Raw genomic sequence first — 57671 nt, forward strand, 5'->3', positions numbered from 1 at the left:
GGCGCCATGGACCTCGTCCACGGCGCCCGGCGGGTCATCGTGCTGATGGAGCACACCGCCAAGGACGGCACCCAGAAGATCGTCGACGCGTGCACGCTCCCGCTCACCGGTCGCCGCTGCGTCGACCGGATCATCACCGATCTCTGCGTCCTGGACGTCACCGGCCACGGCCTGGCCCTGGTGGAGACCGCACCCGGCGTCACCGTCGAGGACATCCACGCCCGCACAGGCGCCCGCGTGCACGTCGACAGCGCCACGGCCGCCTGCTGACCGCCCTCCCGCCCCTGCGGCCCGCATCGAGGCCCCTCCCCCGCTCCTGCCCCGATGGTCCGTACACCAATGATCCCGACGCCGAAGATCCGCCACGGCGGGAGGCGGATCGACCCGATCCTTCAAGGAGGCACCTGCCCGTGACGACCTCGCCCCTGCACATCGCCGTCGTCGGCGGCGGCATCGGCGGCCTGGCATCCGCCCTCGCCATCGCCCGCTCCGGCCACCGCGTGACCGTGGTGGAGCGCGCCGCCCGCTTCGGCGAGATCGGAGCCGGCTTGCAGCTGGCACCGAACGCTTCCCTGGCGCTGGAGGAACTCGGCGTCCTCGACGCCGTGCAGCGCTCCGCCGTCGCCCCGCCCCAGCTCGTCATGATGGACGCGCTCACCGGAAAGCAGATCACCGCTCTCGACCTGGGCAGCGACGCCTACCGCCGCCGCTTCAGGCATCCCTACCTCGTCACCCACCGCACCGACCTCCACGGAGCGCTGCTGACCGCCTGTCAGGAGCACCCGGCGATCACCCTGCGCACCGGACACACCGTCACCGACGCGGTCCAGACATCGGCCGACGTGCGTCTGCACTTCGCCGAGACGCCCGACCGGCTCGCGGCGGACGCCGTGGTGGCCGCCGACGGCCTGCACTCCCGGCTGCGGCAGATCCTCGTGGATGACGGCGCCCCCGTCTGCTCGAAGTACGTGGCCTACCGCGGCGCCCTGCCCGTCAGCAGCATGACGGGCCCGATGGCGCGGCACGCCACGACGGAGTCGGTCATCGTCTGGGCCGGCCCGCGTATGCACCTGGTGCAGTACCCCGTGCGGCGCGGAGAGCTCTACAACCAGGTCGCGGTCTTCGAGAGCGATCACTACACCCCCGATTCCGACGACTGGGGCACGGAGGCCGAGTTGGAGGAGCGGTTCGCCGGCACCTGCGACACCGTGCGCGACGCTCTGCCGCTCATCGCGCGGGACCGGCGCTGGCCGCTGTTCGACCGGCTTCCCATCACCGACTGGGTCCACGGGCGCATCGTGCTGCTGGGCGACGCGGCACACCCGATGCTGCAGTACCTGGCCCAGGGCGCCTGCCAGGCTCTGGAGGACGCCGTGGCCCTCGGCCGTGCCCTGCGCGAGCACGGACTTCCGGAAGACGCCTTCCCCGCCTACGCCGCCGTGCGCACGGAGCGGGCCGCGTCGATCCAGACCAACGCCCGGCGCTTCGGCGAGATCTGCCACCTGGACGGCACGGGAGCCTTCCTGCGCAACCAACTCCTGTCCGGCCGCACCGCGCAGGACTTCGACGACATCGCCTGGGTGTGGACCCCCGCCGGCGACCTGCAGCCCTCGATCACCCCGTGAGCAACCACCGCGAGGAGACAGCATGACCGACGACCCCGCCTACAAGGCCCTCGGCGCCCTTGGCGCCGCCCCGCTCTGGCGCTTCTACGGCGACCTGTTCCCCGCCCAGCCCCGCAGCCGGGCCGTCCCCTATCGGTGGAGCTGGAAGGAACTGCGCCCGCACCTGCTGCACTTCTCCCGGACCCTCTCCCTGGACGAGGCCGAACGACGGGTTCTGATGCTCGTCAACCCCGGGCTGACCGACCCGCCGGCCACGGTCAACACCCTTTACGCCGGCCTGCAGATCATCCTGCCCGGAGAGACCGCCCAGGCCCATCGGCACACCTCCAACGCCTTCCGCTTCATCCTGGAAGGCGACGGCGCCTGGACCACCGTCGACGGCGAGCGCGTCTTCATGGCCCCGGGCGACCTCCTGCTCACCCCAGGCTGGCACTGGCACGACCACACCCACGAGGGCGACGCGCCGATGATCTGGCTCGACGCCCTGGACTATCCCCTCGTCAACGCGCTGGAGGCCGGCTTCTACGAGAAGTACCCCCAGCGCCTGCAGCCCGTGACCCGCCCCGACGACGCCGGCAGCCGCCAGTTCCTCCACGGCCGCCTGACCCCCACGTGGATCACGCCCGACGGACCCCACTCCCCCGTCACCCGCTACACCTGGCAGGAGACCGGCCGGGCCCTGGACGCGATCGCCGGCACCGCCGAGGGCAGCGATGTCGACGGCATCGTCCTCGAGTACACCAACCCCTGGACCGGCGGTCCGGTCATGCCCACGATCGGCTGCCGCGTCCAGCGGCTGCGCCCCGGCTTCGACGGCGCGGGCCGCCGCCACACCGCGTCCACGATCTTCAACGTCGTACGCGGCGAGGGAGCCACCGTCGTCGACGGTCTGCGGCTGGAGTGGTCCGAGCACGACACCTTCGCGATACCTGGCTGGGCGTCCTACCGGCACCTGAACGCGTCCACGTCGAGCGACGCGGTCCTGTTCTCGTACAGCGACGAACCCGCGATGCGCTCGCTCGGCCTCTACCGCAGCGAGAGCGTCGATCCCGGCGCCTGATCACCCTTTCTCTTCTCCGACACCAGCAAGGAGGCCACGATGCGCCTGGCCCTGTTCGACAAGGGACGCCTCGGCGTCGTCGACGGCGACACCCTCACCGACGTGACCGACCAGGTCGCTCCCTCTCTCACCGGCGCGGCCGGCGCGCTCCAGCAGTACATCGAGACCGTGGCCGACTCCTCCGGCCCGGCCCTCGACCCGGCGCGCGGCCGCCGGATACCGCTGGCGGAGGCGACGCTGAAGGCACCGCTTCCCCGCCCCGGAAAGATCATCGGAGCGCCGGTCAACTACCTCGACCACAAAGCGGAGATGGACTACCCCACGTCCATCGCCGACCTGGGTGTCTTCCTCAAGGCGAACTCGTCGGTGATCGGCCCCGGCCAGGACGTCGTCCTGCCCTACTCCGACATCCGGACCGACCAGGAAGGCGAGCTGGCCGTCGTCATCGGCCGGACCGCCTCGCAGGTCAGTGCCGACGACGCCCTCGACTACGTCTTCGGCTACACCTGCCTCCTGGACATCACCGTGCGCTCCGGCGAGGACCGCTCCACCCGCAAGTCCTTCGACACCTTCACCCCCATCGGACCGTGGGTGGTGACCGCCGACGAGATCCCCGACCCCGACCGGCTCGACCTGCGCTGCGACGTGGCCGGCGAGACCCGACAGCGCACCAACACCGAGTACCTCATCTTCGGTGTGCGGGAGCTGGTCGCCTACGCCTCCTCGGTGATGACCCTGTATCCGGGCGACGTGTTCGCCACAGGTACCCCGGCCGGCGTCGGCCCGCTCAGCGACGGGGACCGCGTCGTCGTCGAGATCGAGAAGATCGGCAGGCTCGAAGTGGGCGTGGACGGCTCCCGGGCCACGCCGTACGTGTCCCGTCCGGGGCACCGCCTCGGCTGACCCACCCGTTCCCCCGCGGGGCGGTCCAGGACCAGAGGTGTCGGTCAGGGACCGCTCCGCGCAGGGTCGTCCGAGCAGGAGACAGCGATGATGGGATCCCTGGACCTGGACGGCTACGCCGGTCACCTGGTCCGGCGGGCCGAGCAGGTCCACACCTCGCTGTGGAGCAGGTTCGTCCCCGAGACCAAGACATCCCGGCAGTTCGCCGTGCTCAACGCCCTGAGGTCCGACGGGTGTGCGTCCGCGGCGGCGGCATCGCCTGACGCTGCCCGGCGCGACGACGGGTGCGGACGTGGGTCAGGGCCGCGGCATGCTGGATCTGCGCAGGACGAGCTCCGGCTGGAGCACGATGCCGCTGTGCTGGTGGTCGTGCTCCGGGTCCGACGGCTCCATCTCCTGCAGCAGGAGCTGGGCTGAGAGGCGGCCGATCTCCGCGGCCGGGTGGCGCACCGAGGTGAGCGGGATGAGGCTCGCCTCCGCGAACTCGATGTCGTCGTAGCCGACGACAGCCAGGTCGTCCGGGATACGCACGCCCGCGTCGAAGACCGTCTGCATGACGCCCAGGGCCAGGAGGTCGTTCGCGCAGAAGACTGCCGTCGGCCGGGGCGAGAGGCCGATGAGCCGGGCCCCGGCGTCCCGGCCGGCGCCGACGTCCAGCTTCTCCGCCGGGATGTCGACGATCGCGTCGGCGCCGAGCCCCGCCTCCTTCACCGCGCGGACCAGACCCTCACGCCGGTCCCGGACCTGCTGCAGATCACCAGGGCCACGCACGTAGGCGATGCGCCGATGGCCGGCGGCGAGCAGGTGCCTGCCCGCGAGCATGCCTCCGAGGACGTCGTCAGCGGCCACCGAACAGGCCGTCCGCACGTCGACCGCCCGGTCGACGACGACGAACGGAATGTTGGCGCGCCGCAGCGCCTCCCATGGTTCACCGTCCGACGCGACCGGTGCGAACAGGACGCCACGAAGGCGCTGCTCGACGAAGAGCGACAGGTAGGCCTGCTCGGCCGAAGCGCTTTCGGCGCTGTTGCACACCATGACACCGAGGCCCGCCTCGGCGGCCACCCGCTCGGTGCCCTGGGCGAGGACGGCGAAGAAGGGGTTGCCGGTGTCCATGACCAGCAGCCCGAGCATGCGGCTGCGGCCGGCACGCAGTTGCCGCGCCGACTCGCTCCGGACGTACCCCAGCAGGTCGATCGCTGCGTAGACGCGGGCTCGGACGTCATGGGAGACACGCTCGGGTCTGTTCAGGACGTTGGAGACCGTCCCCACGGAGACGCCCGCCTGGCGCGCCACCTCCTTGATGCCCACCATTGCCGACCGTCCGTTCGCCGCGAATCCGTGTGCTCGCCATCCTAGGCCGCCACCACATCCTCCTGCATGAATCCTTTCATCACGGATGACACGCACGCTCTTGACCCCTGCGTGGATAAGTGTTTTCGTATTGATGAAACGATTCATAGCGCCGACGCATACAGCGCGGCCCTGGTTCCGAGGTTGACCCATGACTGTCGTGCGGGACGCCGTGAAGGCCGCGCTCAAGGCCCAGACCATCGAGACGCCCTCCTGGGGTTACGGGAACTCAGGCACCCGCTTCAAGGTGTTCGCCCAGCCCGGCGTCCCCAGGACGCCGTGGGAGAAGCTCGACGACGCCGCGAAGGTGCACGAGTTCACCGGCATCGCCCCGAAGGTCTCCCTCCACATCCCCTGGGACCGTGTCGAGGACTACGCCGGCCTCGCCGCGTACGCGAAGGAGCGCGGCCTCGATCTGGGGGCGATCAACTCCAACACCTTCCAGAACGACGACTACCGGCTCGGCAGCGTCTGCCACCCGGACGCGAAGGTGCGCCGCACGGCCGTCGACCACCTGCTGGAGTGCGTCGACATCATGGACGCGACCGGCTCGTCGGACCTGAAGCTGTGGTTCGCCGACGGCACCAACTACCCTGGCCAGGACGACATCGTGGCTCGCCAGGACCATCTCTCAGCCGCTCTTGCCGAGGTGTACGAGCGGCTCGGTGACGAGCAGCGCCTGCTCCTGGAATACAAGTTCTTCGAGCCGGCCTTCTACACCACCGACGTCCCGGACTGGGGTACGTCCTACGCCCACTGTCTCAAGCTCGGGCCCAAGGCCCAGGTCGTCGTGGACACCGGCCACCACGCTCCGGGCACCAACATCGAGTTCATCGTGGCGCTGCTGCTGCGCGAGGGGAAGCTCGGCGGCTTCGACTTCAACTCCCGCTTCTACGCCGACGACGACCTGATGGTCGGCTCGTCCGATCCCTTCCAGCTGTTCCGCATCATGCACGAGGTCGCGAAGAACGGCGGCCTCGCCCCGGCCGCGAACGTCGCCTTCATGCTCGACCAGTGCCACAACATCGAGGCGAAGATCCCGGCCGTCATCCGCTCCGTGATGAACGTCCAGGAGGCCACCGCCAAGGCCCTCCTCGTCGACCTCGAGGCGCTCACCACCGCCCAGCGCGACGGTGACGTCCTCGCCGCGAACGCGGTGCTGATGGACGCGTACAACACCGACGTGCGCCCGTTGCTGCGCGAAGTCCGCGAGGAGCAGGGGCTCGCACCGGATCCCGTCGCCGCGTATGCCGCTTCCGGGTGGCAGGAGCGGATCGCCACCGATCGTGTCGGCGGCGAGCAGGCCGGCTGGGGAGCCTGACCACACGGCTTCCCCGTCCTCGGTCCACAGGACCGGAGGATGCCCACCCTTCAGGGGCGCCCCTCCTTCCTCACCCGCACACCTCGACTCCGAAGGACCCATCACACATGGCCACCCACCCCGAAGTCGCCGCGCTCCTCGGCCGCGCGCGCCGGCTGGGCTCCGACCCCCGCAACACCAACTACGCCGGTGGCAACGCCTCCGCCAAGGGCACTGTCACCGATCCCGTCACCGGCTCCGACACGGAGCTGATGTGGGTGAAGGGGTCCGGCGGCGACCTCGGCACGCTCACCGAGGACGGCCTGGCCGTGCTGCGCCTCGACCGGCTGCGGGCACTGAAGGACGTCTACCCGGGCGTCGAGCGCGAGGACGAGATGGTCGCCGCCCTCGACTACTGCCTGCACGGCAAGGGCGGCGCCGCCCCCTCCATCGACACCGCCATGCACGGCCTGGTCGCGGCCGCCCACGTCGACCACCTCCACCCCGACTCCGGCATCGCCCTCGCCTGTGCCGCCGACGGCGAGGAGCTGACGGCGGAGTGCTACGGCGGAAAGGTGGCGTGGGTGCCGTGGCGCCGGCCCGGCTTCCAGCTCGGCCTGGACATCGCAGCGATCAAGGAGGCCAACCCCGAAGCCGTCGGCGTCGTCCTCGGCGGGCACGGCATCACCGCCTGGGGAGCGAGCGCCCAGGAGTGCGAGACGAATGCCCTGTGGATGATCCGCACAGCGGAGGACTTCCTCACCGAGCGGGGCAGGAAGCAGCCGTTCGGATCGCCCCTGGAAGGCTATGCGGCGCTGGACGAGGAGAAGCGCCGGGAAAGGGCCGCCCTGCTTGCGCCCGCAATCCGCGGTCTGGCCTCCCAGGACCGCCCGCAGGTCGGGCACTTCACCGACTCCGAGGTCGTCCTCGACTTCCTCGCCCACGACCAGCACCCGCGCCTGGCGGCCCTGGGCACCTCTTGCCCGGACCACTTCCTGCGCACCAAGGTCCGCCCGCTGGTCCTGGACCTTCCGCCGACGGCTCCGCCGGACGAGGCCGTGGCCCGGCTGCGGGAGCTGCACGCGGCCTACCGGGAGGAGTACGCCGCCTACTACGACCGGCACGCCACCGCCGACTCCCCCGCGATGCGCGGCGCCGACCCCGCGATCGTCCTCGTTCCCGGCGTGGGCATGTTCTCCTTCGGCAAGGACAAGCAGACCGCCCGCGTGGCAGGCGAGTTCTACGTCAACGCGATCAACGTCATGCGCGGTGCCGAGGCGGTGTCGGCGTATGCGCCGATCGACGAGGCGGAGAAGTTCCGCATCGAGTACTGGGAGTTGGAGGAGGCCAAGCTGCGGCGGATGCCGAAGCAGAAGCCCCTCGCGACCCGCGTCGCGCTGGTGACGGGCGCGGGCTCGGGCATCGGCAAGGCGATCGCGCACCGGCTGGTCGCCGAGGGCGCCTGTGTCGTGGTCGCCGACCTGAACGGCGACAACGCCGTGGCCGTGGCCGAGGAGCTGGGCGGCCCGGACAAGGCTGTGGCGGTCACTGTGGACGTCACGTCCGAGGATCAGATCAGCGCCGCGTTCCGCGAGGCCGTCCTCGCCTTCGGCGGTGTCGACCTGGTCGTCAACAACGCCGGCATCTCCATCTCCAAGCCCCTGCTGGAGACGACGGCGAAGGACTGGGACCTCCAGCACGACATCATGGCCCGGGGCTCCTTCCTGGTCTCCCGCGAGGCGGCGAGCGTCATGTTCGAGCAGGGCCTCGGTGGCGACATCGTCTACATCGTCTCCAAGAACGCCGTCTTCGCCGGCCCGAACAACATCGCCTACTCCGCCGCCAAGGCCGACCAGGCCCACCAGGTCCGCCTCCTCGCCGCCGAACTCGGTGAGCACGGCATCCGCGTGAACGGCGTCAACCCCGACGGGGTCGTGCGCGGCTCCGGCATCTTCGCCGCCGGCTGGGGTGCCCAGCGCGCCGCGACGTACGGCATCGAGGAGGAGAAGCTCGGCGAGTTCTACGCCCAGCGCACCCTCCTGAAGCGCGAAGTCCTTCCCGAGCACGTCGCGAACGCGGTCTTCGCCCTCACCGGCGGCGACCTCACGCACACCACCGGCCTGCACATCCCCGTCGACGCCGGCGTCGCGGCGGCTTTCCCCCGCTGACCGCCCCCTCATCGCCCTGGGACCGGTGACTGACGCACCGGTCCCAGGTGCGTCCGCGGACCGGCGGCGCGATGCCGTACGGAACCGGCCCTGACACCGTGCCCGCACGGCGCCGCCGGTCCGCCTTCGTCCTCGTCCTCGTCCTCGTTCTCGTCCGCCTCCTCGTCCTCGATGAGCCGCCCGCACCGCAGAGGTATCCCCGTGACCACCCCGCCCCAGTCGTCCGCCTTCGCGTCCGCCTTCGCCGCAGTCGACCTCGGCGCCACCAGCGGACGGGTGATCCTCGGCCGGGTGGGTCCGGACAACCTCGACCTCACCGAGGTCCGCCGCTTCCCCAACACCCCCGTACGCCTGCCGGACGGGCTGCGCTGGGACACCCTCGCCCTGTTCCAGAACATCCTGGACGGACTGCGCGACGCCGCCCGCTCCGGTGGTGTCACCTCCATCGGCATCGACACCTGGGCCGTGGACTACGGGCTCCTCGACACAGACGGCGCCCTGCTCGGCCACCCCTTCCACTACCGCGACGACCGCACCGACGGCGCCGCCGAACGCATCTGGGCCACGGTCAGTCCCAAGGAGCTGTACGGCATCACGGGCCTGCAGCACCTCCCCTTCAACACGGTCTTCCAGATCGCCTCCGCCGAAGGAACCGCCCAGCGGCACGCCGCCCGCACGCTGCTGCTCATCCCGGACCTGCTGATCCACTGGCTGACCGGGTCCATCGGGGCCGAGGAGACCAACGCCTCCACCACCGGACTCCTCGACGCCCGCACCGGCACGTGGTCCGAGGACCTCCTCAACCGGCTCTCTCTCGATCCCGGCCTCTTCCCGCCGTTGCGCGCACCCGGCGACCCGGCCGGCACCCTGCTCCCCCACGTCGCCACGTACACCGGGCTCGACCCGTCTACGCCGGTGACGACGGTCGCCTCGCACGACACCGCCTCGGCGGTCGTCGCCGTGCCCGCGACCGAACCCGGCTTCGCCTACATCTCATGCGGCACCTGGTCACTCGCCGGCCTCGAACTCGACGCCCCGGTCCTGAGCGAGGCCTCCCGAGCGGCGAACTTCACCAACGAGCGCGGCGTCGACGGGACAGTGCGCTACCTGCGCAACATCATGGGCATGTGGCTTCTGGAGGAGTGCAGGCGCACCTGGGAGAAGGACAACCTGCCCACCCATATCCCCACGCTCCTCGCCGACGCGGTACGGGCCGAATCCTTCGCCTGCCTGGTCGACCCGGACGCCCCGGAGTTCCTCGCCCCCGGTGACATGCCGGCCCGCATCCGGGACTACTGCGCCCGCACCGGACAACGCGTCCCCGGCAGTCAGGGCGCGGTCGTCCGCTGCATCCTGGAGAGCCTGGCACTCGCCCACCGCCGTACCCTGCGCCAGGCCGCCGAACTCGCCGGCCGCGACATCAGCCGCATCCACCTCGTCGGCGGCGGATCACGCAACGACCTGCTGTGCCAGCTCACCGCCGACGCCACCGGCCTGCCGGTCGTCGCCGGCCCCACCGAGGCCACCGCACTCGGCAACATCCTCGTCCAGGCCCGGGCAGCCGGTCTGGTCGGAGACCTCGCCGACATGCGCAGGCTCATCGCCTCCACCCAGCACCTGCGGCACTACACCCCCCGGGGTGACACCGCCGCCTGGGACGCGGCCACCGCCCGACTCGGCTCCGGCCCGAGGAACCCCTGATACGAGTCGCCCACTTCGCGACCTGCGTCACCGACGCGGTATGCCCCTCCACAGCCATCGCGACGGTGCAGGTCCCGAACGCCCGCGCGTGAGCGCGGACTTGCCCGTCGCCCCGAACTGCTGCGGACAGCCCCCGTACAACACCGGCCACCGCCGGGATGCCGAGCCTCTGGTGCACCGCATGGCGCGTGTCGTCGAGGGATACGACCACGTGGTCGACCCCGTCCGGCTCCTGTGTGGCCATGGCGCGCGACAACAACCCCGGATCGGTGCGAAGGCGCGCAGAGGGGGATGGAGTCTGGAGCTGGCGGACGCGGGCCTCGTCGCTCGCCCCTCGGGCCTACGCGCTGACGGAGTCCTCGTGGACGTGATGGGTGTGACGGATGTGGGGGCGTACTTCCCGCTCAGGACAAGGGCCTCAGACCTTCCGGCCTGAGCCGGATGGGGCGCCGCAGGAGGCTTCTTCGGCCGTAACTGGACCAATGCCATCGAGGTGGTCAGGCCGGGCGGGTTCTCCGGCTCCTGAGGCCATGACGATCACGCTTTGACCGGAGGTCGACCATGTGGGTGGAGGTGTGTCACGGCTGGCGGCCGGTGACGTCCCCGCCGGGGTCGTCGGCCAGCGTGATCGCCGTGGTGATCCGCTTGCCCACAGGCTCGCGGTGGACCGCGAAGCTCTGGGAGACGGCCATGACGATCTCCAGCCCGTGCTGGCCGATCCGGGTGGGGTCGGGTGCGAGGATCGCCGGCGGTGTGGGGTTGCTGTCCCAGACGCTCACCTCGACCTGCCCGCCCCCGTGGACCTCCAGGGTCAGCAGGCACGGCCCGGGTGCGTACTTGCGGGCATTGGTCACCAGCTCGCTCACCACCAGCTGCACCGTGCCCATCACCCGCCCGGAAACCGGCAGGCCGTACACGGCCTGCACGTCAGTGAGAAAGCCACGGGCCAGGGCACGCGCGCCACCGATGTCCTCACTGCCCTCGAACACCCCGGACACCGAGAAGACATCCCCCCGCAGCAACCGCATGCGCTCGCCGCCCGCCATCTGTTCCATTTGTCCGCCCCTGTACGTTTCACCAGCCCAGGACCGGCGTGTACCCCCGAAGCCTCAGCACAAACTCCCCTCTGGATTCCTTCGCTTCAAGCCCTTCTCGCGACAGCGAGCCTGCCCAAACCGCGCAAACCTCGCAGGTCGATACTCTGAGTAGCCATGTCTCGGGCCGGTCACGAACGCAGCGATGAGTTTTCCCGGCCCGGCAGGTCTCACCATCCTTTGTCGACCACACGGGAGAAGCACGTGGCTCAGCTGCTGAGGGTCCAGAACTTCAACGTCTCCAGTGACGGGATCGGTGCCGGTGAGAACCAGACCCTCGAGAAGCCATTCGGTCATGTCGATCCCGAGAGGCTGTTCTCCTGGGCCGGCGCCACTGCGAGCTGGCCCATGCGCACCGACCCCGGAGGTAGCCGGGGCCTTGACGACTACCTCACGCGGGACTACGCCCGCAACATCGGCGCCGAGATCATGGGCCGCAACAAATTCGGGCCCCAGCGCGGGCCCTGGCAAGACCACGACTGGCGCGGCTGGTGGGGTGCCGAGCCCCCGTTCCACACCCCGGTGTTCGTGATGACCCACCACAAGCGTCCTTCGTTCACGCTCTCCGACACCACGTTCCACTTCGTCGACGGCGACCCGGCCGCAGTCCTCGAACTGGCAAGGGAGGCAGCGCAGGGTAAGGACGTCCGGCTCGGCGGCGGGGCCACCACCATCCGGGAGTTCCTTGACGCCGACCTCGTCGACACGATGCACGTGGCGGTCTCACCGGTGAAGCTCGGATCCGGAGTACGCCTCTGGGAGTCACCCGATGAGCTGCTCGACCGGTTCCACCTCGAGGTCGTGCCCAGCCCGAGCGGTGTGACGCACCACTTGTTCTGGCGACAATGACCGGTCCTCAGGCGAGAGCGCGTGGAGTGGGGGGCGCGTCTCGCCGAGGCGCGGGTCGGACAGGAGCGTTCGCGCATCACGATCATGGCCTGCACATTCCGCCGGCCGAAACGGCGGCCTCGGCGACGGAGACGGGGGGCTGGGTGTTCTCGGGTGCGGTCATGCCCGTAACCGGGGCCTGGCCGCCCGTGGGCATGACTGGTGATTCACGCGATGCCGGAGGCGCGCGCGGGCGTCGAGACTGCGGTGCCCTGTCACCACCCGACCCCCGCACGGAGGTACAGATGCCCGGTCCGTACATGAGGCACGAGGCAAGGACGGCGCGACGATCTCCGTCGTGGAGGCGCCGCTTACGGGGCGTGCTGGCGAGCGCGCTTCTGCTGTCGGCGACCGGGCTGGGCGGCGCCCCCGCCGCGGCCACTCCCACGGCCGACGACACGACCGTCACCACCCGCTACGGGCAGGTGCGGGGAACGGCTGGTGAGAGGGCCGACGACTACCTCGGCATCCCCTACGCCGCGCCGCCCGTCGGCGGCCTGCGCTGGAAGCCGCCGGCCGCACCCGCGCGCTGGACGGGCGTCCGGGACGCCACCGCCCCCGGCAACCCCTGTATGCAGACGGGCTCGTCGACCCCCTGGGGCGATCTGGCCGGACCGGGCACCCCCAGCGAGGACTGCCTCTACCTGAACGTCCACACGCCCGCCGAGCGCTCCCCGCGCGACCGGCCCGTGATGGTCTGGATCCACGGCGGCGGCTTCACCATCGGTTCCGGGACCTTCTACGACGGCGGAGAACTGGCCGCCCGGGGCGACGTGGTCGTCGTCACCCTCAACTACCGTCTCGGCGCCTTCGGTTACTTCGCCCACCCGGGCCTGGCGGGAGAGTCGGCGGACGGCGTATCGGGCAACTACGGCCTCCTCGACCAGCAGGCGGCCCTGCGGTGGGTGCGGCAGAACATCGCCGCCTTCGGCGGCGATCCCGGCAACGTCACGGTCTTCGGCGAGTCCGCGGGTGGCGGCAGCGTCTGCCAGCACCTCGTCTCCCCCCGCGCGACCGGCCTCTTCGACCGTGCCATCGCCCAGTCCGGCTGCGGCTTCCCGCTGCCCACCCAGGAGTCGCAGCAGCGCACCGGTGCGACCTGGGCCGACTCCCTGGGCTGTGCCGACGTCGCCTGCCTGCGCGGCAAGCCCGCCGACGAGTTGCTCACGGCCTCGACGAGCCCCACCGCCCGCTGGCTTCCGAACGTCGACGGCCGGGTCGTCCCGCTCCAGATCGCCGACGCACTGGAGAGCGGCAGGTTCCACCGCGTGCCCGTCCTCCAGGGCACGACCGCCGACGAAGGCCGGCTCACCGTGGCGTCCACCTACGACCTGGCCGGCCGCCGGCTCACCGCGGCCGGGTACCCGGTGGCCGTCCGCGGTCTGTACGGCGACCGTGCCGACGCGATCCTGGCCCGCTACCCGCTGTCGGACCACGGCTCCCCCGCCGAAGCACTCGGCGCGATCCTCACCGACTCGCAGTTCGCCTGCCTCCAGTCCCGCACGGCGCGGCTGATGGCCGGCCACACCCGGTCCTACCAGTACGAGTTCGCCGACGGAGGTGCCGTGGACTACCTCGACCTACCGGTCAGCTTCCCCTTGGGCGCCCCGCACGGCTCCGAGATCCGGTACGTCTTCGGCGGCGTCTCGGGCACCCCCGCCCAGAACGCGCTGGCCTCCAAGATGCTCGGCTACTGGACCAACTTCGCCCACACGGGCATCCCGTACGCGGCCGACGCCCCGCGCTGGAACCAGTATCCGAAGGTGCAGGTGCTCGCGCCCGAGGCGATCAGGGCATCGACGACGTTCCCCGAGGACCACATGTGTGACCTGTGGCTCCCGGGGGCTGGGACCGCCCGGCACTGAACAGTGCCGGACGTACGACGGCCCCGGCACCCGGAGGATCGGGAGCCGGGGCCGTCGCGGCGCTGCCACCGAGAGGCAAGCGAGGCACTGTCCGGCAGACACCCGGGCAGCCCGGATGTGCAAGGGCGGCGGACGCACCCGAACCGGCGAAGTTGCCTCCGAGGGCTCGCGCCGGGAGGCGGCGCTGTACCGCGACCTGCGGGTCAAAGGGGGGCCGAATGGGCGAGCGGCGGCGCCGACCACGTCTGTACGGGACCCTCCAGGGCCGTACGGAAGCCGGCCTGAGGATCCGTCGGCCTGGCGAGAGCCGGCCCCCGCTCCGCCCCGGTTCCGCCACCGTCCTGATCGGGGCCGACGGGCGGGTCGTGCACGGCTCCCCTCTGTGTGATGGATGAGGGGTTTCAAAGCCGCTGGAGTGCGTATACGCGTGTTGACGCAGACTTTATAGCAGCAGTTAGGAGACGCATCATGGGCATCATCGCGTGGATTCTCATCGGCCTGATCGCCGGTTTCATCGCCAAGGCCATCATGCCGGGCAAGGACCCGGGCGGCGTGATCATCACCATTCTGATCGGCGTCGCGGGCGGTCTGCTGGGCGGCTTCCTCGGCAAGGTCATTTTCGGCGTCGATTCCATCGACGGCTTCTTCGACCTTTCCACCTGGATCGCGGCCATCATCGGCTCCGTCATCCTGCTGGCCCTCTACCGCGTCGTCACCGGCAACCGACGACACGCCTGAACGGCCTCCTGAAAACTACATCACGCGTGAAACGGCTCCCCCCTCCCTCCAGGGGCGGAGCCGTTCGCCATATCCGAGCTGCCTCTCTCCGAAAGGCCGCTGGGCGAAGGGTTGCGCGGGCAGTCTCGGTGGGCGACGGCCCAGGTCTCCACGACCCGGCCAAGGCCCTGCCGCCTCTTCGAGTGCACGCACGGTTCGCGTGGTCCCTCCGGCGGGGTCAGCGGTAGTCGGTGAAGAACGCGCGGAGGTCCGTGAGGAACAGATCGGGTGCCTCCATCGCCGCGAAGTGGCCGCCGCGGTGGAACCCGGTCCAGCGCACCACGTTGTTGACCCTCTCCTCGGCGCGACGCAGCGCGATGCCCTGGACCGCGAACACCGCAACCGCCAGCGGTACCGAAGCGATCTCCCGGTCACCCCGGCTGCGCCCGTCCTCGTCGAGGGTCGGCCGGATCGCGATGTACCCGCCTTGCCGACACCACCGCTGTTCCACCTGCCCACCAAGCGGGACGACCCGTCCCGCCACCACACCGGAACGAGGGCGGCGGACTCCTCCACCGGCCCCTCCTGCCTGGTCGGCCGGGACAAGACGGTGCTCGGCGATCATCTGCACTTCACGCTCGGTCACGATCTCCTGCGGCCGCTTGATCACCTCCCCGGCGAGCGTGTCCAGCGGCTCCCCGCGCCAACACGAGCGCCGTCACCAGGTACGGCACCGCGAACACGGCGAACGTGATCCCGTGCCCGTACGACGCACCGACCAAGGCGTACGCGGCGAACACCCCGACCGAGGCCAGCTCGGTCCCCATGCTCGCAACGGAGGTCAGCGTTGCCCGGCGAGCCCCCTCGATCCGGGCCTGCAGCCGCGCGTCAGCGAGGACGCTGACCAACTGGAAGCCACCGAAGGCGACCGCGACAAGACCGATGCCGACCGGAGTGCCCATCAGTGAACCCGCGCCGAGGGCGAACGCCGAGCCCGCGAGCACCAGGCCCAGCCCCGTCGTACTCAGCCGCTCCCCTACCCCGGTCAGCAGGCTGCCGACGGCGGGCCCCACCCAGATCACCAGCAGCAGATACGGAATCGTCTGCTGGGCCACGCCGGTGTCCCGGACCAGCAGCGGGGTGTACTCGTCCAGCGCTCCCCAGACCGCACCCGCGGCCGGAACGAGCAGCAGCGCTCCGCGAATCGACCGGTTCTCGCGGGCCTCGACGAGCCCGGCCCGCAGGGTCGTGAGGGTGGAGGCCCGGTCACCACCGCGGGGCAACGCTTTCCGATGCTCGGGAAACCGGGTCGCCACCACCGAGGTCAGCACACAGACCAGGACGCTGGCCGCACCCACTGCCGGGTAGCCGCCCAGGTCGAGCACCGGGCCGGCCAGACCCATCGCCGCCATCACGGCGACCATCCCGACCGCCTGGGCCCTGCCGATGACACGGGCGTACCGGTCGGCCGCGCCCATCCGGTCGAGCTCGTCGTACACCAGTGCTTCCAGCGCACCGGAGCCGAGCGCACCGCGCACCCCCCACAGCACGAAGCCGAGCGCGAAGGCCCAGTACGACGGCACGATCACCCACAGGGCGAAGCCGGCAGCGGTGAGCAGGGGGCCCAGCCACAGCAGCAGCCGCCGGGAGACGGCGTCGGCCCAGGCGCCAGAGGGGACCTCCAGCAGGATCCCGGCGATCGACCACAGGGCGAACAGCGAGGAGACCTGCCAGATCGACAGACCGGTGTCGCTGAAGAGCAGCGCGTACACCGGGTAGAGCAGCACGAAGTCGTCGAGGAACGCGTAGCCGTAGAGCGTGGCCGTCAGCCGTCGGACACCGATACTTCCGGTGTTGTCGGTGCCGGGCTCACGTCCAGGTGAAAGAGTCATGATGCCTTCCCGCAGGGGCGATTCGGACGTCGGAGGTACGGCGTCCGAGGCGGCCCTCGAGAGGCACGGCTGGTGGATCAATGTCGCCAGGTCATGACATCGATGATAGGCGTTCACCGGTGAACGCGCCGGAGGCGCCCGAAATGCGCCCGCGGGGCCCGGAGGGCGGTGCGCGGGCTCGTCGACGAGCGGCGGAGCGGCGAGGCGGCGGCCCGGGCCGGAGCTCGGCCAGTGCGCTCAGCTCGACGAGTGCGTTCAGTTCGAACCGTTCGTCGCGGCGGGGGAAGGCCGTCTTCCACGTGCAGGACGAAGAGCCCGCGGCCTCCGTCTGCGCGCAGACCCGTGCCCTGCGACTGTCGTCGATGCGGAAGGAGGTGGAGCTGGGCGTCTGGCGCCGTCCCCTTGACGCGTCCAGTGTGCGGGATCCGCCCGCCGACGTGCCTGCCCACGACGCCTTCGGGGTCTGCGCCAGGTGGGCGAGGACCTCACGGCGGCGTGGGCAGCAGTCGATCGGGTCAGCTCTTGACGCGGATGCGGTTTAGGGGTGCGGGGGAGATCGTCTTGTGGGTCTTGAGGTACTCCACGAAACTCTCGTGGTCGGTGCCGTTGCGGACGGGAGCGGTGTAGCCGGCGAAGGCGCCGTAACCGTCGGCTCCGATGACCGTGTAGGCGAGAGCGGCCACCCGGTAGGTACGGGCGAGGTCGAGTGACCGACCGTTGATGACCACATCGCGGGGGGAGACGCGGTCGCCGACGCGCCGGGCCGGGTCGTAGCTGTACGCGACGTTGCGGGACACGGCGAACGGCGCGTACTTCACCGTCGCGTCGGTCTGCGTCTGCCACTGCTGTTCGAGGATCGCGTCGAGCTGACGTCCCGTCACGCTGACGGTGAGCACCGGATTGCCGTAGCCGTAGGCGTTCCAGGACTCGCCGAACAGGATGCGCCCGTCCGCGTCGGCGGGGTGACTCCCCTTGCTGAACGGCAGGTCGCCCCGCACGGCATTGCTGCCCTTGGCGGGCCGCGCCGAGATCAGCGCCAGGTCGGCCCGCCCCGAGCGGGTGCGGTTGGCGTTCCAGTACTGCACGTCGGCATAGAGGTCGGACGCCGTGCTCTCCCCCGCGGCGTTCTGGGCACGGGTGAACGAGCCCGTCTGCCGGGCGAGCGGTTCGGCGAACCGTCGCGCTGCCCGCGCCACCCAGTAGTCGACGATCTTCTGCACGTCGCGGTCCGGTGCCACGTCGCGCGTCACCGCGTGGTTGACGGACCGGGTGCGGTCCCTGATGACCTCGCCGGTCCTCGGATCCAGAGCGAGGTTGATCTCGTTGATCACAGCGCCGTGGTGGCCCGCCTCCACGATGGGGCGCGGTACTCCGGCCGGGTCGGGCACCATGCAGTTGAAGCGCCAGTGCCAGTCTCCCGTGACGATCGCGTCGATCTCGGCCGGGACCCTCTTCGCCAGTTCGAAGACCGGGCCGAAGACGGAGTCGCATGCGTTGTAGCCCGCGGTGGTGTCCGTCGGCGAGCCGCCCTCGTGCACGTTGAGGACGATGGCCTTGACCCCGCGGCGCTTGAGTTCCTTCGTGTAGCGCTCGATGGTCCGTGCCTGGTCGAGCGCGCGCAGCTGCGGCTGGAAGGACGTCGAGTTGGTGACGGAACCCTCCACGGTGGTGCTGATGAAGCCGACCGGTATGCGCTTGCCACCGGCGGAGCGGAACCACTCGACGCGGTACGGATCCACCACGGGACGACCGGTCCGCGCGTCGACGATGTTGCCCGACTGGAAGTCGAAGTCGGCGCCGTGGAAGCGCCGGCCGGTGCTGTCCGTGAAGCAGCTGTCCACGTCGACCTTTCCGAAGCACCGCCCTTCTTCCATGTGCTGGACCAGGAATTCGGGAGAGACGTCCAGCTCGTGGTTGCCCATGGCCGAGAAACGTACGCCCAGCTTGTTGAGGACCTCGATCGTCGGCTCGTCCTGGAAGGCGTCCACTTCGAAGGGCCAGCCGGCGAAACTGTCACCGGTGGCGAAGGTGACGGAGCGGGGGTGGTCGCCACGGAGCCGCTTGAGATGGGTGGCGAGATAGGCGGCGCCGCCGACGGTCACCGAGGTACCGCGCCCGGTGGGGATGGAACCGCCCTGCGCGGCGGCGGGCGGTTGCAGATGGCCGTGGAAGTCGGTGATGCTGAGGAGTTGGACATCGAGAGTGTCGACTGCGGCTGCCGGCGAGACGGACAGTGCGCCGCCGAGAAGGGCGGTGCCCACGGCGATGACGCCGATCCGGCGAAGGAAGTTTCTCAAGGCGATGACTCCTTCGGTGTGGGACGAGCGGACTCATCCCACTCCCCGTCGGTGTCATGGCCATGAACGTCGTGCTGCGCTCCAAGGCATGGGGAATGACCGCTTCAGCGAAGCCCCCGATGGCAGGCACGCCACAGAAACACAGGTTGGCCGCTGCCCCAACTGCCGTGTCCCCAGAGCCGAAAACGATCCCCGACGCTCGGTCGCCCGCTCCGGGCGGCTGTGACCGGGGATACCGGAGAGCGGGAACGCGCCCCGAGACTCGTCAGCCTGCGGAGGGGTTCACGGAGCACCCCGACGGCGGACCGGTCACGCGGGGGACCGTGTCCGGGACACCCGTACCGCAGGGAGGTCTGCGCCCGCGGATGAGAGGCGCGCCAGGCGTTGCTGGTGTCGCCGTCGTACCACCTTCGTACGGCCAGTCCTGGACGGGTGGGATGCCGGAGCCGGACGAGCCGAGGCCGAGAACGGCGCCGCCGGACGAACGGGGCGCCAGGCGTCCGGTACCGGGCGCCGGGCCGGGTTCGGCGGTCCAGTCACCGGCAGCGGCGCGTTCGGCGGCGGTCAGTGCGTGCGGGTGGCGGGCGGCCGGTTCGAACGTTGCCTCCCGAGTCTCCGCTCCCGCCGGGCAACGACGGCATCGGCTGCGGACGCGTCCCCTTGCGGCCCGTCCCATAGCCGTTGAAGGAGAGAACTCTCACGGCCTGGCAATTGCTCGTTCAAGAGCAGCCAAAGACGCGCTGCGCGTTCGGTAATCCAACGCTGTACGCAGTCTTTGGCACGTACGTTCCCCCTGTGACTTCCACCTCTGAACCGAACATAACCGCTGCCGGCACTTCGGCCGCGGTCTCCCCCATGCGTCGCACGCTGCTCCGCGCCGCGCTCACGGGAACCGCCGTCACAGCAGGCGCATGGGCTCTCGACGGCCCGACCGCATCGGCCACGACACGCTCGGCGGAGTGGCCTCGGCCCGCCACCCCTGAAGCAGCTCTGAAGGAACTGAACGCAGGGAATCGGCGCTGGCGCACCTTCCGCGAGAAGCACCCCCACGAAACGCATGCCGTCCGGCGTGAAGCAGTGTCAGGGCAGCACCCCTTCGCTGTCGTTCTCGGCTGCATCGACTCCCGTGTGCCTCCGGAGCTCGTCTTCGATCAGGGACTGGGCGATCTGATGACAGTGCGCTCCGCTGGTGAGGTCCTGGACGAGGCGGTCCTGGGAAGTGTGGCGTACGGAGTCCTCGAACTGGGCATCCCGCTGGTCCTGGTGCTCGGACACCAGTCGTGCGGCGCGGTGTCCGCCGCTGTCCGCGCGGAGGAGTCAGGCGAGGAGCTGCCCGCCCACATCCAGTACATCGCTGACCAGATCAAGCCCGCGATCGACCATTCGGTCACGGGCGACGCCCGGATCGACGCGACGATCTCCGCGCAGGTACGGCTCGTGCGGGCCCGGCTCTCAGCAGAGCCCGACCTGGCCGCGAGGATCACGACAGGGCGGCTGGCGATCGTGGGCGCCCGGTACGAACTGACCAACCAGCTCGTCCACCGGATCACCTGACCACGACTACGCGAGGTTCCCACGCCTGCGGAGGGGGCACGTCGCTGCGATCCTCCGAGTGCCGCGTGTGCGCCCATGCGGCCGCATGTGACCGCTGGGACAGCTGGGGGTGGCAGAGCAGATGGGGAGGTCGCCTCTTTCGGCCCAGTTCGCGGGCGTGTTCACACTGCCTGGGTCAGTAGCAGAGGAGCGTGGGGAGCAGAGTTCACCCGGGAGTCCTTCGCACGTCGACCGGGCGAACCTCTTCGCCGTTTCCGACTCGGGTCTCGGCTGCCGGCACGGTCTCGGGATCGTGGAGGTCGCGTCGTCGGTGCGCACCGGCGTGACCTTGGGTGGGTGTGTGGCGAACCAGGTCGTCGAGAGTGGTCGACGGCTTCACTGCCCGGACGTTCCGAGGGTGTGGTCGGCTGTCTCGAAGCGGTGGTCCGCCGACTTCAGCCCTTCGTGGAGGGATCCGAAGTACTCCGTTTTCGCCGTTCCTGTGAGCACCGCCAGCAGGAAGGCGACGCATCCCATGTCGTGGTGCTCCCACAGTGGGCCGCGCCCCTCGTTGTAGAGCACGGTCCATTCGTCGGGATGCTGACCGGGCCGTGCAAGCCAGTACAGGAACGCCCCCGTGCCCTCCTCGAACGCCCACGGCAGGACCCGCGCCCCCGCCTCCAGCAAGCCGGCGGGTTTCGCCTCGAACTCCCACAGGCCGGCCAAGGTCTCGTCCCGTTCCGTCGTCTGCGCCTGCAGATCACAGTCGCTGTAGGCGGAGCCGGGGACGAGCAGCCAGATCGTGTCGTCGAAGATCCCGTCGCCGTAGGTGCCGACAAGCTGCTTGTAGTCGGCGGGCAGAACCGCACCCAGGGCACGCTCGGCCTGCGCCCAGTCCACCGCGGGCGGGCGTTCGGCGGGCGGCGGGCAGAGACGTACGAGGGCGTCGAGGACGATCATGGAACGAATGCTACGGGGTGGCCGAAGTCAGTCGGCGGCGCTCTGCGTGCGGCGGGCGTAAGCACGGGCCGCACGTGCTCGGTCGCCGCAGTGGATTGAGCACCAGTGGCGGTGTCCGGCGCGGAGCGGGCAGCGGTTGCAGGGGTGGACGGGCAGGCTGTGAGCCGTTCGGGGTCCGGTCCGGCGAGCAGGTCGGTGGCGTCGGCGGTGAGGATCCCGGGGGCTTCCTTCAGGGGACGCCCCTAGGCTCAGAACTCGTCGCCCCGCTGAGGCACTGCCGGGGTCTGGGCACTCGGTTTGGAGCACGGCAACGTGGTGCCTGCCGATGTCAAGATCACGTCTTGTTCCCATCGGGTGACTGACTGTCAGTGGAAGGTTCTAGATTGGTCGATTGCGCGGGAGAGCGCGCTGCCGATCAGGGAGGGGACTTCGACCTTGCCGTTCATCAAGGGATACACGAGGCGGGACGGGACGGTGGTCCGGCGCCATTGGCGGGCACCGGCAGGGACGAACCGGGAGACCGCGCTCGCCATCGGCATCGTGGCGGCCGTGCTGGTGTTCGGCGGCTCGTCAGGCACGTCTGCCGGCGGCAGCGGGGCGAGTGCCGAGCGCTTACCCGCGCCGCAGTCCACGTCGGCGGTGACCTATCCGATCAAGTGGCCTGCCGGGGACAAGCCGAAGACCCGTCCGGCGCCGACGGTGTCGTACCCGATCCGGTGGCCCGGGTGGAAGGAGTCAGCTCCGCGTCCGGTGCCGACGGTGTCGTACCCGATCAGGTGGGACCGCAACGGGGGCGGGAGGTGAGCCGGCGTCCATCCGCACGGCGTCGTCCGGCCCGGCGGCGTTCGCGCAAGGCGTCCCGGGGCGAACAGCTCGTTGTCGTGGGCGGGGGTCTGGTTCTGGCCTGGATGCTGGTCACGGGCCTGGTCCGGTTCCTGGCTGCCCACCCGTGGATACCGGTCGTCCTGGCCATGCTGATCGGCGGGGCGGTAGCTGCCTGGATGGTCCAGCGGCGGCGTGCGGCCCAGTGGGAGCGCATCAGATCCCAGGGACTCCGCTACGCGCTCACACAGCTGGACGCGTTGCACCACCGGCAGTTCGAACACGCGGTACGAGACCTGATGCGGCGCGACGGATGCGCGGACGCGGTACAGGTCGGCGGTGCCGGCGACAACGGCGCGGATGTGAAGGCGACCGACCCGTACGGGCGGTTGTGGGTGATCCAGTGCAAGCATCGGCGGGCCGGTCTGGCCGGTTCCCCGGTGGGCACGCCGGACCTGCAGGTGCTCAACGGCACCGGCCGCCCGGTACACAAGGGCGATGTGGTCGTCCTTGTCACCAACGGCAGGTTCTCCAAACCAGCACTCGAGTTCGCCCGCTCCCAACGACTGCACCTGGTCGACCGGACGGTCCTCGCCCAATGGGCAAGCGGCTCCAGGCCCCTGTGGGAGCTGCTGCGGGCCGTACCCCCGCCCCGCCGCCCCACACCCCTGTCCTGACACCGAACCCGCCCTGCACCAGAGCCGGAGCTGTGTCTCCGGCAGCGGACATCGTCATGGGGGTGGCCCCCTGACCAGGAGGCGGTCAGGGGCTACTCCATGAACCACAAGGCGCGGGGGCGCGCCGCACCCTCTCCGTACGACCCGCGACCACACTCCCGTCCCGGGGGCGCAGGGCCGCGAGCCGTCACCGTCGCGCCGCCGTTCCGGATCTGGGTCCACAGGCCCTCGGTGTCCTGCGACGAGGACGGAGCGCGACGTGACGACAGCTCCGCAGCGCCGTGGGTGATGAGGACCCTGGATGGACGGGCAGAGACCTCCGGTGTGCTTGCCAGGGGGCGGATCATGCACGCGTCACCCAGCGCAACGCCGCGTTGGACCCGAACCAACTCGGCACCCGGGGCAGTCGTTGCGTCCCCTATCCCAGGAAACTCAACCGCACCTGACGGTTGGCATTGTCCTTGTTCGTGTCCACCAGACAGACCGACTGCCAAGTACCAAGCGCCAGTTCGCCGCTGATCACGGGGAGTGTCGCGTGGGGTGGAACGATGGCCGGCAGCACGTGGTCGCGGCCGTGGCCTCGGCTTCCATGTCGGTGCTGCCATCGTTCGTCGGCGGGGAGCAGGTGGTGAAGGGCCGTCAGCAGGTCGCCGTCACTCCCCGCTCCTGTTTCGATGAGCGCGACACCCATGGTCGCGTGGGGCGCGAAGACGTTCAGGAGTCCGTCACGGCCCTCCGCCACGTCCGCCAGAAAGGACGCGCACTCCCGGGTCAGGTCGTAGACCGCCTCTGAGGTTCCGGTGGTGATGTCAAGCGTGCGGGTGGTGAATCCGTGGCTCATGCCTTCATGATGACCGACGCCGAGGCGCCCTTCCACATCAAGCGGAGTCAGCGGGCGGGGTCCGCCAGGCGCGCAGTGCGAAGGCGATGGTGCAGGTCCGCTGCGCCGCTTGTACGGCTCCTTGTCGAAACTGGGTGGTCGTCGCGTAGGCCTTTGCACAGGGATCCCGCCTGAGCCTCGGGGGGCGCCTCGACCTGGTGAGCCGCCGGGCCCACGAGAGGCGCCGAACCCTCAGGACGGTTCATCACTGTCGACGGGTACGCCCAATCCGGCGGCAACGGTGGTGAGGGCCGGCCCCAGCGGGAGGGAGACCCGGGTGAGGGCGTGCCGGTCGCCCCGGGTGGGATCCCGGTTGATGATCAGAACGGGGGTTCGCTCCTGGGCCGCCTGGCGGACGAATCGAAGACCGGACATCACGGTCAGGGAGGAGCCCAGGACCAGCAGCGAGGTCGCGGCCCGGACCAGCCGGCGGCAGTGCTCGACCCTTTGCCGCGGGACGGCTTCGCCGAAGAACACCACGTCCGGTTTGAGGATGCCGCCGCAGAGCGCGCAGGGCACCACACGGAAGTCTCCGATCTGGTCGTCGGTGAGGTCGGCGTCGCCGTCCGGGTTGATTCCCGTCGGCATCGGCGCGAAGCCCGCGTTGGCCTCCTGGAGGCGCCGGGCTAGTTCGCTGCGCGGGCTGAAGGCGCCGCAGGAGAGGCAGACGGCGCGGGCAAGACTCCCATGGAGTTCCACCACGTTTTCACTCCCGGCGGCTTGGTGCAGGCCGTCGACGTTCTGGGTGATCACACCTGACAGCAGACCGTGGCGCTCGAAGGCGGCCACGGCCCGGTGTCCGGCGTTGGGCAGGGCGCGGCCGAAGGTCCGCCAGCCGAGGTGGCTACGTGCCCAGTACCGCCGACGGGCCTGAGCGCTGCTGGTGAACTCCTGGTACGTCATCGGGGTGTGCCGACTGAGGCTTCCGCCCGCGCCACGGTAGTCGGGGATGCCTGACTCCGTGGAGATGCCCGCTCCACTGAGCACCAGCACGCCGCCGATGCTCAGGGCATCGACGACCGGCTTCGGGTCCGTGGTGCCCGGTGCCGGGTCCTCGGCGGAGTTCCAGGTCAGAGTGGGACGCATGCGCATGGTGCCAGGGTACGGAAACGGGGCCGAGTGCCTTCGGCTCTTCGTCACCTCCCCGTCCGCTGTCCGATGCGAAGAGCCGGGGGCGACGCCCGAGTGGACGCGGGGGGGGGGACGTGAAGGGGGGGAGCCGGTGCGGATCTGGCAGCAGAGTCTCCGGTGAGGGGTCTCGGCAGCACGGAGTAGCAGCCGAGCATTCCTCCCGGCATTGATCCACCGTACGCATACCCGGCATCACAAGATCAGCAGCAGAGCCATTTCGCCCGAGGTCGTCAGAGGTCGCAGGGCCTGAGGTCGTAGAGGTAGGAGCGGCCGTCCTTGAAGCTGCGCCAGACGGTGGCCGGGGGTTCGGGCTCATCAGTGTGGCTGTCGAGGGGATGGGCGGTCACGAGGCCGTCAGCGATCTTGCAGTGCCAACCGTCGGCGGGCGACCAGGCACACCACACATTCCCGTCCACGCGGCGGTAGGAGGGGCGGCCGTGGTGCTCGCCGTCGCGTTCGAAGTAGTACTGGAGCCCATCGGTGCGGCGGACGAAGGCGAAGGATGCAAGTGCGGTCATACCTTCGGGACTGTAAGGGGACGACCACCGCGGACGTAAGCATGCGCAGGGGGCGTCTCCGGCTGCGCTGGGCACCTTCGAGACTCCGTCGCCGTCCGCCCGGCCCGTCGGGTCCGCTTCAGATGTCGATGACGATCTTCCCTGGGGTATGGCCTTCCTGGCTGAGGGCGAAGGCCGCTCCGAGTTCGGAGAGCGGGAACGTCGCGGCGACATCCACCGTGAGTCGGCCTTCGTCCGAGAGCCGGCCCAGAGCCGCGAGGTCCTCCCCGGCCGGCCTGACCCACATCCACTGGCCGCCCGCACCGAGCACGGTGTGGTCGGTGATGGAAGCATGCCGCCCGCCCTCGGCCAGGACCGCCAGAGTGGTCTCGAGGACCCCGCCGACGAAGTCGGCGACGACGGTGACTCCCTCAGGAGCCAGCGCGCGGACGCGCTCGGTCAGCCCGTCCCCGTACGTGACGGGCTCGCAGCCGAACCCGCGCAGCCGGTCGTGGTTGCGCGGGGAGGCGGTGCCGATAACCCGCGCGCCGAGCGACCGGGCGAGCTGGACGCCGAAGGACCCCACACCGCCGGCCGCACCGTGCACGAGGACGGTGTCGTCGGCGGCTGTGCCCAGACGTGTGAGGAGCTGGTAGGCGGTGAGGCCGGCCAGCGGCAGTGCGGCGGCCTGCGCCCAGTTCAACGAGGCGGGCTTGGCGGCGAGGGCGCGTACGGGCACGCTGACGTACTCCGCGAAGGTGCCGCCGTGCACGTAGTCCTTGCGGGCGTAGGCCATGACCTCGTCGCCCACCGCGAACTCGGGGACGTCGATGCCGAGTCTCTCGACGGTGCCGCTCACGTCCCACCCTGGGACCGCCGGGTGGACGACGTCCATCAGACTGTCGAGCCCGCCCGCCATGATCTTCCAGTCGACCGGGTTGACCGCGGCACACCGGACCTTGACGAGGACTTCTCCAGGAGCGACCTTCGGCAGCGGCAGCCGGGTCTCGCGGAGCACCTCTGGCCCCCCGTAGGTTTCGTACGCCATCGCCCTCATGGTGTCCTCGGGCATCCCTGCGACCTTTCCCTCTGCCGTTCGCTTCGCCGCCCATCTGAGCACAGGGCGCCCCAGGCGCTCCGAACGACTCGCTCGTACGCGGTGAGCGACTCCGGCGGGGGGAGACGGCTGAGGTCGGCGGGTGACCCGTTCCCGCACGGCCGTGGACAGAGGCCGCGTTCGGCGCTTTTCGTCTTCCTGCCGCTGGTCCGGAGTGCGAGGGTGGTCGGGGCGACTACCCAGGCGGGTGCAGAGCCGGGCTCGGCGCGGGGCGGCTGGACGGCGCATCGGCGCCGTTTCCGCCGTCGTTCAGTACTGTACGGAGCGGCCGTTCCGTACCGTGCGGAGCGCCGGAAGGGGACTCTCGATGGCCGGTCTGAGGCTGGGACCGCTCCTGCGGCACGTGGACTGGGAGTCGGGCACGAGCGCGACGGTATGGGTGGAGACCGACCGCGCCTGCACGGCGGAGGTCCGGTGCCCGGACGGCGCGGGGGGTTCGGCTCCCACGTTCCACGTCGCCGGCCACCACTACGCACTGGTGGTCGTGACCGGACTGGCGCCGGGGACCGCCACGCCGTACGAGGTGCTGCTCGACGGCGAGCGGGTGTGGCCCCTCGCCGACTCGACCCAGCCGCCCAGCACCATCCACACGCCGCCGGTCCCGGCGACGGGCGCGGTGGTCGCCTTCGGCTCGTGCCGGTGGGCGGCGCCTGCCGTGGGCGAGTCCGATCCGGTGGGCCCCGACGTCCTCGACACCCTCTCCGCCCGGCTCGCCGCCGACCCCGAGGCCGAGCGTCCGGACGTTCTCCTCCTCCTGGGCGACCAGGTGTACGCGGACGAGACGTCCGCGGACACCCGCGCCTGGATCGCCCGGCACCGGCGGGCCGCGGGCACCGGCGCCACCGCTCCGCCGGACCAGGTGGCCGACTACGAGGAGTACACCCACCTCTACGACGAGTCCTGGGGCGACCCCGAACTGCGCTGGCTGCTCTCGACCGTGCCCAGCTGCATGATCTTCGACGACCACGACGTCATCGACGACTGGAACACCAGCGCCGCCTGGGTGGCCGACATGCGGGCGACGCCCTGGTGGCACGAGCGGATCACCGGCGGCCTGATGTCGTACTGGGTCTACCAGCACCTCGGGAACCTCTCCCCCGCCGAGCTCGCCGAGGACAAGCTGTACGCGGCGGTGGTGGCGGCCGACGACGGCACGGAGGTGCTGCGCGCGTTCGCCGAACGTGCCGACGCCGACCCGGCCACGGTGCGCTGGAGCTACCGCCGGGACTTCGGCCGCACCCGGCTGCTGATGGTCGACACCCGGGCCGCGCGGGTGCTGCAGGAGCAGCACCGGGCGATGCTGGACGCCGAGGAGGCGGCCTGGCTGCGGACGCAGGCGTTCGACGACCCCGGCGGCGTCGACCACCTGCTGATCGGGACCTCGCTCCCGTGGCTGCTGCCCCCGATGATCCACTTCGCGGAGAGCTGGCACGCGGCGCTCTGCCGGGGCGAACGCGGGCCCCGCTGGGCGCGCTTGGGCGAATGGCTGCGCCGACGGGCGGACCTGGAACACTGGGCGGCGTTCACCTCGTCGTTCGAACGGCTGACGGAGACGGTCGCCGAGGTGGGGAGGGCCGACGCCGCCCCTGCGACGGTGTGCGTACTCTCCGGGGACGTACACCACGCGTATGTGGCGGAGCCCGTGTGGACAACCGGGCAGCAGCCCCGCTCCCGCGTCTTCCAGTTCACCTGCTCACCGCTGCACAACTCGGTGCCCGCGGCCATACGGGCCGGATTCCGTTTCGGCTGGAGTCGATTCGCCAAGGGGATCGGGCACGTCCTCGCCCGCCACGGACGCGTAGCGAGGCCGGCGGTCCGGTGGGAACGTACCGGCGGACCGTGGTTCGGCAACCAACTGATGACGCTCACCCTGCGCGGACGGACGGCGCGGCTGCGGCTGGAGAAGGCCTCGACGGGGGCGAAGCGGGGGCGCCGCGAAACCGACCGCGCGGGAGCACGGCTCATCGGTGTCCTCGACCGGGACCTGACCGGAGGGCGCTGACCGGGCGGCGTGGAGGGGACGTCTCAGGAGCGGGGCTCCAGTATCTCCACGGCGCCGGTCTCCGTGTCGTAGCTGCGCAGGGTGGTGAGCCGGGCGGACAGCGGCGGTGTCGGCAGTAGTTCGGGCACGTGGCGGTCGGCGAAGGCACCTACCCGCCGGGTACGACCGAGGGTGATGTGCGGGGTCCAGCGCCCAGGATGGTGAAAGGGGCTGAGGGTCTCGGGCGGACTGTCCGAGACCACCGCCTCCCACACCCGGCGGTGCAGACCGGTCAGCGCGGAGTCGGGGTCCAGCGCCCAGGCCAGCACCGAGGTGGGCCGCTCGAAGCGGACCACACCGCTGAACCGCACCGGCAGCGGCAGGGCGGCGGCCACCTCGGCGAGCTCCCAGCGGATCGGGGCGGTCAGCTCCGGGCAGGCGGCCAGGGTGAGGTGCGGGCTGTTGGTCGGTGAGCGGTGCCGCGCCTGACTGGGCAGCCCCGCGTCCGCGAGTCGCCGCCAGGCCTCGCGAACCGCCAGGTCCGATGCCTCGTCCAACAAGAGCTCGACCGTGCGCACCGCCGCAGCCTACCGGCGAGGCCAGGGAGGAATGCGTTCCCGCTCGGCGGGGCGGTGCCCTCTGCATGACCTCGTTTCGGGGTGCTCGTGCTGGTCGTGGGCGGCGATGCGTGGGGCAGATCCTCCGGCGGGGCGGCTGTCGCGATGAGTTCGCCGTGCTCCGGCGGTCTACCCGGCAAGACGACCGTTCTCGACAGGAGTGCCATGTCCACCATCCAGCCAGTGATCCTGACCGCCGACCACGACGTTCTGTGCGGCTTCTACACGGAGTTGTTCGGCGCCGAGGAGATCTTCCGGGTGCCGGCGGAGGGCCCTGCCTTCTACCTCGGCTTGCGCGTCGGCGACACCGACCTCGGGCTGGTGGCCAAGACGGACCCCGGGACTGGGGCCGCGCCGCGGATCCTGCTCAGCATCGCTGTCGACGACGTCGACGAGACGCTCGGCCGGGTGGAGGCCCTCGGCGGCTCGGTCCGCGGCGGCCCCGACGACATGCCGTGGGGACAGCGCGTCGCCCACATCCAGGACCCCGACGGCAACCCGGTGAACCTCACCCAGCTGATCCCGGCCCCGTGACGCTCTTCCGCGGGGCCCGTCACGCCGACGTCGGCGCGTTCACCGAAGGGGGATGCGCCGAGGTCAAGGAGCGAAGGAGAGCATGCGGGGCTCGTGCTGGGTGTCGTTGCCGTTCAGACCGGCGGGCGTAAGCACGAGCCGTTCGCCCACGTAGGCGTTCTCCCCGACGACGCCCATCCCGAACTCGACCCTCGCGGTCGACGCGGGAAGCCTCAGCATGTCCTTGATCGTTTCGACGCCGCCCGGGCCGGCCCGGAAGACCCGCCCCGCCTTGCCGAACGTGCCCAGCTCGTACACGAACCCGGTCCTCCCCGGTCCGACGCGCAAGGGGACGTAGCCGTTCGAGGTGCCCTCCGACTTCACGCCCCAGACTAGTTTCCCGGTGACCAGGTCATAGGCGCCGACGCGGTCGGCGCCGCCCAGGAGCACGAGGCCTCCTCCGACGATGGCCTCCCGGCACGCCTGGGCGTTGGCGCTGGTGTTCACGGAGTCGTCGCAGTGCTTGAAGCCTTTCGGCCGGGGGTCGATGGTCCTGCGGGCCCGGCCGTCGGGTCCGAGGGCGACGACCCGCCAGTCGTCGGCGTGCGACTCCCGGTGCACGGTGGTGATCACCGCCGGGGCGACGGAGAGCACCTGGCCGATCCTCCGGCCGGGCTCGGTCCGGTAGCGCCACCGGACCCTGCCCGTGGCCGGGTCGATCTCGCGTACCTGGTCGTACGCCTTCTCCAGCGCGGTGATCGCGCAGTCGGCGACCACCAGGAGCCGGCTGCCGCCCGCCACCCGGCCGGGGTAGCACTTCCCCGGGGCCTCCATGGGGATGTCGTACAGCTTCCTCCCGTCGGCGACCCGGTACGCGGCGGCCTTCATGCTCTGGACTATCGCGACCGTCCCGCCGCTGATCGCGCTGTCCACGATGATCGTGTCGTCCCCCGTACCGGTCTCGGTCAGCTCCTTGTGCCAGCCCGGCTTGCCCGTACGCAGGTCGATCATCCGGAGCTGGTTGCAGCGGGCGCCGGTCCAGGCCTCGACGTTCTGCAGGACGATGACGATCTTGCCGTCCGGGGTCGGGTTGACCGGGGTCTCGCAGACGGGTGTCGGGAGGGAGACGCTCCACAGTTCGGCACCGTCGCTCAGCCGGTGGGCGACGACCTTCTTGTAGACGGCCTGGACGGCGGTGTCGCCGACGATCCACAGCCCCTCGGTCGGGATCGTCCGGCGGGGCAGGTCGGTGCGGTCGTCGACGATCCAGGCGCTTGCCTCCCCGGACCCGCGCTGTCGTGCGATCTCCTCGTTGGTGGGGATGTGGGAGGGCTTCGGCGTGGGGCGGGCGTTCGCGGTCGGCGGTGCCGTGGTGGGCGGAGCGCTGTTCCGCGGCCCCGCGCGGTTCGATCCGGCCCGGGACGATCCGTGGCGCTCGCCAAGGGCGTACACGCCTGCGCCGACGAGCAGGAGCAGGGCGAGAGCCGCGGCGGCCACCGGCCATCGCCGACGGGGCGGGCGGGGCGGCGGTCCGTACCCCTCGGGGGCGTACGGGTTGTCCGGCACGGGCCAGGGCGGCGGGCGGTGCCTGTACCAGGGCTCGTGCGACGGTGACATCCGGTTCTCCCTACGGCGGTGCGATCGGCCTCCCCGGAGAACTGGTCTCCGGAAGGCTGTTCTGAGCAATGGCTACTGCGGACTGGTTCCTGTGGGCGCGGAGTTGCCCGCGGGGGGGGCGGGCCGCCGACGCAGTCGCGACCCACGTCGATACCGGGTGCGGCACCCCTCACGGCCGTGACGGGGTGCGGCCCCCTCCCCCTTCACCGCCTCATACGGCGGGACGTTCGCCGGAAGGCTCCGCGATGACGATCCGAACGTGTGAGGGAGCGTACGTGCGTGCCTTCCTGGCCATCTTCGTCAGATCGAACCTGGATCGCGGCACGGCGACGTGGATCGGTACGGGCAGCTCCTCGTTCCGCGGGGGAACGGGTGCGCCGTGCGGCAGGGACGCGCCGGGGCGCAGCCGGGCGCCGATCAGCGCGTACTCCTCGCCGGGCGGGGTCGACACGACGAACTGGGTGATGTCGGACCACGGCAGCAGGACCTCGCCGAAGCGGGCTCCGGCCGCGTCGAACTGGAAGGCCGTACGCCGCTTCTCGAACCAGGAGACGATGAAGGGGGCCGCCGCGACCAGGACCACACCGCCCTTCATGTCGAGCGCCCAGCCGAGCAGCAGAGCGACGGCCAGGACGCCCGCGATCGACCCCCACAGGAGCGCCAGATCGCGCGCGGAGAACGGGTGGGTGACGCGGTAGCGCTCCCATCGCCCGCCCCGGCGGGTGGGTGAGGCACCGGATGCTCCATTGGCCTGGGACACAGGGTGTGACCTTTCTCGATGACGGGTTCGCCGCCGTGCTGGGTGGCGCCTGGGGCTGGGACGGAACGGACTGGGGGCGGGCGCCCCGGACGTCACCGCCGATGCGGGTCTGCCGACCCGTCTTTCCGGCGCCCGCGCGGACCGGGCCGTCGAGGCACCCCGACCTGACTGCGCAAGGCCGGCCGCCGGCCTGACAGACTTTGGCGCAACGCGCTGCTCTTCCGATGAAGTCCTGGTGAAACGGGCTCCGGCGGCGAGTGGCACCGGACGCACGGGGGACATGGGGATTCGACGTGAGCGTGCATTCACCGGACACGGGCATGGGCACCACCGGCGCGGGGGGCGAACTGCGCATCGATCTGCTCGGGTCGGTCCGTGCCCGGCGCGGCGACTCGCCGCTCGCGCTGGGTCCGGTACGGCGGCAGGCCGTGCTCGCCTCGCTGATCCTGCGGGCTCCGGCGTTCGTCACGTACCAGCAGCTCCTGGACGACGTCTGGGGGGAGGAGCCCCCGGGCACGGGGCACCGGGTCCTCCCGAGCTACGTGTACGCGCTGCGGAAGGCTCTGGACGAGCCGGGCGCCGCGGCGGACCGATCCGTCGTCATCGGGGGACGCGGCGGCTATCGCTTCGCGGCGAACGCGGTCCGGACCGACCTGGCCGAGCTCGCCGAGGAGGCCGCCAGCGTCCAGCGCGCGAAGGCCGCCGGTGACTTCGACGCCGCGCTCGACCACGGCGGCCGGGCCCTGGAGCTGCTCCACGGGGAGCCGCTGCCCGGTCTCCCGGGACCGTTCGCCGAGACCCAGCGGCAGCGCCTGGGCCAGCGACGGCGCGCGCTGCGCCTGGACCTGGCGGCGTGTCTGGTAGCGCTCGGGCGCTACCCGGACGCCCTGGACGCCCTTCTGACGGCGCCCGACACGCAGCAGTACGACGAGCCGTTCGCAGCCCTGCGCATGCGGGCCCTTTACGGCAGTGGGCGGCAGGCCGAAGCGCTCTCCGTCTACCGCGAGACGCGCCGACGACTGGTCGACGAGCTGGGCGTGGAACCCGGGGAGGAGCTGCGGCGGGTGCACCATGCGCTCCTGCGCCGGGACGATGCGCTGCTGCTCGGCCGGACGGTGCGGACGGGCGCGGCGACCGCGACAGCTGCGGAGCGGACCGGGTCCCCGGGCCCCCCGCCCGGGCCGCAGGTTCCGGACGGTGCACGCCTGTCCGAAGGCTCCGACGACCTGCGCGACCGGCCCCGTCCCCGCATGCGGCGGAACGACCTGCCCGGCAACACCGCCTGCCTGGTCGGGCGCGCGACGGAACTCGCCCTGCTCACCGCCCCCGTGCCGCCCGGGGCCGTGTCCGTGATGACGGTCGACGGCACGGCGGGCGTCGGCAAGAGCGCCCTGGTGGTCCGCGCCGCCTGGACACTCGCCGACGCCCATCCCGACGGTTGCCTCTTCGTCGACCTGCACGCGGACGGCGCCGCCCATGAGCAGGTCGCCCCGCAGCGGGCCCTTCGCCGGATGCTCCGTGCGGTCCTCGACGAGGGTGACGTGCCGCCGAATCCCCCGTCCGGGCCGCGTGACCCGGACGGCGAGGACGACATGGACGACCTGGCGGATCTCGTCACGGCCTGGCGGGCGGCCACAAGCGCGCTACGGCTGCTGCTGGTCGTCGACAACGCGCGCAGCGCCGAGGAGGTACGGCCGCTGCTGCCCGCGGGCCCGGGCAGCCGGGTCCTGGTGGCGGGCCGGCAACACCTGACCGGCCTCGACGCCGATCTGCGGCTGACCGTGGAGCCGCTGGGCGCGGATGATGCCGTCGCACTGCTCCGAGAGCTCCTAGGGGAGTCCCGGGCCGGCCGCGAGCCCGAGGCGGCGCGCGAGCTCGTACGACGGTGTGGCGGCCTGCCCCTGGCCCTGCGCATCGCGAGCGCCCGGCTGCAGAGCCGGCCGTCCTGGACCCTGGCCTTCCTGGCCGACCGGATGGCCCGCGGCATGGGCGGCCTCGACGAGCTGCGGGCCGGGGACCGCAGCGTGGAGGCCGCCTTCCGGGTGTCGTACGACCAGCTCGCTCCGGAACTACGGCGCGGTTTCCGTGCGTTGGGCACGGCTCCCACCGCCCGCTTCGACAGGCTCACCCTCGCCACCATGCTGGGCGGCTCCCGCGAGGAGGCCGAGGGAGTCCTGGAGGATCTGGTCGACGCGAGCCTGCTGCAGCAGCCGCAACCCGGCCGATACCGGCTGCACGACCTCGTACGGGCTCATGCGCGGCGCGTCGCCTCCGAGGCCCCTGAGGAGGCCGCTGCGAACCGCGACGCCGTCCTGTACCTCTATACGGCGGCGGGCCGCATGGCCAGCGACTGGGGACCCAGCGCCTTCCCGCCCGTCGTCGATGTCGCCCGTTCGGCGACCCCCGGATCGTCCTTCACCGGCTGGCGGGAGGCCTCGGCGTGGCTGGACTCTGCGGGTGGAGAGCTCCTCGACGTGGTCGCCTATGCCGCCGGAGGCGGCCACGGTGACCACGCGTGCCGGATCGCCGAAGCCCTGGTCGACCACCTGGCAGGCCAGGGTCACCACCACGAGTGCCGTACCGCGCTGGAGCTCGCCCTGACCTGCGCGGACGAGGCCACCGACCGGCGGATGCCCGCCGCACTGCGAAACTGCATGGGTCTTGTCGACATCTACCAGGGACGGTTCCGGCAGGCGAGTACGTGGTTCTCCGAAGCCCTGCGGTACGGCCGCGGGCTGGGCGACCTGCGGGAGGAGGCCCGGGCCATCGCCGGGACGGGTATCGCGCTGGGACAGCTGGGGGACCCGGAGGAGGCGATCAGCCACCTGAGCAGGGCGGTGGAGCTGGCGGCCGAGGTCGACGACGACTGGCTCACGGGGGTGTCGCACTGCAACCTCGGCTCCCTCCACCACCGACAGGAACGGCACGAACAGGCGCTCGCGCACTACGACACCGCCCTCGCACTCGCCGAGAAGAACGGCCGGCCAAGGACCATCGGCAGCACCCTGTGCTTCGCCGCTGAGCTCGAACTCGCCCTCGGTCGACCCGTGGAGGCCGCGAGCCTGCTGCGCCGGGCCACCGAACTGGCCGGACAGGTCGAGGATCTGCCTCTGCGTACGGCGTCGTTGTCGCGTCTGGCCGCAGCGGAACACAGCCGGGGCAATCTGCGTTCGGCCGTCGACCTCCACCACGAGGCCCTGTCCACTCTCACCCCGCACACGAGCACCTGGCTGGAGATGGGCGTCCGCATACGTCTCGGCAGCACCTACACGGCCACGGGACGTCGCGCCGAGGCGCGGCGGGAGTTCCGTACCGCCCTCGCCCTGCCGGGGGCGGGTGACCACCCGCGCGAGTACCGGATGGCACGTGAGGGGCTGAACGCCATGGGGGGTCATGCCCCGCAGCCCGGATGAAAAGTGCCGGGAGTAGGGCCAGGTGGAAGGTCGGGCTGAAGTCGGCCTCCCTCCGGAGCCGGATGACGTCGTAGCGGGCGGCGGTTGCTCGGATGCGCAGGGGTAATCGCGGCGTTGGGGCGCCATGGGGTGGGAGTGACATCCTCGGACCATGAATGCTGATGATCTGCCGCTTCGTCCTCTGCTCGTGGTGGACGGGGCCAACGTCGTGGGTTCGGTGCCCGACGGCTGGTGGCGCGACCGGCGTGGGGCCGCTGAGCGGTTGCGCGACCGGCTCGCCGCGGTAGGCGGGCCGGCCGATGGACCGTACCCGGGTCCGTACGAGATCGTCCTCGTCGTCGAGGGCCTCGCTCGGGGCATCGCCTCCGTACCCGACGTGCGGGTCGAGGATGCTCCTGGCAGCGGCGACGACCTGATCGTCGAACTGGTGCGGAAGGCGAACGGCCGACCGTCCCTGGTGGTCACGGCCGACCGGGAGCTGTGCCTGCGGGTCCAGGAGGAAGGCGCCCGCTGCACGGGTCCCCGCAGTCTCCCCCCGACGCCCGGTCAAGGGTTTCAGACGCCGCGGGAGGTGTGAGTTCTCCGGTCCGGGTTACGCGGATCCCCGTAACCCGTTCCCGAACGAGAAGGACGTTTCCCATGTCGCAGGTCGAGGAGTCCGTCGAGGTCGAGGTCCCGGTCCGCACCGCGTACGACCAGTGGACCCAGTTCGAGACGTTCCCGCGTTTCATGGACGGCGTGGAGCGGATCGAACAGCGTACGGATACGCTCACCCACTGGGTCACGGAGATCGGCGGAGTCCGCCGCGAGTTCGACGCCGTCATCACCGAACAGATCCCGGACGAGCGCGTCGCCTGGACGACCGTCGAGGGCGAGTCGCGGCAGGCCGGCGTCGTCACGTTCCACCGTCTCGACGAGACACGGACGAAGGTCATGCTCCAGATGGACTTCGCCCCCGAGGGGCTGACGGAGCAGGTCGGCGACAAGCTCGGGTTCGTCAAGCGGAAGGTCACTGGCGACCTCAAGCGGTTCAAGTCGTTCATCGAAGAGCGCGGCGGCCAGGAGACGGGCGCCTGGCGCGGCTCGGTGTGAGGCTCCGCCGAGCGGCACGACGGCTCCACGCCCCCGGGTGATCAGGAGCGCCCCGAGACGCCCGATGGCGTGGCCCGGACAGCTGGCGGTCCGGGCCACGTCGTCGTTCCTCGTCCGGGGCTGCTGACTCTCGACCAGGGTGCGGCCCCTTGCCCCAGCCCGGTCGGCTTGATCAGAGACATACGGGTAGCCAGGCTGCCCGCAACCACCACCCCCGACACGCGCCACACCGTGCGGCATGCCGTCGCCGAGGGCGCAACGCGCCCCGCCGAGGCCGTACGCCGTGGAGGCCTGGCTGGATGTCGACCCGGCCCTCTCCTTCATGGGATTCGACCCGCCCACTCCCGTCATGGAGGCCGTCCTACGGTTCGGGGGGGACGCGCTTGCGGGCCGCCCTCGCGTACACAGTCGGCAGCGCCGACATCTGAGCGGCCGGACGCGGCAGCCGACGGCCGAACCGGGCCGCCGCCGGTGTCGCCCGGCGGCCGGCCACGAGGGCCCGTACCGGAGGGACCGGGGGACCCGTACCGGAGGTCCCTGCTGGCTCCCGCGAGGCTGATGTCGGGCCGCCTTCGTCTCAGGCATGACGGGCGGACTGCGACGAGGGCCGGGGCGCCGGGCGGACACGACATCCACCAGCGGAAGACGCAACACTGGCTGGGCCCCTCCGCTGTACCGAGCGGTTCGGAGCAGTCGAAATGGCGGGGCCCGGTTCGTTGAGCGAGGGTGACGGGAGAGTCGGCCGTGCCGGCTCCCCTCTGTCCGCTCCTTCGAAAGGGACTTCCCATGTCCGAACGCAACACCTTCCTGCGCAGTCTTCACGACATAGGCGCGGCCGCCTGGTTCGGCGGCTCGCTGATGGGCGCGGTCGGCCTCAACGGCGCCGCGAAGGACCAAGGCACGAGCTGGGAGGAGGGCCCGGATCGCGAGCTCGGGCTGGGCGAGGTGGACTCCGGTCAACGCAGTGGCGATCGGCGCTCACCTGCTCGGCGCCACCGGTCTGCTCGCGACCAACGCAGGCCGCGTCGCCACCCAGCAGGGCGTCGCCGCCTCCACGCTGGCGAAGACCGTCCTCACCGGTGCGGCTCTGGCCGCCACCGCCTACGCGCGCGTGCTGGGCAAGAAGATCGAGCTGGCCTCGTCCGGCGACCCCCAGGACGCGGAGAAGGCCGGACAGTATCCGATGGACACGCAGCAAGCCGCACGGCGCCTGGCCTGCGTCCAGTGGGCGGTGCCCGCTCTGACCGGCGGCCTGCTGGTCCTCAACGCCCTTCACGGCGAGCAGCAGCGGCCCACCGAGCAGGCGCAGGGCATGTGGCAGCGCGCCGCCTCCCTCCCCCGGCACATGCCTTCCAGCATCAGCTGCCACCTGCCGCACTGATCTCCGCCGGCAACCGGACCATCGCACTCGAACAGGTGGGACCGAATGTGATCACGCACGTGGAGCACCTGACCGGATCGCCCAAGCCGTCCCGCCGCCTTCCTCCGCTTCACCCATCGTGGCCGGCTGAGGGCTCGCATGCGGCGGTCGGTGGCCGGGCCGTTACGGCCCAGCCGTTCAGCGGGACGCCGTGAACCGGCCAGGGCGGCTGGTGGTGGTCGTCACCGGGGCCTCCAGCGGCATCGGCCGCGGGGTGGCACAGGCTCTCGCCGCCCGCGGGGCCGATGTCGTGCTGGCGGCCCGCTCCGAGCAGACCCTCGCCGCGGTCGCCCGGGAGTGCGAGCAGCGGGGAGGGCGGGTACTGGTCGTCCCGACCGACGTCAGCGACGAAGCGGCCGTCCAGGTTCTGGCCCGGCGCGCCGTCGGCAGGTTCGGGCGCATCGACGCCTGGGTGAACGCCGCGGCCGTGTGGAGCTACGGCCTGTTCGAGGACACTCCCGGCCCTGTGTTCCGGCAGATCGTGGACACCACGCTGTTCGGCCAGGTCCACGCGGCCCGGGCGGTGCTGCCGCAGTTCCGGTCCCAGGGCCATGGAGTACTCATCAACATCGGCTCGCTGTACGGACGGCTCTCGTCGCCCTACGTCGCACCGTACGTCACCGCGAAGTGGGGTTTGCTCGGCTTCTCCGAGGTGCTGCGTCAGGAGTTGCGCGACGCCCCCGGCATCGCTGTGTGCACGGTTCTGCCGGGCGCGGTCGACACGCCGATCTATCGTCATGCCGCGAACTACATCGGCCGCCGGATCCGGCCGCTGCCGCCTGTGACGTCCCCGGAACGGGTGGTGGCGGCGGTGGTGCGCGCCATCGACCGGCCTCGGCGCGAGATCGTCGTCGGACGGACACAGCGTGTCGGTTCCTGGGCACACCGGCTCGTGCCCGGCCTGTACGACCGGCTCATCGGGCCCGTGGTGAACGCGTTCGCCGTGCGGGGCACCCCGGTCTCCTCCCACGACGGCACCGTGTTCGCCCCCGACCCTCTGCCGTGCGCCGTCGACGACGGGTGGCGCCGACATGACCACCGCATCCTCGGCCAAGCACTGACGGTGAGCGCCGGCCTGGGAGCACTCGCGATCGCGGTGAAGACCCTCGGCCGACGACGGTGAGTGAGCCTGCGCCTGTCTCTTCCCCTGCGCCCGCCTCCTGCCCACTGCTTCCTGCTTCCTGCTTCCTACTTCCTGCTTCCTGCTTCCTGCACTGGACCGAGCCGGACCGGACCGGACCCACAGTCCCGGATTCACGCCATGTCGGCGCCTCTCAGCAGAAGCTGTGTCACAGCCATGCCCGCCACCACCATCGCCGCCCGGAACGGCCATCGGCTCCCGGGCGCCGACGGCAACGCCGTGCCGACGACCGCGACGGACCCCGCCGCCGCTGCCAGGACCCAGCCCGAAACGCTCACCGCTCCGGACGGTCCCACGACGACCACCCCCACGGCCGCCAGCATCACGAACGGTGCCGCCCACCGGCAGGCCGCACGGCCCAGCCGCTGCGGCAGCCCGCGTACCCCGGTCGCGAGATCGTCCTCGATGTCGGGGAGGACGTTGACCACGTGCGCCCCCACACCGAGCAGCGCCCCCGCCGCTACGACCCACCACGCGGGCCAGGCCTGTGACGGCGTACCGAGGGTGACGAAGGCGGGCAGCGAGCCGAATCCCACGGCATAGGGCAGCGGTGAGAGCACCGTGCGTTTGCCTCCCAGGTTGTAGGCCCAGCCCGCCGCCACGCCCACCAGGTGCACCGCTCCCGCGACCGCCCCGCTCAGCAGCGACAGCGGCACGCACAGCCCCAGGGCCGCCCCGGCCGCGACGGCCACCGTCCTCGGGGGGAGCTCGCCGGTGGCCGCCGGCTTGTCGGGGCGCCCGCAGACCAGGTCGCGCTGCGCGTCGGCCGCGTCGTTGCACCAGCCGACCGAGAGCTGACCGGCCAGCACCGCCCCGGCCACGAGCGCCGCCCCCGCCACGCCCCGGCCCCCCGCCACGGCCAGCGCGGTCGCGAACACCGTCACGGCGAGCGCCGGCTCCAGATGGCAGGAGCGCAGCAGCACCGGGATACGGGGTGGCGTACGCGCAGAAACCTCGGACGGGTGCAAAGACACATGCGCAAGGTAATCAGGTGTCCGGAACGAGGTAGGCATGACCCCCATGCGTGTCTCTGTGATCACCGACGATCCCACCGCCCCCTCCGTCGCGCCGCGTCTGCCGACCGTGCCTGTCGCGGCGACCACGATCGCCGCCGTCCACACCGCGCTGCCACCGCACCGCTACGCCCAGGACGACCTGACCGAGCCGATCGGCGACCTGTGCCTGGCTCCGGGCGCCGACCGTGCGCTGCTGCGCCGCCTGCACGTGTCCACCGGCGTACGGGCGCGCCATCTGGCGCTGCCGATCGAGACGTACGCCGACCTCGGAGACTTCGGGCGGTCCAACGACGCCTGGATCGCGGCCGGTCTCGACCTGGGTGAGGAGGCCGTGACCGGTGCGCTGCGGGAAGCGGGGCTCGAACCGGCCGATGTCGATCTGCTGGTGTGCAACTCCGTCACCGGTGTGGCGACCCCGTCGCTCGACGCCCGTCTGGTCGGTCGCCTGGGGCTGCGGCCCGACGTCAAACGGCTGCCGGTGTTCGGCCTGGGATGCGTGGCGGGCGCAGCCGGTCTCGCGCGGCTGCACGACTACCTGCGCGGGCACCCCGGCGACACCGCTGTGCTGCTCACCGTCGAACTGTGCTCGCTGACGCTCCAGCGGCGTGACGACTCCCGCGCCAACCTCGTGGCCGGCGCCCTGTTCGGCGACGGCGCGGCCGCACTCGTCGCACGCGGCCGGGCCGCCGCGGGACGGGACGGGAGCGGGCCGGCGGTGATCGCCACGCGCAGCCATCTCTACCCGGGTACCGGGCACCTCATGGGCTGGGACATCGGAGCCGCGGGGTTCCGCGTCGTGATCGACGCGGGTATCCCCCGTATCGTGCGGGAGCACCTCGGGCGGCCCCTGCGGGCCTTCCTGGCCGAACACGGACTCACCACCGACGACATCGGAACCTGGGTGTGCCATCCGGGTGGTCCCAAGGTGCTGTCCGCCGTGACCGACGTGCTCGGCCTGCCCGACGACGCCCTCGACAGCGCGCGGCGCTCGCTCGCGGCCGTGGGCAACATGTCCTCGGCCTCCGTACTGCACATCCTGCAGAGCCATCAGGGATCCCGGCGGCCCGAGCCCGGTACCTGGGGCCTGCTGATGGCGATGGGCCCCGGCTTCTGCTCCGAGTTCGTCCTGTTGCGCTGGTGAGAGGCATTCATGTTCTGGTACGCGCTCCTCGTCCTCGGCGTGGCCGCCGAACGCGTCGTCGAACTGGTCGTGGCCCGGCGCAACTCGGCCTGGACGCTCGCCCGCGCCGGTGTCGAGCACGGCCGCGGCCACTATCCGGTCATGGTGACCCTGCACACGGCCCTGCTGGTCTGCTGCCTCCTCGAACCCGTGCTGGCCCACCGGCCGTTCCTGCCCGCCCTGGGATGGCCGATGCTGACGCTGGTCCTCCTGGCCCAGGCGCTGCGCTGGTGGTGCATCACCACCCTCGGGCCGTACTGGAACACGCGCGTCATCGTCGTTCCGGGGACGCGTCCGGTCGGGGCCGGCCCCTATCGATTCGTGCGTCACCCCAACTACATCGCCGTCGTGGTGGAGGTCGCCGCTCTCCCCCTGGTGCACTCGGCGTGGCTGAGCGCGGCGGTGTTCAGCACAGCCAACGCGGTGCTGCTCACGGTCCGCCTCCGCTGTGAGAACGCGGCCCTCACCCGGGCGGTGCACGCGTGAGCCACGGACACGACCTGATCGTCGTCGGCGGCGGTCCCGCCGGCCTGGCGACAGCGCTGTACGCCGCGCGGGCCGGTTTCGACACCGTCGTGGCCGAGCCCCGCCGCGCACCGGTCGACAAGGCGTGCGGCGAAGGTCTGATGCCCGGCGCCGTCCGTACCCTCGCCGCACTCGGTCTTGAGGTCCCCGGCCATCCGATCACCGGCATCCGTTACGTGCAGGGTTCCCGTCAGGTCGACGCCGCGTTCCGGCGCGGCCCCGGCCTCGGCGTACGGCGCACCTGTCTGCACGACATCCTCCACGGGGCAGTCCTCGCGGCAGGCGTTCCCGTACTGCCCCTGCGGGTCGGAGAAGTACGGCAGGACGCGAACGAAGTGACCCTGCCCGGCGCCGGTCTGCGCGCCAGCTGGCTGGTCGCCGCGGACGGTCTGCACTCCCCGGTGCGCCGCTCCCTCGGCCTCGGTGTCCCATCCCGCACGAGGCCCAGGTACGGGTTGCGGCGTCACTACGCCGTACCGCCGTGGTCCCCGTACGTCGAGGTGCACTGCGGACGGCACGGCGAGGCCTACGTCACCCCGCTCGGTCCCCGGCTCGTCGGCGTCGCCCTCCTGACGGACCGGCGGGCCCCGTTCGACGCCCAGCTGGAGCGCTTCCCCGAACTGGCCGCCCGTCTCCCCGCGGAGAGGGCCGTCACCGCGGTACGGGGCGCGGGCCCGCTGCGCCAGAAGGCACGCACCCGGCTCCACGGGCGGGTCCTGCTCGTGGGCGACGCCGCCGGATACGTCGACGCGCTGACCGGTGAGGGCATCTCCCTGGCCCTCACCGGTGCCGGAACTCTGATCGACAACGTGCGCCGAGGTACGCCGGAGCGCTACGAAGGCGACTGGAGCCGCGCGACCCGCCGCCACCGGCTTCTGACGGAACTTCTGCTACGGGTGCGACAGCAGCGGGTACTCGCCCCGCTCGTCGTGCCCGCGGCCGAGCGCCTTCCGCGCGTCTTCACGGCAGTGGTCAACGCCCTGGCATGAGCTTTCGCCCCCGCACGGGGCGCGTCGGTCCGCTACCGGGTGTCCGGCCGTGTCGTCCTTCGCACCAGCGACGACATGGCCCCCGTCAGCCGCTCCACCCTGCTCCTGGGCAACTGCGCGGGCGGCACGCTGACCGCCACAGCCCAAGGTGCCGTACTGCTGAGCCTCGCCGGCACGGTCGGCCTCCCCTACGATCCGCTCCTCCTGCTCCTGCTCCTCGGCGGCATGATCCTGGCCTCGTTCACCATCACGGCCCTGTCCCTGGCCCTGTCCGTCACGCTCCGCAGACCCGAGACGTTCCACACCCTCCTCGGCCTGGTCATGATGCCGCTGCTGTTCCTCTCCGGGGGATTCTTCCCCCTGCAGTCCCTCCCCGGCTGGGCCCAGGCCCTCGCCGGCGCCAACCCCCTCGCCTACGCGGTGGACCTCCTGCGTCGCTGCATCAGCCGTCGCGTCCCTGACCAGCAAGCCGCCACCAGCATCGAATGGGCGGGCTGGCAGCCACCCCTCCCCCTCGAAGCGGGCCTTCTTCTCATCATCGGAACCATCGCCCTGCTGTGGGCCGCCCGACGTTTCAACCGCCCGGAATGACGACATGTTCGGGGCGGGCCGTCGGTCGTCACGGTCGACGTGTGCTTTGGCCTCGGTGCTACGGGTGGTTCTCCCCCGCCCGCGCGACCCGGGGTGCAGGTGGGTGCAGGTGCGTGCCTAATGGATGGCACGTGACGGATTCGCCCTGGTCGCCCAACCTCCGAGGAGGCCGGATGCCCCGCTCTGATGACGGGATCGCCGTCCCCCGGGCGCGGGAGCGGCGTCGGCGAAACGCGCTGCTCCAGCGGCCGGTCGGCCCGGCGCGCAGGGGCCTCTCGCAGTTGCTGTGCGCGGTCGCCGGGGTCGGGCTGGGGCTGCTGACTCCTCTGGTCACGGCGGGACCCCAGGTGGCGGCGGGGCGGGTGGTCAGCGTGCTGATCACTCTGGGCTTCGGCGTCATCAGCCTGGTGAGCATCATCTACTCGGTGCTGTTCCTGGTCGTGCAGTTCTCCGCCAGCACGTTCACGCCCCGCCTCAGCCTGTTCCGCGACGAGCCGATCGTCTGGCGGGCGTTCGCCTTCACCGTGGGCGTGTTCGTCTTCTGCATCACCTCGGGCCTGGCCATGGGCTCCCGAAAGAACGTCTCCGTCTTCGTTCCGTGCGCCGCCATGCTCCTCTCCCTCATCGCGCTCGGGCTGATGCGGACGCTGCAGATGAAGGCGTTCGACTCGATCCAGCTCGGCCACTCGCTGACCGCGATCGCCGCCCGTGCGCACCGCTCGTACGACACCCTGTACGCGCACCCCTACGCCCCTGGCGAGGTCGCCGCCCCGCGGCCGTCGCCGGCCGGCCCGAGTAGAGCGGTCCGCTGGACGGGGCCGCCGACCGTGCTGCGGGGGATCGACGTGTCCACCCTCTTGGGCATCGCTCAGGCACACGATTGCTCGGTCGCCTTTCGCATCGCCCCGGGCGCGACGCTGACCGGCGGCATGGTGGTCGCCGAGGTGACGCCGGGTGGTCCCGGGGAGGCAGTACTGGCGGGGGTCCTCTCGACGGGGGTCGAGCGAGGCTTCGCCCAGGACCCCGAACTGCCGTTCAGACTTCTCGCCGACATCGCACTCCGCGCTCTGTCTTCCGCCGTGAACGATCCGGCCACAGCGGTGGAGGCCATGGACCGCCTCGAGGACCTGTTGATCCGCCTCGCCGACCGCGACCTGGAGATCGGCCGGTTCCACGACCCTGCCGGACGGCTCCGGGTGAGTATCCCGGTGCCCGGCTGGGACCGGTACGTACGGACCGCCGTCGACGACCTCGTCTTCGCCGCCGCAGGGACCCCCATGGCCCTGCGGCGGATGCGCGACCTCCTGCGCAGGCTCGCCGAGTGCGCCCCCGAGCCCCGACGCGCCGTCGTGAACGACCGGCTCCAGTGGGTGGAGCGAACCGGCAACGAGTCGTACGCACTGGTCTGGACCGATGACCATGCCGGTACGCCGGCCGATGCCGGTGTCGAAACCGATACCGGACCCGGAACCGCATAGGGCCGGAACCGCATAGGGCCGGGCCCGGCGTCCTGGCCCGGGACCGGTCGCCCGCGTGGCACTCCCCGGCGAGAGGGCCGAAAATGAGAACGCCGGACGGTCCGGGACGGTCCGGGACAGGACCGGGACGGCGCCGTACGCACAGCGGCGGAGGATCGCCCCCTCAGGCATCAGAGACCCAGGTGATCAGGTATGTGCCGATGGCTCGCCTATTCAGGAACTCCCATGCTGCTCGACACCATCCTGTACAAACCGGCTCACTCGCTGATCGACCAGAGCCTGCATTCCAAACTGGGCGTGGAGACCACGAACGGTGACGGGTTCGGCGTCGGCTGGTACACGGACGACAACGAGTCCCCGGCGCTCCTTCGGGACATCGGCCCCGCCTGGAACAACCGCAACCTCCGTGAGATGGCGGACCACGTCCGCTCGCCCCTGTTCTTCGCCCACATCCGGGCGTCGACCGGCACGGCCGTGCAGCAGTCGAACTGCCATCCGTTCCGGTACGGCCGATGGATGTTCATGCACAACGGCGCCATCACCGGCTTCCACCTGATGCGCCGGGACCTCACCCTCCTCGTCGACCCCGCCCTGTACGCGGGCATCGAGGGAACGACGGACTCGGAGGTGATGTTCTACCTGGCACTCACCTACGGCCTGGACGAGGACCCGCCCGCCGCCGTCGCCCGGATGGCGGGAGTGGTGGAGCGCGTCGGCCACGAACACGGCGTGGAGTTCCCCCTTCAGATGACGCTCGCCATCACCGACGGTGTCCGCGTCTGGGGCTTCCGCTACTCCAGCGGGCACGATTCCCGGTCGCTGTTCTACAGCAGCCAGGTGGAGGCACTGCGCAGGTTGCACCCCGACGTCGCTTTCCTTCGCGACATCTCGGAGGAGACCCGCCTCATCGTGTCCGAACCCCTCGGCGATCTGCCCGGTGCCTGGAACGCGGTACCGGAAAGCAGCTACGGCGTCGTACAGCCCGGCGACGACGAACTGCATCCCTTCGCTCCCTTCGCCCCCGTGGCAGCATGACAGGTCCACCGCGCACCCCGGCCCCCTACCGCGACACCGGCCGGGGGAAGACCAGGTTCACTGCGCGGGGCGATCTGGTCATGGGTGGTGCTGTGGATGGCGTACTGTGGGGACTACCGACGCGGGGTGGAGCAGCTCGGTAGCTCGCTGGGCTCATAACCCAGAGGTCGCAGGTTCAAATCCTGTCCCCGCTACTGAAGTGACATGAGGCCCGGATCCTGTGGATCCGGGCCTCTTGCGTGCCTTCGCACCTCGGGCCGTCCATCCGAGTGGAGGCCTCTGCGGTACGCCCCGCCCGGGGATCGGCGGGTGGAGCGAAGGCACAGGGGCCGTCGATCCGGGCGACGACCGTCTGTCAGGTCCTCGAGTCGCTGGGGTCGTAACGCCGGCGCGTTGCCGGCTCAGGGCGTGAGGAACCACGCCGCGCATCGGCCCGCGGGGCGAGGTCCCGGCCGGTACGCCGGTCCGTCACGCTGCCCAGCCATCCCAGTGCGAAACCGGTGGGGACGGAGATGAGGGCGACGGACTGGAAGGGGAGCCAGGCGATGTCCGTGTGAGGGAGGAAAGAGGAAGGGAGGCTGGTGACCATGGGGGTGAAGGTCTGCAGGACGACGACGCAGCCCGCGCCGCCGACGAGGGTCCACAGCAGACCGCGTTCGGTGAAGCGGCGCCAGAACAAGGTGTAGACGAGCGCGGGCAGGAGGCTGGAGGCGGCGACGGCCAGGGCGACCCAGCTGAACATCTGGATGTTCCAGTCGAGGGCCGCGTAGGCGAGGGTGATGCCGGCCACGCTGACGGCGACCGCGCCCCAGCGGGCGGTGCTGATCTCAACGCCCTTGTCGGAGCTTTCCGTCCGGCGCAGGGCCTTGCGGTAGAGGTCGTGGCCGACCGCGGCCGACGCCGTCAGGGTGAGGCCCGCGATGACGGCGAGGGAGGTCGCGAAGACGGCGATGGCGACGAGGATGAAGAGTACGGTCCCGGCGGTGGAGCCGGGGCCGCCCACGAGCGTCCCGGTGGTGAGCATAAGGGCGCCGGTGCCACCTGGGCTGACCTCCGCCAGTTTCGCGCCACCGACGGTCGCCGCCGTGCCCAGGCCGATCAGCACGGCGCACACGGTGACGGCCGAGACGATGACGAGGGCCCCGCGCACGGAGCGGCGCGCCGCCGTGGCGTCGGGGGTGGCGTGCAGCCGCATCACGACATGCGGCATGACGGCCGCACCCAGGATGATGCTGAGCTGGAGTCCGACGAAGTCGAAGGTCCAGCTGGCGCTGGGGTTGGAGCGCTGCAGGAGGCCGGGGCGGAAGTACGCCGAACCGGTTCCGTTGTTGGTCTGCGCGGCGTCAAGGAGAGCGGCCGGGTTCCAGCCGAATCGGGTCAGGAGCACACCGACGACGAGAAGCAGGGCCACGAGGACGATGACGGTCTTGGCTGCCTGCAGTGCGGTCGCCCCGCGCATCCCCCCGACGGCGGTCGCGCAGGCGATCAGGACGCCGATCATCACGGCGATCGCCCGCTGCGCGCCCACCGTCTCCAGGCCCAGGAGCTGCGCGGTCACGAGGGCCACGGCTGAGAGCTGGACGACGAAGTAGAGCAGGCACACAAGCAGTGTGACGACCGCCGCGGCGATCCGCACCGCAGTCCCCGGCGCCCGGTCCGCGAAGACGTCGGCGATCGTGAACCGTCCGCGCGCCCGCAGCGGTCCCGCGAGGAGAGAGAGGACGACGAGCGCGGCGACCGTGCTGCCCGCGACGAACAAGCCGTCGAACCCCATGAGAGCGACGGTCCCCGTCGTGCCCACCACCGTGGCCGACGAGATGTAGTCGCCCGCCAGCGCCAGTGCGTTGCGCAGGGGTTTGTTCCGCCGCCGGCCGACGTAGAAGTGCTCCGCCTCCTCGCGTTGTGGCCCGAGCAGCAGGCAGGCGAACAGCGCGGCGACCACGACGAGGAGGAAACTGACCAGGACTGCGCCCTGGGTTTCGCCCCCGGTCATGGACAGCTCCGTGGCGGGGAAGGGGTGGACGGTCATGGCTCTCCGGGACGCTCGCGACGGCAAGAGGGCCTACGAGAGCACGGTGCGGGCCCGCCGGTGAAGGCGTGCGCGACTGAACGTGTCACCAGCACACCGGCGCGGGCATTGCCTGTGCGTGGCGACCAATGCCGCACGGCGCCGGGCGAGGGGGCGGGAAGCCGGCCGGGGCCGGGCCGGTGACACGGGGTGGCGAGGGCTGCGTTGTCGGCAGAAGGCGTCGGGCGTCCCCGGCGTCCGGCACGCCAGCGTGTGGAGGTGAGTGTCGGGGGCAGGACTCGAGACATGACGACATCACTCGGTGCCTTTGTCCTCGGCAGCCCGGATCCTCCCGCGCTGGCCGACTTCTATCGCGCTCTGCTGGGCTGGCAGGAAGTCGAGCGCGAGCCGGAGTGGGTCCGGCTGAAGTCTCCAGAACAGGAACGCCCGAGCCTCAGTTTCCAGCTGGAGACCGATCACACTCCTCCCATCTGGCCGCAGCGCCCGGGCACTCAGCAGATGCAAGCGCACCTGGACCTTCAGGTCGACGACTTGGAGGCGGAGACCGAGCGGGCTTGTGCCCTGGGCGCGACGGTGGGGGAGCACCAGCCTCAGAAGGATGTACGGGTCCTCCGGGACCCTCACGGTCACCCGTTCTGACTCTTCCTTCCGGGAGCCTGAACGCCGCGATCACGGCACCCGGGCGGCAGAGGGTCCGAGGCCTCCCTATCGACGCACACCTCAGGCATCCGTCTACCTCCGCCTGACCGAGCCGCCCTGTGCGCTCGACGAGACCCAGCCGCAAGCAAGTAGCCGGCAGGGGAGCGAGTGCTCGGTGGGGCAGCCGGCCCCACGGCTGCCTGGGCGTGAGCAAGCCACTGCGACCTCGGGCGACCAGGAACCGTCCGGCGGGGGTCTTCCCGCACGCGTCATGACTGTTCCGCTCCACCCTCCCGTACGAAACTCAGTTCGTCAGCCGCGGACCACGTGTGCCGCACGTCCGGGTGGTAGTTCCTCTGTCCAGGGGCTTTTGGGCGTCGGGTCCCAGCGGGACCGCAAGAGTTGCCCCGTGATCATTGACGCACTCCCCACACCCGACCCCGCTGACCAGCCCGAACCCGGGCCCGCCCGTCGGCCGTCCCGGCGTACCGTCATCGCCGGCGCGGCCACGGTCGCGGGAGCCGGTGCCCTGGCGGTCGCCGCAGGCGGCGCCGTGGCCTCGCAGACTCCGGCCCGGCCCTCCTCCCCCGCCGACTGGGACACCTGCCTGACCATCGCCCGGGCCATCCTGGTGCGGGACGACGACGACCTGCCGCTCGTGCCGCGCTACGCGGACATCCTCCTGAAGTCTGGTCTGCCCCGGCCCCGTGGGACAGGAGGACGCCGCGGCCGCAAGGTGCTGATCGTCGGCGCCGGGCCCGCCGGGCTCACCGCCGCACACCTGTTGCGCCAAGCCGGGCACCGGGTCACGGTCATCGAGGCCAACGGCAACCGGGTCGGTGGCCGGATCAAGACCTTCCGTACCGGAGGCCACGAGGAGTCCCCCGCCCCCTTCGCGGACCCGAAGCAGTATGCCGAGGCCGGCGCCATGCGCATCCCCGACAGCCACCCGCTCGTCACCGGCCTCATGGACACTCTCGGCCTCAAGCGCCGGCCCTTCCACCTCGTCGACATCGACGGAGCCGACCGCCCCGCGTACCGCACGTGGATCTTCGTCAACGGCATCCGCGTCCGCCGAGCCGACTACGCCCGCAGTCCGCAGGCCCTCAACCGCTCCTTCGGTGTCCCGGCCGCCTACGAGTCCCTCCCCGCCGTACAGATCGTGCGCAACGCCTTCGCCCCCGTGCGCAAGGAGATCGAGGGCAAGAAGGACAGGGAGCTCGTCGAGGGTTGGGCCCGCGTCATCCAGCGCTACGGCCACATGTCCATGTACCGGTACCTGACGGAGGAGGCGGGACTCGACGAGCGGACCATCGATCTGATCGGCACTGTCGAGAACCTCACCTCCCGTCTCCACCTCGCCTTCGTGCACAGCTTCATCGGGGCCTCCCTCATCAGCCCCGACACCTCCTTCTTCGAACTGCCCGACGGCACCGCCACTCTGGCCGACGCCCTCTACGACCGGGTCAAGGACCTCGTGCGGCTGGACCGTCGCGCCACCCGGATCGCGCACGGTGACGGCCGGGTGAGTATCGACACGGTCTCCGAAGGACGCGGCGGCGTCGTGGAGCGCGAGACCTTCACCGGGGACGCCGCGATCATCACCGTCCCCTTCTCCGGACTGCGCCACATCCCGGTCGTCCCCGCGCTCTCCTACGGCAAGCGGCGCGCGGTCACCGAACTCCACTACGACGCCGCCACCAAGGTGCTGCTGGAGTTCAGCCGTCGATGGTGGGAGTTCGACGAAGCCGACTGGAAACGCGAACTGGAGGCGGTGCGGCCCGGCCTGTACCGGAAGTACCAGCTCGGGCAGGCCCCTGGGGACGGCAGCCTGCTCGGCGCACACCCCTCCGTACCCGAGGGGCACATCTCCGCTGCCCAGCGCGTCCACTACGCCGCCACGCGCTTGGTCTCCCGCGACCAGCCGGAGGCAGCCGGGGTCATCGGCGGCGGATCGGCCACCGACAACCCCAACCGCTTCATGTTCCAGCCGTCGCATCCCGTCGAAGGCAGCCGGGGCGGGGTCATCCTCGCTTCCTACAGCTGGTCCGACGACGCCCTGAAGTGGGACTCGTTCGACGACGAGGAGCGTTACCCCCGCGCTCTCGCCGGAGTCCAGGACGTGTTCGGGCAGCGGATCGAGGTCTTCTACACCGGCGTCGGGCGCACCCAGTCCTGGATGCGTGACCCGTACGCCTACGGCGAAGCCTCCGTGCTGCTGCCCGGGCAGCACACCGAGCTGTTTCCCCACGTCCGCAAGGCCGAGGGGAACCTGCACTTCGGCGGGTGCCACACCTCCATCAAGCCCGCGTGGATCGAAGGGGCTCTCGAATCCGCCGTGCGTACCGCCCTGGAGGTGCACTCGGGGCACTAGGCGACCGCGAGCCGGGCACACCCGTGCCCGGCTCCGTTCCGTAGGAGCACGGGGTAGGGGGGTGCCGCAGGCAGCACGCGGTCACCCCAGGCAGGTGCGCCCGAGGGCACGCGGCCACGCAGGGACGCTGGCACGCAGCCATGCAAGCCCGCAGGTTGGGTCAGGCCGCCGGGGTCAGCTTTCGGCAAGCACGATCAGCCAGTCACCCGAGTCGAATCGAACCGGCCGGCTCTTGTCGGGGTTGATCCTCACGCCGTAGTCGGGAGCCGCGGCGGCCGACCCGCGCTGCCGGTATCCGACGGCGCATTCCCCCCTCCGACGCGCCGACTCCACAGCGGTGGCGAAGGTGACCTCCCGGTCGAGCCTGACATAGTCCCTGACCGGTTTCAGATGGAACTCGCTCCCCCCGGCGGTGAACAACTCCTCGAAGACGGTCGCGAGGTAGCCGCTCTCCGAGATCTGTGCCATGAGCAGGCTGATCAGCCTGCCGCTCACGATGAAGTCGGCTCCGGCCCTGGCGGGCGCCAGCAGCCGGTTGCCGTCGTCGGACATCTCCGTGGTGAGGGCGATGTCCTCGTGTGCGGCGTCCCCGATCGCCCGCAGGTGCAGCAGCGTGACCAACGTGCGGTCGTCTGCGGTCGACTCCGTCTGCGGCTCCCGCTGCGGATGCGTCGGCAGGGCCGTGTCGCCGATGACGATCACGCCGTCGTAGGACGGCACGTCCAGCTTGGCCAGTACGCGTGGATCGGTGATGTCCCCGCTACGGAAGGCCACTTCCAGGTGGCCTTGCGCCGGGACTCCGCGGACGGCCTCGCACATGGTGGCGTCGTCGCCCTGCGCCACGACGTCCAGGACGGTCCCCGGGGTCACGTACTGGTCGAGCTGCTCCACGATGAGCGGGGCCCGCCGGTTCCAGCCGAGCAGGAGCAGGCGCTCGGCGACGGACGTCCTGGGCCCGGCCGCGACGATGGCGTCCTCGTCGACGAAGGAGGAGGCGTCCCCCCGTACGGCCGTGTCGTCGTCCCTGGTGATGACGATGATCCGGTCGATCACGTCGATCGTGGAGCCGGGCTCGGGGTTGAGGTCGACGGTGCCGTCCGCACGCAGCAGGCCCACCACGGACGAGGTGGTGAACGACAACAGCGCCTCACCGAAAGTGCGTCCGGCCAGGTCCTCGGCGGCAGTGGTGTAGAACTCGTCGCCCTCGAAGTCCAGCAGCTCCTGATACACGAGGGAGAGGCCGGGCTGGAGTGCGGTCTGGACGAGGAGCCGGGCGACGATGTGGTCGACGCACAGGACGTGGCCGCGCGGCCCGGCGGCCAGTTGGGCGGTGCGGTGGTGGCGGGCGTCGCGGACGGCGGCGACCACCACCGCCTCCCTGTCGGGGGAAGCGGCTGCGTCGAGGGCGAGCAGGGTCTTCACCACGTGGGCGTCGCCGGATTCCCCGTCGGGCGGCAGGACGAGCACGGACTTGGCGGTCCGCGGACTCACCCGCGACAGGACTGCGGGATCGGTGGTGCTGCCGGTGCGGCAGATGATCCGGGTCGTGCCGGAGTCCGTGACGCGGGTGGCGATCCCCTGTTCCATCTCCACCTTGTCCATGGGGGCGAGGACGGCGATGGCCGCCCGTCGCCTGTTGGCGTTGGCGGCGACCAACTCCCCGATGACCGGGAAGATCTGGTCGGACCAGCCCAGGACGATGGTGTGCCCGGTCTCCAGGACGGTGGAATGGCCCAGGCGAAGCGACCTGATGCGCTGATCGATGCCCGTGGTGATGAGACTGACCAGCGTCGACACGAACAACAAGGCCACGAGGGCGAGCAGAACAGAGGCCAGCACGTAGACGGGTGAGCCGACCGCGCCTCCGATCTTGAGCGTCTGTCCGACACTGACCCACACCGCCTGGAGCCGACCGGACGGGGTGGCCGGAGCCTTCCGGTCGGCCCAGACCAGAACCGCACTCGCGGGGACGACGACCGCCAGACAGGCCAGGGCCAGCCATCCGATGAGCACGGTGGTCCCTCCTGCCACCAGGTTGTCGAACCGGTACCGAAGATGCTGGCGGAGGGTTGTGCGCTGCTGCGCCACGCAAACTCCCGTGTATGAGACATGCCGATCAGGCGACTCCCGGCCGCCCACGCCGCTCACCTTAGGGAACTCGGGACGCTGTCCGGCCCGGAGCGGCCGGCCCTCACTCAGAGGTATGAACCGGGCCGGCCTGGAGTGATGGCCGTGGGAGTGAGTCCCGACCCGACAGGCGTACGGCCCGGTGATCGGTCGGACGGTGATCGATGCCTCTGTCGATCGGCCGCGCCGGGCTGAAGCCACACCGCCTGCCACGTCCCGCAGCCGTCCATGCGGGCCGCGACGGCCCACCCGCCCGCAACCCCCACACGTCAGGACGGGACCGGCCCGGCCGTACCGGCGTGGGACGTAACCCTTACGGGATGGACCGGTCGCCCTCTGCGGTTGACTCGGGCCGGAGTCACGCCGCCGGGTCCCACACGCGTTCGAACGGGGCAGCATCGGCCTCGATCTGTACGGCCGGCTGCCGTGGCCCTCGCAACCACAACCCGACCGCGGCATCAGGACTACCCATCAACCAGGGGGCTGGCTCCGGGCGCCCGGGGACCAGATATTCATCGGCGTGATTACTCACTTTATTTAGTAGACTCCTCTTCCGGGTCCGGCACGGCAGTGCCACAGAAGAGACGGACGGTCCATGAGGAACGGTCAGTACCTGCGTTACGTCGCGCTGGGTGACAGTCAGACGGAGGGGGTCGGCGACGGCGACGACGCCATCGGGCTGCGCGGCTTCGCGGACCGGCTCGCCGAGCGGATCGCGGCCGTGAGCCCGGAGGTGCAGTACGCCAACCTGGCCGTCCGGGGTCGGCTCGCCGGACAGGTCCGCGCCGAGCAACTCGGCCCCGCGCTCGCCCTGCGCCCCGATGTCGCCACCGTGATCGCCGGGGTCAACGACCTGCTGCGGCCCCGGTTCGACCCGGACGAGACCGCCGCCCATGTGGAGGCGATGTTCGCCGCACTCACCGACGCGGGCGCGCGCGTCGCGACCTGCACGTTCCCGGACATCGCCCGTATCGCGCCCGTCGCCCGCCCCGTCGCACCCAGGATCGCCGCCCTCAACGACCGCATCCGGCTGGCGGCTGCCCGGCACGGCGTCGCCCTCGCCGAGACGTCTCCGCACGCCGCTGCCGCCGATCCACGCCTCTGGGCCAGGGACCGACTGCACGCGAGTCCGCTTGGCCACGAGCGGATTTCCGCCGCACTGGCGCACGCGCTCGGCCTTCCGGGCAGCGACGACTCGTGGACCCAAGCGCTGACGCCCGTCCCGGCTACGACGGCCACGGCGGTACGTGCAGCAGCCACCGAACTTCGGTGGGCCGCCGGGTTCCTCGGCCCCTGGCTGCTCCGGCGCCTGCGCGGTCGCTCCTCCGGCGACGGCCGCGTCCCCCGGCGCCCGGAGCTGCTGCCCGTGCGGATGCCGCCGGTCGGCGTCTGAACCCCGGGCATTCACTGCGTGCGGGCGAGACGGAGGGACTCTGTGCCGGTCCGGGTGGGTTCCGGCGAAGGGTGAGCCGGGGACAATGGCCGCGCGGCGCCGGCGTCCCCCGACACCCACGTGGCGAAGTCGAAGCCGGTGAAGCTCCCGGCGGACAAGCTCGCCGCGCCGACTGGAGTGGGCAGGGGCATCGCCGCGACTGCTGGGACCGCAGGTGGGCTGTCACACATGGGCACAGTTGTCGACCGAGCAGCGGGAAACGGGTTCCCACGCGGCATGTCGTGGCGCAACCCGGCAGCCACGCATACGAGCAAGGACGCGAGCAAGGCGGGAGGCGTTCCGCCGACGCGCGGCTACTCTCGCGCAGTGGGTGGAGCGAACAGTGGCCGATCGGACGGTGCGTTCTGCCACGCCCCTGCCACGCCAGGCGGTCACGGTCGACGGCGAGCCCGAGCCCCTCACGATGAAGCTGGGCACATGGCTGCCGAACACCACATCGAGGGCACACCAGGGACGGCACCTACCAGATCGCCGCACTCACGGTGGCGGGTATGACCGGGACAGCACTCCTCGCTGAAAGGACGCAGCAGGAACGCATCCCCGTTTCCCTCCGATGTCGTGGCCCTTCGCGCCGGCCAAACCCAGGACGGTTGCGGTGCCGACGGGATTCGAACCCGCGAGACAGACAAGGGCAGGGCCACCCCGTCTCCGTCAGTCGCCATGGAGGGGGCCTCCCCCACGGCGATCGCAATAGACCGCTCTGCCACGGCACGCAACCTGCAGGACCACGCGCAGCCCCGCTCCGCATCAGGGTAGACACTCCGTCTGTGGCGGACGAGTCCATTTCGGTGACACGGCAACCATGGCGACGGGACCGCAGCTGTCGCACTGGAGCCAGCCTCGCTTCTGGTCCAACTCCGTTGGTGCGCCCACTCCCTGCAACTCCAGGCTTCGCAGGCAGAGTTTGCGAGATCGTCTGGAGGCCGCTCCCCCACCGGGTCGGGTGCACGGCGGCAGGGCCCGCGCCTGCTCGGTCCATGACCGGCGGAGCCGTCCTGGTGGACGGGGTGGCGTCATCGACGCCGTCGACGCCACCGAGGGCGGCCGGACGCTCCGCGCCTCGATGTACGCCCTGACGGACGCCGACTACTCCGAGGCGCTGCAGCGCGCACACGCCAGAGGTGTCCAGGTGCGGGTCGTCCTCGACCACTCCGAGTCGGACTCAGCCGCCGCAGTGGCCCTCACCGCAGCCCTGGGCACAGACATGGCCAAGCCCTCCTGGGTTCACATCTGTCCCGCCGGCCGCGCCTGCATCGCGGACACCGACGCGACGTGGAACGACGGCACTCCGCCCGTCAACCCCATCAACCACAACAAGTTCTTCACCTTCTCCCGTGTCGGCGCCGCCGGCCTCGCCGAGGACGTCGTCATCCAGACCTCGGCCAACCAGACCCCCGGCAACACCACTCGGTTCTGGAACAACGCCTACACCTCCGTCGGCAACACCGAGCTGTACACGGCATACGTGAACTACTTCGACGACCTGGCCGCCGAGCGGAGGAACACGAACTACTTCCGGCAGGCCAGCACCGCAGGCACGGAGAAGTACTACTTCTTCCCCCAGTCCTCCGGGGACGTCGTCGTCGACATTCTCGGCAACGTCACCTGCACGGGCAATACGACGGTGGGCTCCGACTCCCACAAGACGGTCGTACGCATCGCGGCCTGGGCGCTCCACCGCTCCGCCGTCGCCCAGAAGCTCCGCGCTCTGGCAGACCAGGGCTGCTGGATCGAGATCGTCTACCGCGAGACCAACCAGCTCACCACCCTTACCCACCCCCGTATCCGCCCGTACAAACTGCTCCTCGACAAGGGCACCGCGACTACCGGCGACGACATGTTCGTCCACTCCAAGTACCTTCTCGTAGAAGGCAATTACGCCGGTCGCCCGGACACCAAGTGGACCTTCACCGGTTCTCACAACCTCGACATGTCGTCGCTGCGCGAGAATGACGAAGCACTGCTGCGCATATCCGGCAACACCGTCCACGACGCGTATCGCGCCAACTACTACGCCATGCGGAGCCACGCCACCTTGACCGACTGAACGGGTCAGTTCTCGCTACGGCCGACCGGAACGGCACCGCGGCAAGGCCGAGCCGCCCGACCGAACTCGGCGATGAGGGCCGGCGTTCCCGCAAGCATGAGGGATCCCGGTCTCCGTCGCTGATCCCGCGCTGCTTTCGACCCAGACCAGCCCCCCGCAGGCGCCGACTCAGCGCTGACGCCCGCCGTGGTGCGTTACCGGAGTGACTCCTGTCCAACGGATGTGCGTCTTGACCTCTTCGTAGACCGTCGAGTCGGTGTGCAGGTCGCCGTGCCCCAGACAGGGGGTCGTTCTGTTGAGCGCGCCGGAGAGGGCGACGCTGTTCTTGGGGTTGATGACGATGTCGCACGGGGAGCCCCAGGTGGCGTAGCGGGGGGCGCCGGGCGTCTCATCGCCGGAGTTCAGCGCGTTCAGGAACTCCGAGCCGGGTCGCATCTCGACGCACGGGGCGCCGCTGCACCAGCGCGCGGTCTCGGTACCGCGGTTGGGTCCCGCCAGAGAGACCCATGCATCGACCTTGGAGACACCGCGGAGGTTCTTGAGGTAGTAGCGGGAAGACAGCGCGCCCATCGAGTGGGTGACGACGTCTACCTTGGAGGCGCCCGTGAGGTCGAGGATGCGGTCGATCTCGTCGGCCAGCCGGGTGGCGGTCGTGGCGTTGGACTGGGTGGCGTCGTAGGTCCATCGGTCGAGGTGGTCGACCGGCCACCCGTCGGCCCGGAAGCGGTCGGCCATGGTCCGCCAGGTGGAGCCGTCGGAGTTCCAGCCGTGAACGAAGACAACGGGATCGGGGCGCGGCCCTTTGTGCTGGTCGACGGCGGCGGAGGCGGGGAGCGGCAGTAGCGGCGCGGAGGCGAGGAGGAGCGCCGCCGCGCTCCGCAGCAGGTTCCTGGTCATGGGGGTGTTGTAGCGTGCCGACGTTCAGAGTCCCGGGACGTGAGCTTGGCGGTCACCCGCCCGGAGGCAGGGATTCACCGCAGAAACGTGACAGCACCGAGTACGGGCACCGGGCACCAAGGGCCGATACGCCGCCCTTTCCACGCTTTCGCGGCGATCGAGCAGCTCGGGATTCTGGCGGCCTCGGGTCGGACCACGTTACGCGCGAACCATGACAGCACCCGCTGCCGAGCAAGCCTCAAGCAACGGCGTCGACT

At 70.9% G+C, this 57671-nt stretch carries 45 protein-coding genes, 2 tRNA genes and 3 pseudogenes (1 of these 50 running past the window's edge); 30 read left to right on the plus strand and 20 right to left on the minus strand.

The genetic code is table 11. The features are described 5' to 3' along the window. The 4 genes from ABZ567_RS21010 to ABZ567_RS21025 all read left to right on the plus strand — a co-directional run. Nucleotides 1-270: the 3' end of a CoA transferase subunit B gene (locus ABZ567_RS21010; RefSeq protein ID WP_360792105.1), read on the plus strand. 381 nt of this gene lie to the left of the window's left edge; 270 of the gene's 651 nt are visible here — the last part of the coding sequence; its start codon lies beyond the left edge, outside the window; its stop codon occupies nt 268-270. Between the two features lie 140 nt (nt 271-410). Beyond that, on the plus strand, nt 411-1625 hold the full coding sequence (locus ABZ567_RS21015; RefSeq protein WP_360792107.1) for an FAD-dependent monooxygenase: 1215 nt from the start codon (nt 411-413) through the stop codon (nt 1623-1625). 22 nt (nt 1626-1647) lie between these two features. Continuing rightward, complete coding sequence (locus tag ABZ567_RS21020; RefSeq protein ID WP_360792109.1) at nt 1648-2685, plus strand: cupin domain-containing protein; 1038 nt, start codon at nt 1648-1650, stop codon at nt 2683-2685. 39 nt (nt 2686-2724) lie between these two features. Next, nucleotides 2725-3588 carry a fumarylacetoacetate hydrolase family protein gene (locus ABZ567_RS21025; RefSeq protein WP_360792111.1) on the plus strand — a complete coding sequence of 288 codons (864 nt, stop codon included), beginning with the start codon at nt 2725-2727 and terminating at the stop codon, nt 3586-3588. Between the two features lie 297 nt (nt 3589-3885). Here ABZ567_RS21025 and ABZ567_RS21030 read toward each other — a convergent pair whose 3' ends face one another. Then, entirely contained in the window at nt 3886-4902 is a 1017-nt protein-coding gene (locus ABZ567_RS21030) for a LacI family DNA-binding transcriptional regulator (protein WP_360792113.1), read from the minus strand. Between the two features lie 190 nt (nt 4903-5092). Here ABZ567_RS21030 and rhaI point away from each other — a divergent pair, with 190 nt between their 5' ends. The 3 genes from rhaI to ABZ567_RS21045 all read left to right on the plus strand — a co-directional run bounded on the left by rhaI (nt 5093) and on the right by ABZ567_RS21045 (nt 10110). Further along, nucleotides 5093-6262 (plus strand): L-rhamnose isomerase, encoded by a 1170-nt coding sequence (rhaI, locus tag ABZ567_RS21035; RefSeq protein WP_360792115.1) that lies wholly within the window; start codon nt 5093-5095, stop codon nt 6260-6262. 107 nt (nt 6263-6369) lie between these two features. Then, nucleotides 6370-8409, plus strand: coding sequence for a bifunctional aldolase/short-chain dehydrogenase (locus ABZ567_RS21040; RefSeq protein ID WP_360792117.1), 2040 nt, complete (start codon nt 6370-6372; stop codon nt 8407-8409). A gap of 201 nt (nt 8410-8610) precedes the next feature. Next, entirely contained in the window at nt 8611-10110 is a 1500-nt protein-coding gene (locus ABZ567_RS21045; RefSeq protein WP_360792119.1) for a rhamnulokinase family protein, read from the plus strand. Between the two features lie 578 nt (nt 10111-10688). On the opposite strand, the gene ABZ567_RS21050 is transcribed toward ABZ567_RS21045, so the two are convergent. After that, nucleotides 10689-11165, minus strand: coding sequence for an ATP-binding protein (locus ABZ567_RS21050; protein ID WP_360792121.1), 477 nt, complete (start codon nt 11163-11165; stop codon nt 10689-10691). Between the two features lie 243 nt (nt 11166-11408). Between ABZ567_RS21050 and ABZ567_RS21055 the strand changes: the two genes are divergently transcribed. From ABZ567_RS21055 to ABZ567_RS21065, 3 genes are all read left to right on the plus strand, one after another. Next, nucleotides 11409-12053, plus strand: coding sequence for a dihydrofolate reductase family protein (locus tag ABZ567_RS21055; RefSeq protein ID WP_360792123.1), 645 nt, complete (start codon nt 11409-11411; stop codon nt 12051-12053). Between the two features lie 359 nt (nt 12054-12412). Then, complete coding sequence (locus ABZ567_RS21060; protein ID WP_360792125.1) at nt 12413-13957, plus strand: carboxylesterase/lipase family protein; 1545 nt, start codon at nt 12413-12415, stop codon at nt 13955-13957. Between the two features lie 468 nt (nt 13958-14425). Next, a complete protein-coding gene (locus ABZ567_RS21065) occupies nt 14426-14695 on the plus strand; it encodes a GlsB/YeaQ/YmgE family stress response membrane protein (protein ID WP_073814550.1) in 270 nt (89 codons plus the stop codon). Nucleotides 14696-14912: 217 nt separating this feature from the next. Here the strand turns inward: ABZ567_RS21065 and ABZ567_RS21070 are convergent, their stop codons facing one another. The 3 genes from ABZ567_RS21070 to ABZ567_RS21080 form a co-directional block, all read right to left on the minus strand. Further along, entirely contained in the window at nt 14913-15320 is a 408-nt protein-coding gene (locus ABZ567_RS21070; protein WP_360792127.1) for a hypothetical protein, read from the minus strand. Then, entirely contained in the window at nt 15307-16566 is a 1260-nt protein-coding gene (locus ABZ567_RS21075; RefSeq protein WP_360792129.1) for an MFS transporter, read from the minus strand. Before ABZ567_RS21075 ends, ABZ567_RS21070 begins: the two co-directional genes overlap by 14 nt. A gap of 515 nt (nt 16567-17081) precedes the next feature. Continuing rightward, entirely contained in the window at nt 17082-18863 is a 1782-nt protein-coding gene (locus ABZ567_RS21080) for a bifunctional metallophosphatase/5'-nucleotidase (RefSeq protein ID WP_360792131.1), read from the minus strand. An 855-nt stretch (nt 18864-19718) separates the two neighbouring features. Between ABZ567_RS21080 and ABZ567_RS21085 the strand changes: the two genes are divergently transcribed. Next, the gene (locus ABZ567_RS21085; RefSeq protein WP_360792133.1) at nt 19719-20417 is read left to right on the plus strand and encodes a carbonic anhydrase; all 699 of its coding nucleotides are present in this window, start codon (nt 19719-19721) and stop codon (nt 20415-20417) included. Between the two features lie 375 nt (nt 20418-20792). Here ABZ567_RS21085 and ABZ567_RS21090 read toward each other — a convergent pair whose 3' ends face one another. The 3 genes and pseudogenes from ABZ567_RS21090 to ABZ567_RS21100 all read right to left on the minus strand — a co-directional run bounded on the left by ABZ567_RS21090 (nt 20793) and on the right by ABZ567_RS21100 (nt 21934). Then, a complete protein-coding gene (locus ABZ567_RS21090; protein WP_360792135.1) occupies nt 20793-21356 on the minus strand; it encodes a hypothetical protein in 564 nt (187 codons plus the stop codon). A gap of 27 nt (nt 21357-21383) precedes the next feature. Then, nucleotides 21384-21568 (minus strand): annotated as a pseudogene (locus ABZ567_RS21095) (CGNR zinc finger domain-containing protein); the annotation flags it as partial. Between the two features lie 153 nt (nt 21569-21721). After that, the gene (locus tag ABZ567_RS21100) at nt 21722-21934 is read right to left on the minus strand and encodes a hypothetical protein (protein ID WP_360792137.1); all 213 of its coding nucleotides are present in this window, start codon (nt 21932-21934) and stop codon (nt 21722-21724) included. Nucleotides 21935-22237: 303 nt separating this feature from the next. Here ABZ567_RS21100 and ABZ567_RS21105 point away from each other — a divergent pair, with 303 nt between their 5' ends. Next, a complete protein-coding gene (locus ABZ567_RS21105) occupies nt 22238-22855 on the plus strand; it encodes a restriction endonuclease (RefSeq protein ID WP_360792139.1) in 618 nt (205 codons plus the stop codon). Nucleotides 22856-23273: 418 nt separating this feature from the next. Here ABZ567_RS21105 and ABZ567_RS21110 read toward each other — a convergent pair whose 3' ends face one another. The 4 genes from ABZ567_RS21110 to ABZ567_RS21125 all read right to left on the minus strand — a co-directional run bounded on the left by ABZ567_RS21110 (nt 23274) and on the right by ABZ567_RS21125 (nt 26420). After that, nucleotides 23274-23696, minus strand: coding sequence for a YjbQ family protein (locus tag ABZ567_RS21110; RefSeq protein ID WP_360792141.1), 423 nt, complete (start codon nt 23694-23696; stop codon nt 23274-23276). 231 nt (nt 23697-23927) lie between these two features. Then, nucleotides 23928-24827, minus strand: a complete 900-nt coding sequence (locus ABZ567_RS21115) for an NAD-dependent protein deacetylase (RefSeq protein ID WP_360792143.1) — start codon at nt 24825-24827, stop codon at nt 23928-23930. Nucleotides 24828-25096: 269 nt separating this feature from the next. After that, nucleotides 25097-25384: a hypothetical protein gene (locus ABZ567_RS21120; RefSeq protein ID WP_360792145.1), complete on the minus strand. Its 288-nt coding sequence runs from the start codon at nt 25382-25384 to the stop codon at nt 25097-25099. 118 nt (nt 25385-25502) lie between these two features. Then, complete coding sequence (locus ABZ567_RS21125) at nt 25503-26420, minus strand: NADP-dependent oxidoreductase (RefSeq protein ID WP_360792334.1); 918 nt, start codon at nt 26418-26420, stop codon at nt 25503-25505. Nucleotides 26421-26787: 367 nt separating this feature from the next. Between ABZ567_RS21125 and ABZ567_RS21130 the strand changes: the two genes are divergently transcribed. After that, a complete protein-coding gene (locus ABZ567_RS21130; protein ID WP_360792147.1) occupies nt 26788-28482 on the plus strand; it encodes an alkaline phosphatase D family protein in 1695 nt (564 codons plus the stop codon). A gap of 23 nt (nt 28483-28505) precedes the next feature. On the opposite strand, the gene ABZ567_RS21135 is transcribed toward ABZ567_RS21130, so the two are convergent. After that, entirely contained in the window at nt 28506-29039 is a 534-nt protein-coding gene (locus ABZ567_RS21135) for a 2'-5' RNA ligase family protein (protein ID WP_360792149.1), read from the minus strand. Between the two features lie 204 nt (nt 29040-29243). On the opposite strand from ABZ567_RS21135, the gene ABZ567_RS21140 reads away from it, so the two are divergent. After that, nucleotides 29244-29612 (plus strand): VOC family protein, encoded by a 369-nt coding sequence (locus tag ABZ567_RS21140; protein ID WP_360792151.1) that lies wholly within the window; start codon nt 29244-29246, stop codon nt 29610-29612. 63 nt (nt 29613-29675) lie between these two features. Here ABZ567_RS21140 and ABZ567_RS21145 read toward each other — a convergent pair whose 3' ends face one another. Next, nucleotides 29676-31208: a PQQ-binding-like beta-propeller repeat protein gene (locus ABZ567_RS21145; RefSeq protein ID WP_360792153.1), complete on the minus strand. Its 1533-nt coding sequence runs from the start codon at nt 31206-31208 to the stop codon at nt 29676-29678. Nucleotides 31209-31419: 211 nt separating this feature from the next. Further along, nucleotides 31420-31968, minus strand: a complete 549-nt coding sequence (locus ABZ567_RS21150; protein WP_360792155.1) for a hypothetical protein — start codon at nt 31966-31968, stop codon at nt 31420-31422. A 293-nt stretch (nt 31969-32261) separates the two neighbouring features. Between ABZ567_RS21150 and ABZ567_RS21155 the strand changes: the two genes are divergently transcribed. The 5 genes and pseudogenes from ABZ567_RS21155 to ABZ567_RS21175 all read left to right on the plus strand — a co-directional run bounded on the left by ABZ567_RS21155 (nt 32262) and on the right by ABZ567_RS21175 (nt 39016). Further along, a complete protein-coding gene (locus ABZ567_RS21155; RefSeq protein ID WP_360792157.1) occupies nt 32262-35381 on the plus strand; it encodes a BTAD domain-containing putative transcriptional regulator in 3120 nt (1039 codons plus the stop codon). Between the two features lie 151 nt (nt 35382-35532). Next, a complete protein-coding gene (locus tag ABZ567_RS21160; protein ID WP_360792159.1) occupies nt 35533-35958 on the plus strand; it encodes an NTP pyrophosphohydrolase in 426 nt (141 codons plus the stop codon). 62 nt (nt 35959-36020) lie between these two features. After that, nucleotides 36021-36473, plus strand: coding sequence for an SRPBCC family protein (locus ABZ567_RS21165; protein WP_360792161.1), 453 nt, complete (start codon nt 36021-36023; stop codon nt 36471-36473). Nucleotides 36474-37259: 786 nt separating this feature from the next. Continuing rightward, nucleotides 37260-37854, plus strand: a pseudogene (locus ABZ567_RS21170) (hypothetical protein). 190 nt (nt 37855-38044) lie between these two features. Continuing rightward, nucleotides 38045-39016, plus strand: coding sequence for an SDR family NAD(P)-dependent oxidoreductase (locus tag ABZ567_RS21175; protein ID WP_360792163.1), 972 nt, complete (start codon nt 38045-38047; stop codon nt 39014-39016). Nucleotides 39017-39147: 131 nt separating this feature from the next. Here the strand turns inward: ABZ567_RS21175 and ABZ567_RS21180 are convergent, their stop codons facing one another. Beyond that, the gene (locus tag ABZ567_RS21180; RefSeq protein WP_360792165.1) at nt 39148-40008 is read right to left on the minus strand and encodes a UbiA family prenyltransferase; all 861 of its coding nucleotides are present in this window, start codon (nt 40006-40008) and stop codon (nt 39148-39150) included. 46 nt (nt 40009-40054) lie between these two features. Between ABZ567_RS21180 and ABZ567_RS21185 the strand changes: the two genes are divergently transcribed. The 7 genes and pseudogenes from ABZ567_RS21185 (at nt 40055) to ABZ567_RS21215 (ending at nt 46042) form a co-directional block, all read left to right on the plus strand. Continuing rightward, nucleotides 40055-41191 carry a 3-oxoacyl-[acyl-carrier-protein] synthase III C-terminal domain-containing protein gene (locus tag ABZ567_RS21185; protein WP_360792167.1) on the plus strand — a complete coding sequence of 379 codons (1137 nt, stop codon included), beginning with the start codon at nt 40055-40057 and terminating at the stop codon, nt 41189-41191. A gap of 9 nt (nt 41192-41200) precedes the next feature. Beyond that, a complete protein-coding gene (locus ABZ567_RS21190) occupies nt 41201-41716 on the plus strand; it encodes an isoprenylcysteine carboxylmethyltransferase family protein (RefSeq protein ID WP_360792169.1) in 516 nt (171 codons plus the stop codon). Continuing rightward, entirely contained in the window at nt 41713-42744 is a 1032-nt protein-coding gene (locus ABZ567_RS21195; protein ID WP_360792171.1) for an FAD-dependent monooxygenase, read from the plus strand. The genes ABZ567_RS21190 and ABZ567_RS21195 overlap by 4 nt, the downstream gene beginning before the upstream one ends. A gap of 75 nt (nt 42745-42819) precedes the next feature. After that, nucleotides 42820-43335: pseudogene (locus ABZ567_RS21200) on the plus strand (ABC transporter permease); the annotation flags it as partial. Nucleotides 43336-43508: 173 nt separating this feature from the next. Then, on the plus strand, nt 43509-44813 hold the full coding sequence (locus ABZ567_RS21205; protein ID WP_360792173.1) for a DUF2254 family protein: 1305 nt from the start codon (nt 43509-43511) through the stop codon (nt 44811-44813). A 192-nt stretch (nt 44814-45005) separates the two neighbouring features. Further along, on the plus strand, nt 45006-45848 hold the full coding sequence (locus ABZ567_RS21210; protein WP_360792175.1) for a class II glutamine amidotransferase: 843 nt from the start codon (nt 45006-45008) through the stop codon (nt 45846-45848). Between the two features lie 120 nt (nt 45849-45968). Next, nucleotides 45969-46042 (plus strand) — tRNA-Met (locus ABZ567_RS21215). A gap of 161 nt (nt 46043-46203) precedes the next feature. Here the strand turns inward: ABZ567_RS21215 and ABZ567_RS21220 are convergent. Beyond that, a complete protein-coding gene (locus ABZ567_RS21220; RefSeq protein ID WP_360792177.1) occupies nt 46204-47841 on the minus strand; it encodes a cation acetate symporter in 1638 nt (545 codons plus the stop codon). Between the two features lie 321 nt (nt 47842-48162). Between ABZ567_RS21220 and ABZ567_RS21225 the strand changes: the two genes are divergently transcribed. Together ABZ567_RS21225 and ABZ567_RS21230 are read left to right on the plus strand one after the other, a co-directional pair. Continuing rightward, a complete protein-coding gene (locus ABZ567_RS21225; RefSeq protein WP_360792179.1) occupies nt 48163-48516 on the plus strand; it encodes a VOC family protein in 354 nt (117 codons plus the stop codon). 493 nt (nt 48517-49009) lie between these two features. Continuing rightward, entirely contained in the window at nt 49010-50890 is a 1881-nt protein-coding gene (locus tag ABZ567_RS21230; RefSeq protein ID WP_360792336.1) for an NAD(P)/FAD-dependent oxidoreductase, read from the plus strand. A gap of 174 nt (nt 50891-51064) precedes the next feature. On the opposite strand, the gene ABZ567_RS21235 is transcribed toward ABZ567_RS21230, so the two are convergent. Then, nucleotides 51065-52978, minus strand: coding sequence for an NAD-binding lipoprotein (locus ABZ567_RS21235; RefSeq protein ID WP_360792181.1), 1914 nt, complete (start codon nt 52976-52978; stop codon nt 51065-51067). Between the two features lie 634 nt (nt 52979-53612). Here ABZ567_RS21235 and ABZ567_RS21240 point away from each other — a divergent pair. Further along, nucleotides 53613-54410 (plus strand): SGNH/GDSL hydrolase family protein, encoded by a 798-nt coding sequence (locus ABZ567_RS21240; protein WP_360792183.1) that lies wholly within the window; start codon nt 53613-53615, stop codon nt 54408-54410. Nucleotides 54411-55063: 653 nt separating this feature from the next. Here the strand turns inward: ABZ567_RS21240 and ABZ567_RS21245 are convergent. Then, nucleotides 55064-55182 (minus strand) — tRNA-Arg (locus tag ABZ567_RS21245). A 192-nt stretch (nt 55183-55374) separates the two neighbouring features. On the opposite strand from ABZ567_RS21245, the gene ABZ567_RS21250 reads away from it, so the two are divergent. After that, nucleotides 55375-56517 (plus strand): phospholipase D-like domain-containing protein, encoded by a 1143-nt coding sequence (locus tag ABZ567_RS21250; RefSeq protein WP_360792185.1) that lies wholly within the window; start codon nt 55375-55377, stop codon nt 56515-56517. A gap of 168 nt (nt 56518-56685) precedes the next feature. Here ABZ567_RS21250 and ABZ567_RS21255 read toward each other — a convergent pair whose 3' ends face one another. Continuing rightward, nucleotides 56686-57414 carry a triacylglycerol lipase gene (locus ABZ567_RS21255; RefSeq protein WP_360792187.1) on the minus strand — a complete coding sequence of 243 codons (729 nt, stop codon included), beginning with the start codon at nt 57412-57414 and terminating at the stop codon, nt 56686-56688. Nucleotides 57415-57671: the final 257 nt, after the last annotated feature.

Source organism: Streptomyces sp. NPDC016459 (assembly GCF_040632845.1).
Taxonomy (GTDB): Bacteria; Actinomycetota; Actinomycetes; order Streptomycetales; family Streptomycetaceae; genus Streptomyces.

Bases quoted from the DNA above. Each gene is read 5' to 3' on its own strand.
- ABZ567_RS21020 (WP_360792109.1), top strand. From the start codon at position 1,648: ATGACCGACGACCCCGCCTACAAGGCCCTCGGCGCCCTTGGCGCCGCC.
- ABZ567_RS21025 (WP_360792111.1), top strand. From the start codon at position 2,725: ATGCGCCTGGCCCTGTTCGACAAGGGACGCCTCGGCGTCGTCGACGGC.
- ABZ567_RS21030 (WP_360792113.1), bottom strand. From the start codon at position 4,902: ATGGTGGGCATCAAGGAGGTGGCGCGCCAGGCGGGCGTCTCCGTGGGG.
- rhaI (WP_360792115.1), top strand. From the start codon at position 5,093: ATGACTGTCGTGCGGGACGCCGTGAAGGCCGCGCTCAAGGCCCAGACC.
- ABZ567_RS21040 (WP_360792117.1), top strand. From the start codon at position 6,370: ATGGCCACCCACCCCGAAGTCGCCGCGCTCCTCGGCCGCGCGCGCCGG.
- ABZ567_RS21050 (WP_360792121.1), bottom strand. From the start codon at position 11,165: ATGGAACAGATGGCGGGCGGCGAGCGCATGCGGTTGCTGCGGGGGGAT.
- ABZ567_RS21065 (WP_073814550.1), top strand. From the start codon at position 14,426: ATGGGCATCATCGCGTGGATTCTCATCGGCCTGATCGCCGGTTTCATC.
- ABZ567_RS21075 (WP_360792129.1), bottom strand. From the start codon at position 16,566: ATGACTCTTTCACCTGGACGTGAGCCCGGCACCGACAACACCGGAAGT.
- ABZ567_RS21085 (WP_360792133.1), top strand. From the start codon at position 19,719: ATGCGTCGCACGCTGCTCCGCGCCGCGCTCACGGGAACCGCCGTCACA.
- ABZ567_RS21090 (WP_360792135.1), bottom strand. From the start codon at position 21,356: ATGATCGTCCTCGACGCCCTCGTACGTCTCTGCCCGCCGCCCGCCGAA.
- ABZ567_RS21110 (WP_360792141.1), bottom strand. From the start codon at position 23,696: ATGAGCCACGGATTCACCACCCGCACGCTTGACATCACCACCGGAACC.
- ABZ567_RS21115 (WP_360792143.1), bottom strand. From the start codon at position 24,827: ATGCGCATGCGTCCCACTCTGACCTGGAACTCCGCCGAGGACCCGGCA.
- ABZ567_RS21120 (WP_360792145.1), bottom strand. From the start codon at position 25,384: ATGACCGCACTTGCATCCTTCGCCTTCGTCCGCCGCACCGATGGGCTC.
- ABZ567_RS21125 (WP_360792334.1), bottom strand. From the start codon at position 26,420: ATGAGGGCGATGGCGTACGAAACCTACGGGGGGCCAGAGGTGCTCCGC.
- ABZ567_RS21130 (WP_360792147.1), top strand. From the start codon at position 26,788: ATGGCCGGTCTGAGGCTGGGACCGCTCCTGCGGCACGTGGACTGGGAG.
- ABZ567_RS21140 (WP_360792151.1), top strand. From the start codon at position 29,244: ATGTCCACCATCCAGCCAGTGATCCTGACCGCCGACCACGACGTTCTG.
- ABZ567_RS21145 (WP_360792153.1), bottom strand. From the start codon at position 31,208: ATGTCACCGTCGCACGAGCCCTGGTACAGGCACCGCCCGCCGCCCTGG.
- ABZ567_RS21160 (WP_360792159.1), top strand. From the start codon at position 35,533: ATGAATGCTGATGATCTGCCGCTTCGTCCTCTGCTCGTGGTGGACGGG.
- ABZ567_RS21165 (WP_360792161.1), top strand. From the start codon at position 36,021: ATGTCGCAGGTCGAGGAGTCCGTCGAGGTCGAGGTCCCGGTCCGCACC.
- ABZ567_RS21185 (WP_360792167.1), top strand. From the start codon at position 40,055: ATGCGTGTCTCTGTGATCACCGACGATCCCACCGCCCCCTCCGTCGCG.
- ABZ567_RS21190 (WP_360792169.1), top strand. From the start codon at position 41,201: ATGTTCTGGTACGCGCTCCTCGTCCTCGGCGTGGCCGCCGAACGCGTC.
- ABZ567_RS21205 (WP_360792173.1), top strand. From the start codon at position 43,509: ATGCCCCGCTCTGATGACGGGATCGCCGTCCCCCGGGCGCGGGAGCGG.
- ABZ567_RS21210 (WP_360792175.1), top strand. From the start codon at position 45,006: ATGTGCCGATGGCTCGCCTATTCAGGAACTCCCATGCTGCTCGACACC.
- ABZ567_RS21220 (WP_360792177.1), bottom strand. From the start codon at position 47,841: ATGACCGGGGGCGAAACCCAGGGCGCAGTCCTGGTCAGTTTCCTCCTC.
- ABZ567_RS21225 (WP_360792179.1), top strand. From the start codon at position 48,163: ATGACGACATCACTCGGTGCCTTTGTCCTCGGCAGCCCGGATCCTCCC.
- ABZ567_RS21240 (WP_360792183.1), top strand. From the start codon at position 53,613: ATGAGGAACGGTCAGTACCTGCGTTACGTCGCGCTGGGTGACAGTCAG.
- ABZ567_RS21255 (WP_360792187.1), bottom strand. From the start codon at position 57,414: ATGACCAGGAACCTGCTGCGGAGCGCGGCGGCGCTCCTCCTCGCCTCC.